At 46.2% G+C, this 57,671-nt stretch carries 39 protein-coding genes and 8 pseudogenes (1 of these 47 only partly in view); 17 read left to right on the top strand and 30 right to left on the bottom strand.

Annotated elements, in window-relative coordinates:
* From R70723_RS07335 to R70723_RS07315, 5 genes are all read right to left on the bottom strand, one after another.
* Positions 1-355: the 5' portion of an ABC transporter permease gene (locus R70723_RS07335; RefSeq protein WP_039870974.1), read on the bottom strand. 368 nt of this gene lie to the left of the window's left edge; the window shows 355 of its 723 coding nt (coding positions 1-355); the start codon lies at positions 353-355; the stop codon falls past the left edge of the window.
* Complete coding sequence (locus tag R70723_RS07330; RefSeq protein WP_052421213.1) at positions 352-1,047, bottom strand: ATP-binding cassette domain-containing protein; 696 nt, start codon at positions 1,045-1,047, stop codon at positions 352-354. The genes R70723_RS07335 and R70723_RS07330 overlap by 4 nt, the downstream gene beginning before the upstream one ends.
* 219 nt (positions 1,048-1,266) lie before the next feature.
* A complete protein-coding gene (locus tag R70723_RS07325) occupies positions 1,267-2,016 on the bottom strand; it encodes a LytR/AlgR family response regulator transcription factor (RefSeq protein WP_039870972.1) in 750 nt (249 codons plus the stop codon).
* Between the two features lie 2 nt (positions 2,017-2,018).
* Entirely contained in the window at positions 2,019-3,278 is a 1,260-nt protein-coding gene (locus R70723_RS07320) for a sensor histidine kinase (RefSeq protein ID WP_179088013.1), read from the bottom strand.
* A 139-nt stretch (positions 3,279-3,417) separates the two neighbouring features.
* Positions 3,418-5,814: a GH36-type glycosyl hydrolase domain-containing protein gene (locus R70723_RS07315; RefSeq protein WP_039870966.1), complete on the bottom strand. Its 2,397-nt coding sequence runs from the start codon at positions 5,812-5,814 to the stop codon at positions 3,418-3,420.
* 323 nt (positions 5,815-6,137) lie between these two features.
* Here R70723_RS07315 and R70723_RS07310 point away from each other — a divergent pair, with 323 nt between their 5' ends.
* Both R70723_RS07310 and R70723_RS07305 read left to right on the top strand, forming a co-directional pair.
* Positions 6,138-8,393 (top strand): B12-binding domain-containing radical SAM protein, encoded by a 2,256-nt coding sequence (locus R70723_RS07310; protein ID WP_039870964.1) that lies wholly within the window; start codon positions 6,138-6,140, stop codon positions 8,391-8,393.
* Positions 8,390-9,676, top strand: coding sequence for an MFS transporter (locus tag R70723_RS07305; RefSeq protein WP_039870962.1), 1,287 nt, complete (start codon positions 8,390-8,392; stop codon positions 9,674-9,676). Before R70723_RS07310 ends, R70723_RS07305 begins: the two co-directional genes overlap by 4 nt.
* 22 nt (positions 9,677-9,698) lie before the next feature.
* Here the strand turns inward: R70723_RS07305 and R70723_RS07300 are convergent, their stop codons facing one another.
* Both R70723_RS07300 and R70723_RS07295 read right to left on the bottom strand, forming a co-directional pair.
* Positions 9,699-10,067, bottom strand: a complete 369-nt coding sequence (locus tag R70723_RS07300) for a VOC family protein (RefSeq protein ID WP_039870961.1) — start codon at positions 10,065-10,067, stop codon at positions 9,699-9,701.
* A gap of 75 nt (positions 10,068-10,142) precedes the next feature.
* Positions 10,143-11,093, bottom strand: coding sequence for a helix-turn-helix transcriptional regulator (locus R70723_RS07295; protein WP_039870959.1), 951 nt, complete (start codon positions 11,091-11,093; stop codon positions 10,143-10,145).
* Between the two features lie 148 nt (positions 11,094-11,241).
* On the opposite strand from R70723_RS07295, the gene R70723_RS07290 reads away from it, so the two are divergent.
* Together R70723_RS07290 and R70723_RS07285 are read left to right on the top strand one after the other, a co-directional pair.
* The gene (locus R70723_RS07290) at positions 11,242-13,977 is read left to right on the top strand and encodes a cation-transporting P-type ATPase (protein ID WP_372238227.1); all 2,736 of its coding nucleotides are present in this window, start codon (positions 11,242-11,244) and stop codon (positions 13,975-13,977) included.
* Positions 13,978-14,665: 688 nt separating this feature from the next.
* Entirely contained in the window at positions 14,666-15,433 is a 768-nt protein-coding gene (locus R70723_RS07285) for a hypothetical protein (protein ID WP_039870958.1), read from the top strand.
* 551 nt (positions 15,434-15,984) lie between these two features.
* Here the strand turns inward: R70723_RS07285 and R70723_RS07275 are convergent.
* The 4 genes from R70723_RS07275 to R70723_RS07260 form a co-directional block, all read right to left on the bottom strand.
* Positions 15,985-16,413, bottom strand: a complete 429-nt coding sequence (locus R70723_RS07275; protein ID WP_039870956.1) for a hypothetical protein — start codon at positions 16,411-16,413, stop codon at positions 15,985-15,987.
* A 130-nt stretch (positions 16,414-16,543) separates the two neighbouring features.
* On the bottom strand, positions 16,544-17,605 hold the full coding sequence (locus R70723_RS07270) for a FecCD family ABC transporter permease (RefSeq protein WP_039870955.1): 1,062 nt from the start codon (positions 17,603-17,605) through the stop codon (positions 16,544-16,546).
* Positions 17,598-18,629, bottom strand: coding sequence for a FecCD family ABC transporter permease (locus tag R70723_RS07265; RefSeq protein WP_052421212.1), 1,032 nt, complete (start codon positions 18,627-18,629; stop codon positions 17,598-17,600). Before R70723_RS07265 ends, R70723_RS07270 begins: the two co-directional genes overlap by 8 nt.
* A gap of 20 nt (positions 18,630-18,649) precedes the next feature.
* A complete protein-coding gene (locus tag R70723_RS07260; RefSeq protein WP_039870954.1) occupies positions 18,650-19,681 on the bottom strand; it encodes an ABC transporter substrate-binding protein in 1,032 nt (343 codons plus the stop codon).
* Positions 19,682-19,928: 247 nt separating this feature from the next.
* Between R70723_RS07260 and R70723_RS07255 the strand changes: the two genes are divergently transcribed.
* Positions 19,929-20,399 carry an NUDIX hydrolase gene (locus R70723_RS07255; protein WP_039870952.1) on the top strand — a complete coding sequence of 157 codons (471 nt, stop codon included), beginning with the start codon at positions 19,929-19,931 and terminating at the stop codon, positions 20,397-20,399.
* Positions 20,400-20,469: 70 nt separating this feature from the next.
* On the opposite strand, the gene R70723_RS07250 is transcribed toward R70723_RS07255, so the two are convergent.
* Positions 20,470-23,214 (bottom strand): glycosyl hydrolase family 95 catalytic domain-containing protein, encoded by a 2,745-nt coding sequence (locus R70723_RS07250; protein ID WP_039870950.1) that lies wholly within the window; start codon positions 23,212-23,214, stop codon positions 20,470-20,472.
* 126 nt (positions 23,215-23,340) lie between these two features.
* Here R70723_RS07250 and R70723_RS07245 point away from each other — a divergent pair, with 126 nt between their 5' ends.
* The 10 genes from R70723_RS07245 to R70723_RS07200 all read left to right on the top strand — a co-directional run bounded on the left by R70723_RS07245 (position 23,341) and on the right by R70723_RS07200 (position 34,349).
* Complete coding sequence (locus tag R70723_RS07245; RefSeq protein ID WP_039870946.1) at positions 23,341-24,234, top strand: AraC family transcriptional regulator; 894 nt, start codon at positions 23,341-23,343, stop codon at positions 24,232-24,234.
* Between the two features lies 1 nt (position 24,235).
* Positions 24,236-24,931: a response regulator transcription factor gene (locus tag R70723_RS07240; protein ID WP_039870944.1), complete on the top strand. Its 696-nt coding sequence runs from the start codon at positions 24,236-24,238 to the stop codon at positions 24,929-24,931.
* Between the two features lies 1 nt (position 24,932).
* A complete protein-coding gene (locus R70723_RS07235; protein WP_039870942.1) occupies positions 24,933-25,988 on the top strand; it encodes a HAMP domain-containing sensor histidine kinase in 1,056 nt (351 codons plus the stop codon).
* A gap of 198 nt (positions 25,989-26,186) precedes the next feature.
* A complete protein-coding gene (locus R70723_RS07230) occupies positions 26,187-27,137 on the top strand; it encodes an ABC transporter ATP-binding protein (protein ID WP_039870939.1) in 951 nt (316 codons plus the stop codon).
* Entirely contained in the window at positions 27,137-27,853 is a 717-nt protein-coding gene (locus R70723_RS07225; protein WP_039870937.1) for a DUF2705 family protein, read from the top strand. Before R70723_RS07230 ends, R70723_RS07225 begins: the two co-directional genes overlap by 1 nt.
* Positions 27,854-27,990: 137 nt before the next feature.
* Positions 27,991-28,407, top strand: a complete 417-nt coding sequence (locus R70723_RS07220) for a VOC family protein (RefSeq protein ID WP_039870936.1) — start codon at positions 27,991-27,993, stop codon at positions 28,405-28,407.
* A gap of 204 nt (positions 28,408-28,611) precedes the next feature.
* Complete coding sequence (locus tag R70723_RS07215) at positions 28,612-29,142, top strand: sigma-70 family RNA polymerase sigma factor (RefSeq protein WP_052421211.1); 531 nt, start codon at positions 28,612-28,614, stop codon at positions 29,140-29,142.
* On the top strand, positions 29,139-30,239 hold the full coding sequence (locus tag R70723_RS07210) for a DUF4179 domain-containing protein (RefSeq protein ID WP_039870935.1): 1,101 nt from the start codon (positions 29,139-29,141) through the stop codon (positions 30,237-30,239). Before R70723_RS07215 ends, R70723_RS07210 begins: the two co-directional genes overlap by 4 nt.
* A 405-nt stretch (positions 30,240-30,644) precedes the next feature.
* Complete coding sequence (locus tag R70723_RS07205; RefSeq protein WP_081957264.1) at positions 30,645-33,785, top strand: amidase family protein; 3,141 nt, start codon at positions 30,645-30,647, stop codon at positions 33,783-33,785.
* Between the two features lie 186 nt (positions 33,786-33,971).
* The gene (locus R70723_RS07200; protein ID WP_039870933.1) at positions 33,972-34,349 is read left to right on the top strand and encodes a hypothetical protein; all 378 of its coding nucleotides are present in this window, start codon (positions 33,972-33,974) and stop codon (positions 34,347-34,349) included.
* A 217-nt stretch (positions 34,350-34,566) separates the two neighbouring features.
* Here R70723_RS07200 and R70723_RS32795 read toward each other — a convergent pair.
* From R70723_RS32795 to sigK, 11 genes and pseudogenes are all read right to left on the bottom strand, one after another.
* Positions 34,567-34,707 (bottom strand): annotated as a pseudogene (locus tag R70723_RS32795) (sigma factor-like helix-turn-helix DNA-binding protein); the annotation flags it as partial.
* A gap of 48 nt (positions 34,708-34,755) precedes the next feature.
* Positions 34,756-34,947: a hypothetical protein gene (locus R70723_RS07195; RefSeq protein ID WP_039870932.1), complete on the bottom strand. Its 192-nt coding sequence runs from the start codon at positions 34,945-34,947 to the stop codon at positions 34,756-34,758.
* Positions 34,948-35,420: 473 nt separating this feature from the next.
* A pseudogene (locus tag R70723_RS34370) lies at positions 35,421-35,680 on the bottom strand (sigma factor-like helix-turn-helix DNA-binding protein); the annotation flags it as partial.
* Between the two features lie 3 nt (positions 35,681-35,683).
* Positions 35,684-35,886: pseudogene (locus R70723_RS34365) on the bottom strand (sigma factor); the annotation flags it as partial.
* A 4-nt stretch (positions 35,887-35,890) separates the two neighbouring features.
* Entirely contained in the window at positions 35,891-36,496 is a 606-nt protein-coding gene (locus tag R70723_RS07185) for an ATPase (protein ID WP_039870931.1), read from the bottom strand.
* On the bottom strand, positions 36,489-36,665 hold the full coding sequence (locus tag R70723_RS07180) for a hypothetical protein (RefSeq protein ID WP_179088012.1): 177 nt from the start codon (positions 36,663-36,665) through the stop codon (positions 36,489-36,491). Before R70723_RS07180 ends, R70723_RS07185 begins: the two co-directional genes overlap by 8 nt.
* A 173-nt stretch (positions 36,666-36,838) precedes the next feature.
* Positions 36,839-37,210: pseudogene (locus R70723_RS33940) on the bottom strand (sigma factor); the annotation flags it as partial.
* 341 nt (positions 37,211-37,551) lie between these two features.
* Complete coding sequence (locus R70723_RS07170; RefSeq protein ID WP_039870929.1) at positions 37,552-38,061, bottom strand: hypothetical protein; 510 nt, start codon at positions 38,059-38,061, stop codon at positions 37,552-37,554.
* 71 nt (positions 38,062-38,132) lie between these two features.
* Positions 38,133-42,695: an RHS repeat domain-containing protein gene (locus R70723_RS07165; protein WP_144027026.1), complete on the bottom strand. Its 4,563-nt coding sequence runs from the start codon at positions 42,693-42,695 to the stop codon at positions 38,133-38,135.
* A 32-nt stretch (positions 42,696-42,727) separates the two neighbouring features.
* Positions 42,728-46,414, bottom strand: a complete 3,687-nt coding sequence (locus R70723_RS07160; protein WP_179088011.1) for a DNRLRE domain-containing protein — start codon at positions 46,412-46,414, stop codon at positions 42,728-42,730.
* 552 nt (positions 46,415-46,966) lie between these two features.
* A complete protein-coding gene (gene sigK, locus R70723_RS07155) occupies positions 46,967-47,509 on the bottom strand; it encodes an RNA polymerase sporulation sigma factor SigK (RefSeq protein ID WP_081957258.1) in 543 nt (180 codons plus the stop codon).
* An 869-nt stretch (positions 47,510-48,378) separates the two neighbouring features.
* Between sigK and R70723_RS07150 the strand changes: the two genes are divergently transcribed.
* Positions 48,379-50,973 carry a hypothetical protein gene (locus tag R70723_RS07150; RefSeq protein WP_039870924.1) on the top strand — a complete coding sequence of 865 codons (2,595 nt, stop codon included), beginning with the start codon at positions 48,379-48,381 and terminating at the stop codon, positions 50,971-50,973.
* A 214-nt stretch (positions 50,974-51,187) separates the two neighbouring features.
* Positions 51,188-52,193 (top strand): annotated as a pseudogene (locus R70723_RS31440) (IS4 family transposase).
* A gap of 227 nt (positions 52,194-52,420) precedes the next feature.
* Here the strand turns inward: R70723_RS31440 and R70723_RS07135 are convergent.
* The 7 genes and pseudogenes from R70723_RS07135 to R70723_RS33935 form a co-directional block, all read right to left on the bottom strand.
* Positions 52,421-52,816, bottom strand: a pseudogene (locus R70723_RS07135) (IS66 family transposase); the annotation flags it as partial.
* Positions 52,797-52,856: pseudogene (locus tag R70723_RS34360) on the bottom strand (hypothetical protein); the annotation flags it as partial. The pseudogenes R70723_RS07135 and R70723_RS34360, both read right to left, overlap by 20 nt.
* A gap of 152 nt (positions 52,857-53,008) precedes the next feature.
* Positions 53,009-53,803 (bottom strand): annotated as a pseudogene (gene ltrA, locus R70723_RS31435) (group II intron reverse transcriptase/maturase); the annotation flags it as partial.
* A 610-nt stretch (positions 53,804-54,413) separates the two neighbouring features.
* A complete protein-coding gene (locus R70723_RS07125) occupies positions 54,414-55,337 on the bottom strand; it encodes a hypothetical protein (protein WP_039870918.1) in 924 nt (307 codons plus the stop codon).
* A 226-nt stretch (positions 55,338-55,563) separates the two neighbouring features.
* Positions 55,564-55,878, bottom strand: coding sequence for a hypothetical protein (locus tag R70723_RS31430; RefSeq protein WP_047171052.1), 315 nt, complete (start codon positions 55,876-55,878; stop codon positions 55,564-55,566).
* Between the two features lie 850 nt (positions 55,879-56,728).
* Positions 56,729-57,193, bottom strand: a complete 465-nt coding sequence (locus R70723_RS07110; RefSeq protein WP_039870913.1) for a hypothetical protein — start codon at positions 57,191-57,193, stop codon at positions 56,729-56,731.
* Between the two features lie 230 nt (positions 57,194-57,423).
* The gene (locus R70723_RS33935; RefSeq protein ID WP_231574837.1) at positions 57,424-57,630 is read right to left on the bottom strand and encodes a hypothetical protein; all 207 of its coding nucleotides are present in this window, start codon (positions 57,628-57,630) and stop codon (positions 57,424-57,426) included.
* Positions 57,631-57,671 lie beyond the last annotated feature (41 nt).

Genomic DNA, 57,671 nt, shown 5'->3' with positions numbered 1-57,671 from the left:
CATAAGCAGACAGGATTGCCGACAGGCTGTACGCTGCAACCAATACAGTCCCGACCATGTAGGTTAACAGGATTTTGCTGCCAAAATAGACCTTACGCGAAACTCCGGAGATCAGTACGTTATTAACCGCACGGCTCGTAAAATCGGTATGCCAGGTGAACAGATAAATCGGTATAAACATAACCGGCAAAAGAAGCGTTCCACTCCGCAGCACCCTCGTAATCACCGTAAGCGCATCCTGCTCCCCTGCTGTCTTGACCATTAACAAGGCTATGCACATGACTGCAAGCGTGAGGAGCAGCAGCCTTTTCTTTCTCCATATCCGGTATACATCTGCCCGCAGTAATGTCTTCATAGTGCCACCTTCTGTCTGTTGACTGTCTTCAGGAAGTGGTCTTCCAGCCCGGTCTGCAGCTCTTCGCCTGCAAATTCCTGGATTAACTCCCCCTCATGCAGGATACCGTATCTCGTAGCCACCAGCTCAAGCTCAGTTAAAATATGACTGGAAATCAGCAGCGTCGTGCCCAGCTCCTGATTAATACGTTGAATCATCTGTCTGATTTCGATAATCCCCATGGGGTCTAAACCGTTGATAGGCTCGTCCAAGATCAGCAAATCCGGCTCATTCAGAATAGCCATGCCGATCCCCAGCCGCTGCTTCATCCCCAGGGAAAAATCCTTGACCTGCTTGCTGCTTGCATTCTCCAGGCCAATAAAAGCCAAGGTGCCTGCCACCTTCTCTTTGCTGTAGCAATTCTTCTGGATGCCGCTGTATTTCAGATTCTCCTCAGCTGTCATATCCATGTAGAGCGCAGGGCTTTCGATCACAGCACCCACCTTAATGTCAGGTCTCAGAAGGCTGTACTCCCCGGAGCTTGGGGCAATCAGCTTGGTCAGCATACGGATCAGGGTGGTTTTCCCGGCACCGTTATTACCGATCAGCCCGTAAATGTCCCCCTTATATAAGGTCATATCAACCTTGCGTACCACGTTAGCTTCCTTATAATGCTTCGAGAGCTTCTTCGTCTGCAGCATAACTTCCTTCATCCCGGCTTCACTCCATTTGTCTTGTTCTTGAAGTGATCATACGGTAACTAGTGAAGGCGCAGCGTGCTTTTTCCTGAATGGACCGTTTCATTTCCCGTTTGACAAAGTAGAAACAGACTCCGTCCTAAACAGGGCGGTGTCCGTTTCTGCGAGAAATATAAGGAGAATTTATAGCGTAAAGCCTTTAAATCCTTATATTCAAAAACTCCCCATTTCCGGTTAAGAAAATGAGGAGCTCTCCATATGTGCATTCAGTTCTTTTTTGCCGCTTCTGGACAGCATGCACGTCTGCCCGTTCGTCATCAGCACGGAGGAAGCTTTAGCATTCACCGTTACAATATGACGCTTGTTAATCAGAAAGGAGCGGTGACAGCGGATGAACCGGCCGCCGACCCTTTGTTCAATATTTTTGAGGTTATCAAAAAATTCCACATAAGCATGGGCTGTAACCAGAATTACCTTATGCTTGGCGGCAGCCGTCTCAAAGTACAGAATATCCTCAATTTTGATGTATCTGATCTCATCCATCTGGCGTATGGTGAAAAATTCAGTCTCATCGCGGTCGTCCGCATGCATCCGTTCATTAATGCTGGCCAGACACTGCTGAATTCTTGAACCGACCTGTTCAGGCTCATCCTTCAGGATATAATCCATCGCCTCGATCTGGTATTTGAAGGTTTCAAAGGCCAGCTCGCCATGCGTCGTTATAAAGACAACAAAACCCCTGGCATCCAGCCTCCGTATCTCTTTAGCCAGATCAAAGCCGCTCATATCACTGGATAAATCAATGTCGAGAAAATAAATCCCTCTCGTCCGGCTGCGGGCGATCCCCTCCAGAACCTCACGCGGATTACCGGTAGCCAGCTGCAGCCGCATATCCAGATTTTCGATGAGGATAAACTTCTCAATTACATCTGTGACCCGCGCTCTCGCCGCAGGATCATCTTCACATACATAAACGGGCAGCAATTCTAACGCACACTCTTCTCTTTAAAGGATTTTATAACCTGCACAAAGCTCCCGTCCTCCAAGACGGTCTCGGTTACAACGTTACCATATCTGTTAACCAGCGTCTTGTAGCTATACAGCCCAATACCTCTATTATCTCCCTTGGTAGAGTATCCATTGTTCCATATCTCGCTCACAGAGGGTGCATCGGCATAGCTGTTTCGAACAATAAGCACAAACCTTCCTTGGTCCTGAATCAGTGCAGCTTTTACAAACCCGCCTTCGCAGCCGGCAGCCGCTTCAATCGCATTATCGAGCAGAATGCCCAGGCACCGGATGAAGTCGACCCGATCCATATATACCTCCGTAACATCCTTGACAGCTTCCAGAGTGAAGCTGACCTGCAGACCTTTAGCTTTGGACAGCTTGGCCAGCAGCAGCCCTTTGACCTCATCGATCCTGACACGGCTCAGATGGGTGCTTTCCTGAATGCTCTGATCCAGATTCTGCTCCAGGCTCAGGATGTGCCGGGATACAACATTCAGCGTCTCATTAACCTTGTCATCACTTCTAGAAGCGTACAGGCTGGCCATAATATTCTTGTAATCATGCTGAAAGGCGCGGATTTCATGCTGCAGCTGCTCTAAATTGCTGATATAGGCCTGCTGCTGCTGGAGCATGAACTCCTGGCGCTGAAGCCGCTCGTTCTTCATTGCATTGCGGTAATAGACAGTCAGCACCAGCAGCAGGACCATTACGCTTCCGATGATCGTAACAAACGACAGTAAGTACAGCTGGTCAAAATCCTCTGTCCCTGCCAGAAACTGTACGGACAGGTACTGCATCATTTTAACCCAGACTAGAATGAACGTAGCTACGAATACGGTGGTAATGATGCTTCCTTTTCTCACGCTGTACAGCCGCTCAAACCACACCGATAGCTTCCTTTGCCGCAAAAAGAACAAGACAACCAGCAGAAACACATCACTTATGAGTGAAATGACCAAGGTCTGCAGCTCCATCGTTTCCAGCGACAATAGGGCATTAAACGTAGTCGAGCTTCCCGTAATAAAAAAGGTCCTGATCACTATGTATACCATAATAAAGGCAATTCCCGATGCGCCTATACACTGCAATAGAGCTTTGCGGCGGATTATGAATGCTAGTATCGGCATAATCAGAACCTGAAGCATGTACGCGGTCAGCACCGGATGCTCCCATGACATTATAAGCGGGATGCTGAACAGAGTGAAGGCAATAAACCAGCAATACGCATACTGCACCAGGCTCATCCTTAGATGAAGCAGCCTGTTCACTAAATAGAGATGTCCGGACACGGAAATCCCATAACACATAATTATGGTAAGAACATTGCTTAGAAAATGCATGAATGATTCTTCTCCCTGTATTAATTCATCTACCTTATGAATGAGCTGCATTAACCTCAGGAAGCTTAACAAGCACCTTATATTGCCCGCCGGCCTCCAGCCCTTTCAGAATACCGTCCGGGACAAGCTCACCGTCCAGATAAACCTCTATTGCGGATACTCCGGCTTCACGCTTCATTTCAACATGCAGCTGTGCGCCTCTGAAGGTGCGTTTTACCACAGCCTCATTCCAATCCGAAGGCAGCTGCGGCCGCACCTGCAGTCCTTCACGGCTACCCTGCAGCCCGAACAGGCCGTCAATCAGACAGCGGTATACCCACGGGACCGTTCCGGTATTAAAAAGATGGCTGGAGCGTCCGGCGGTCTTCGGAAATTGTCTGTAGGCTCCGCGGTAATAGTTCGGTATAAAGACCGGCAGCTGGCCCCGCTGGATGATATCCCCGATGTCGGGTCCCGGAAGCATTTTACGCAGCAGCCGGTAGGCATCCTCCTGCTCGCCAACCGCATACAGGCCATAGATATAAAAGGCTGCGGCATGATTGTAGACCGCCCCGTTCTCGGCTGTCCCCGGATGCTTTTGTGTTACCCGGCCCACATCCTCCCGCATAGCGGTATAGGAGGGTGCGAGCTTTTCCACACCATATGGGGTTTCAAGCTGTTCGCGGACTGATCTCATCAGCTTCGCCTGCTTCTCCTCATCGGCCGCACCGCTGAGCAGCGCCCAGCCCTGCGGATTAATGAAGATCCGGCCTTCCTTATCCTCGCTGATCCCGAACACTACATTGTCATCGGTAATTCCCCGCGCATACCACTCGCCATCCCAGAAATACCGGTTGACTACAGCATTCGTCTCATCCGCAGCCTGGCGGAAGGTCTTCCCGTTCTCCGGCCGTCCGCTGTGTTCGCAGATATCCGCCCAGACCCTAAAAGCATATGCCGTAGCTATAGTCAGCCATCCAGAAACACCCTGACCCTTATAGCCGACCATATTCATCGGATCACACCAGTCGCCCTGATTAATATAATTCAGTCCTCTTTCATCCCGCTCATGAATCAGCCAGTGCATGGCCCGGTCGATGTGCTCGAAGACAGTGCCTGCTTCCCCGCCGCCCGAGTAAGGAACGGTCTCCTCCAGAATGCTGTAATCATCCGTCTCCTCCAGATACGTAATGAGGCAGACCGGCAGCCAGACACAGTGGTCGGTATGCGGCACCTGATTGATGTATTTAAGCTCAGCCGCTTCATGCAAAATAATGCCGTCCGGCATGGCTCCGCTTACATTTTGCTGGCTTAAGGCGGTCAGGAACGCCCCTCTCGCCGTCTGCGGCTTAATATAGCTCATCCCCATATTATCCTGCAGATAATTCCGGGTCTGGGGATCTGTCGTCAGGCGGTTCGTCTGGCCGTGATAATACATCTGCCGGGGCAGCCAGTGGTTAACCAGATTATCCAAATCGGCATCCGGAGTGGTGATTTCGATGATGCCTCTGCCTTCCCGGATGTATTCCTCATACTCCTGCTCAGCGAGCACGAAGCCGTCCTTACCGGCTGCATCAGTAGTCAGGAAGAGACGCTGGCGGATAGCTGCAATCTCCTGTTCATCATGCGCAGGTCCGAATACAAAGCGGTACTCCCGCTCTTCCCCCGGGGCAAGGCCGATGCTGTATTGCAGTACGGCTACGGGTGTTTCATAGCGCGCCTCCCCGTTGGCCAGCAGTCCGCCTTTTAGCGCTGACGGCGAGCCGATTCCTCCTTCACCTTCAAAGGCCTCCTGATTTACCTCCCAGGCTGCCGGAGCCTGATCAGCGAGCAGGAACGTCCGGTCCTTCAGGCGTTTGATCTTGTCATAGTCCTGATATTTCTGATAAGGCGTAACGGCCGTAGCCACGATTCCCTGCAATGCTTCCTTATATTCACCGGACTGATTCATCCAGGACATATAACCAATAGTGAAATAAGGGTAGATGCTAATTTTCCGGGCAGTTGAGGACAGATTGGTCACCTTTACCCGCCACAGCTCCATTGGCTCATTTTTGGGCAGGCTCAGCGTCATTTCGATAGCAATGCCGTTTTTCTCTATACTCCAGACAATATTATGTTTACCAACAGCAAAGGTGTAGTGATCAGGAGGCATGCGGACAGGCTCGTACGGGGCAGAGAACAGCTCACCGTTCTCCTCATCCTTCACATACAGAAACCGGCCGGGATGATGGGCATAATAAGGCTGCTCCGGCTGCATGAAGGTTTTGGCTTCCAGATTCGGTGCATACGAGTACTTGGCAGGCTCCGGCTGCATGAACTGGGCCACGGCATATCCCCTGCAGTTCATATGAATCATCATCTGCTCATTCCACAGAAAGCCCGAAGCCTTGGGCAGAATCGTCGGACTCGACAGCTCATAATACTGATTATCCTCAGAAGCTCTTATCATTTACTTGCCCCTCTTTCCATAAAATCTCATATTTACCCAAATTAATAGTTTATCTGCTATTTCATTTAGCGTCAATCTGCTAGCTCATATATCAAATGGTATTATTTAGCATATAATCTCTTTAATACCCAAAGGAGGTGAGATCATATGAAAAAGGAAGAACAAGAGCTGCTCGCAGCCATTCTGGAGGTCACCGAAGAATTTGACAGCGTTGTTACACGTGAGAACAACATCAATAATATCCACTAGCCGCTTTCCGCAGCCCGGCCTCCTCATTGAATCCTTCAATCGGGGAGGTATCTTTTTAATATGGAGGTCATGAAATGGTAAAAACTGCGCTTATCTACCCGCCTGTCAGTGATCCTACCTCGGGTTATCACAGTCTTTGCTGTCTGGCGGGCTATGCGCGGCAATTCGGCTTTGCCGATATTGATATTATTGACAGCAATATTGATTCTTGGCTGTATACTACTACCCCTGAGCAGATCGAAAGAACGATGCAGGCTATTAATGAACGGACTGCACAGCTTCAGATGCGGAAGCACCTTACGCCTGTTGAACAGATGGAGCTTCATTACGCGCTCAAAGTACAAGGCATGAACTTCGCTGAGGAGCTTCCGGCCGCACTGCATACCTTCAGGAATGAAGCAGCCTTTTTTGACTACACGCTGTATACAAGCGCCGTTGAGACCGTAATGCTCTGGATGGATGCCTTATCTTTAAAGGGCTTCCCGGGTCAGTTCCGGGGCTTCAGCCTGGCGACCAGCGGATTTTTTAATATTTTCAGCTCACTGGATATGCGTGATCCAGAAATCACCGGAGTGATCTCCCGGCCGTTCACTGATTATTATAGCAAGGAATTGATCCCCGGCATTAGTACAGGCGGTTATTCCCTCGTTGGCATCAGCATCACCTATGTCGCCCAAATCCCCTTCGCACTCAGCATGGCACGTCACATCCGGACAAGCTGTCCGGGAATCCGCATGATATTCGGCGGTACCGCCGTCTCGGATTACTGGAAATACATTTTGGATAAAAACGATTTTTATGCAGTATTTGACTCTGCGGATGCCTGCATTATCGGTGAAGGTGAAAGTGCCTTTGTCTCTATTCTCCAAGCCTTGGAGCACGACACCTCTATACCTGCGTCTCCGAATATTGCCCTGCACCCAAGGCATCAGGCTGTGACTGATACCTTTACGCCCGAAATCAAATATGAGGATATCTGCTCCTTTCCGGCGCCGGAGTACAGCAAGCTGCCCTGGGAAAAGTACCTGTCCCCGTATCCGTTCATATACTATTCTCCTTCGCGGGGCTGCTACTGGAACCGGTGCACCTTTTGTGATTACGGCTTAAATACCGATTCGCCTACCAGTCCCTGGCGGCAATACCCGCTCGATAAAATTATGGAAGATTTGAGGACGCTTGCCGTCACCTACAAATATATATATTTTTCAGTAGATGTGCTTTCTCCTGCTTTACTCCTGAAGCTTGCAGCGGCCATTCTGGAAGAAGGGCTCGATATCCGCTGGGGAGCAGAGATCCGGCTTGAGGAATACTGGACACCGGAGCGCTGCGGGTTGCTGCAGCAAAGCGGCTGTACCGCCATCTCGGTCGGGTTTGAATCCGGCAACCAGCGGATCCTGAACCTGATTAACAAAGGAACCAAGGTCGACCGGCTGCAGGAAACGATTCAAATGTTCAGCGAAGCCGGCATCGGCGTGCAAATTATGGGCTTTACCGGCTTCCCTACCGAAACGGTTGAAGACGCTCTGGGCTCTGTTGATTTTTTGCAGGAGAATACCAGGCATTGGACCTTTGGCGGACTCGGCCAGTTCGTCTTAACCAAAGGCGCTATTATAGCCAAGGAACCGGAGCGCTTCAATATTCATGGTGTCCGGCCGTTTGAGGGGGAGGATGTCGCATGGCGGCTGCATTACAGTGAGCCTAAGGATCTGCTGGCTGCATCTTCACGCTGCGGATCGAAGGAGCTGACTGAGGCCAAAGCCTCGTTGCGGGGAGGTCTGCTGGACCGTCCCTGGGTGGGGGGAGTGGATACTGCGCATTCAATGTTCTACCATGACAGGTTCGGAACTAATATCCTGAGCTTCATAGGCGGGGCAAATCATACGCCGGCCAACGCGGATACAGTCATGGAATTAAACGGTCATCTCCTTGAGGGGCGTTATTACCTTCCTGTACACAAGCTGTTCAGCAAAAAGAACCTGGATAACCTTCTGGATTCCTCCGAACACGAAGGAAGGGCAGTCACCGCGCAAAATATAACGGAGCTGCTTCAGCAATGGAAACCTGAGGTTCCCGGCTATACGGAGCCACAGGAGCAGCAGCTGTTCGTCCGGCGGGACGGTACTCTTTTTCCGTTTCCCGCACCGATGCTCAGTTTTTTGCGCAAGTTCGAGCATGGCTTAAGCTTAACGGAGCTGCTTCAGCAATCCTCACAGCATGAATTTCATACCAAGCTATGGCAGCACTGCATCAGCAGCCGGTTTCTGCGGGTGAAGCAGCCGCAGGTATCTGAGGCATATAGAGCCTTAGACAGAGGAGGAGTATTCAGTTGAATTCCGTAGTAAGCAAGCCCAGTTACAGGCTTCTGCTGCAGCATAATGCGGACTTCCGCTATTTATGGCTGGCCCGTGCCTGCTCCTTCTTTGGGGATTCCTTATACAATCTGGCAGTTAGCTGGCTCGTGTATTCGATGACCGGCTCCTCGCTCCAGGTGGGGCTTGTGATCGTCACCAAATTTCTGCCGGAAATGATCCTCGGCCTGTTCATCGGCGCCTGGGTTGACCGGTTGAACAAAAAAATCCTGATGCAGATCTCCGATGCCGCCCAGGCTCTGCTGACCGGAACCCTTGCAGTACTCATGTTAACCGGTCAGCTGCAGCTGCTGCATATCTATCTGATTACAGCCGCCCTTGCCATAATGGGCAATCTGTTCGGGACCTCACAGAGCTCCCTGATGCCCGAGCTCATCGCAGATAAAGCCTATCTTATCGCGGCCAATTCACTGATGTCTGTTTCTCTGCAGATCACCCGTATTCTCGGTACGGTTACCGGAGGAATACTGGTGGCCTCTATTGGGAATTCAGGAGCCGTGATTGTGGATGCGGTATCGTTTATTCTTTCGCTTGTCCTGATTCAGCGGATCAGATTCCGCAGTAAGACAAAGAGACAACCCGGCAGTGCCGGGTTGTCCATCTTTGCGGAAATCACTGAGGGCTGGGGATGGCTGCGCGGGCAGACTGCCCTGCTGCTCCTCATCCTTCTAGGTACGCTCAGCAATATTGCCCTGGGGCCAAGCAATGTGCTTCCCCCCATGCTGATCGGGGAGCTGCTGCAGGGCGGTTCCCGTGAGCTTGGTATTTTTAATGCGGCTATAGGGGCCGGACTGCTTCTGGGCGGACTCTTTGTCGGCAGCCAAGCTCCCCGGAGAATCGGCCTCTGGTTCTCCTGCGGGCTGGGAATTCAAGGCCTTGGCATGGGAGTGATTGCAATATCTTCTGCACTCTGGCCAGCCTGCTTTGGCAACCTGCTCCTTGGCTTTGGCGTGACAGTCACAGTAATTCCGATGAGCACCCTGTTTCAGCTCCTGGTTCCGTCCCAGCTCCGGGGACGCGTCAACAGCATCAGCTCCATGGCCTTTAACCTCTCCATTCCGTTAACCTACGGCGGTGTAGGAATTCTGGCCGACAGAATCGGTGTGGCCATTTGCTTCGCAATTGCCGCTGCCCTGTTTGCTGTATGCCTGACCACGGGCCTGACCAATGCTCATCTGCGCAGCCTTGATATTACAGCTCCGCCGTCCTCCCGTGCACCGGACCGGGAATTTCATGCAGGGTAATATCAGGGTTTACTGTATCGTATCAGCCTTTGCTGTGAAGGGTAACCAGATAGCCGTCCGGGTCAGCAAAGGTAAAGGTCCGCCCGAAGGGGCCGTCTATCGGAGCAGATGTAATCTTTACCCCTGCTGCAATAAGCTTGTCATGGATTTCCTGCGTATCCGGGGCATAGAGCCACAGCGCTACACCTAATCCAGGCTGAGTACCTGAACCGAGCTCTACTCCCGGCAATAAGCCGCGAAGAGCAAAGGCGATGGGCTTCGTTTCAAAGACCACAGCATGAGGCGGTCCCGCCTGTGAGCGGACCAGTCCAAGATAGTTTTGATAAAATGCTGCAGAGCCTTCAAGATTGCTCACCTGTAGTGAAATGAAATCGGGTCCAATGACTGGCATAATATTTCTCCTTTGTATGCGGGTTTGTTTATAATCTTGTCCTGATTATACAAGCCCCCTGCTGCCAACAGTATGTCAGTAGCGTTCTTTCATTTTTGCGATTTCTTCTCTTATCCGGTTTCTGAAGGACTCCGGTTCAGTGACTACCACCTCTCCTCCCCACCCAAGAATCCAGCTCAGCAGCTCCTCCGGCTCACGGACACGAAAAGTAGCATGGTAACCATCCTCTTTAGATTCGGCAGTCTCCATATAATAGTTGTTCGCTTCTTCAACCCGGTCGGCAATTTCTGAATTAAAAATAGCTGAGACCCTTATGCTGCGGGTATCCTTCGGCTGATAGGCCTGAAGGTTAAAGTTATCGGGTGTCTGAAACGTATCCTCCGTCACGGCAAGCTCACTGATTCTGGAAACCCGGAAATGGCGGATATCCTCCCGCAGGCCGCAGTAGGCAAGTAACAGCCAGCCGTTCTGCTCATCATGCGCCAATCCGTATGGCGATACCGTCCGCACAGTCGTTCTGCTCCCATCAGCTTCAGCGGCCCGTTTGTTGTAGGTAAAACGAATCTTCCTGCTCTCCAGCATGGCTCCACGAATGATTCCCAAATGCTCCTTCTCCCGCAGCATGACGGCCATTTGATCTTTTTGGAGCAGACGGATGCCTCCTTGTATCCGGCTAGTCTCTTCACGGATGGGTCCTGACAGAATAGCCTCAATTTTTTTACTGGAAGAACGGGCACTGCTGCGAAAAGCCGGATCAAAGCGTTTTTCTATAAATTCAGCACCAAGAACCAGTGATACTGCCTCTTCTACTGTAAAGCTGACAGGCGGAAGAAAATAGCCTTCCATTAAAGAATAGCCTAATCCTGTCTCACCAATGACGGGAACACCCGCCTCACTTAAAGCCTGCATATCACGATAAATCGTTCTTACACTGACCCCCAACACCTCTGCCAATTCATCAGCTGTCAGCAATCTGCTTCGCTGCAGCTCTATCATAATCGCTAGAAGACGCTCTGTTTTATTCAATCGAAGCTGCACTCCCTTCTTAGAATTCAACTTTAGCATTTATCTGCTCCTTCTGTGAACATTTCATAACGACTTCCCTCTGAAGCGTTTGCCTCGGCGCTATCCCGTTTAATGAATGGGAAGATTTAAACCAGAGGAGGCGACTGACTTGGCAGAGAAGCAGGAGAAGATGTGGCATGCCTTGGACAGCCAGCATACGCTGGAAGCATTGGAAACCGACAGTGAACAGGGCTTGAGTAATGGCGAGGCTAAGAACCGCCTGGACCGGTATGGGAAAAATGAGCTGCCGGAGGGAAAGAAAACACCGGTTATCCTTAAGTTTTTAAAGCATTTTAACGACGTGCTGATTTACATTTTGCTGGCAGCCGCCGTTATTATGGCCATATTGGGCCACTTTAGTGACACCATCGTTATCGTTATCGTAGCCATCGTTAATGCAACCATCGGCTTCATGCAGGAGCACCGGGCCGAGCAGGCGCTGGAGGGCATCAAGAATATGCTGTCTCCGGAGGCGCAGGTGCGGCGGGATGGAAGCCTGACACAAATTGAAGCGGCAGAGGTCGTACCGGGTGATATCGTGCTGCTAAGCGCGGGAGACAAAATACCGGCAGATCTCAGACTGCTCAGCAGTGACAACCTGAAGGTTGAGGAATCAGCCCTGACCGGCGAATCCACCTCTGTTGAGAAGCAGACGGGCGCGCTGGAGGAGGAAGTGACGCTGGGCGACCGGACCAACATTGTTTTTTCCGGGACTACTGTCTCATCCGGCACAGGGACCGGCGTAGCCGTTGCAACCGGGGATCAGACGGAAATCGGAAAAATCAACAAGTCGATTGCATCCGTCGAAGAACAAAGCACGCCGCTGCTGAAACAGACTGCCCATTTCGGCAAGATGGTATCCATTGTTATAGTGGCCGTGGCTGCGCTGATGTTCGGATTCGGATATTGGCTGCGTGATTATGAAGTCGGAGAGCTGCTGCTGTCGGTCATCGGTCTGGCTGTAGCGGCAATCCCCGAAGGACTACCGGCCATTTTGTCCATTATATTGGCAATCGGTGTACAAAATATGGCGAAAAGAAAAGCGATTGTCCGCAATCTGCCTTCGGTAGAAACACTCGGCGCTGTTTCGGTTATCTGCTCCGATAAAACGGGCACACTGACCAAAAACGAAATGACTGTCACCTCCGTGGTAACCTCCTCCCGCGAATATGAGGTAACGGGAACGGGCTATGCTCCAGAAGGTGAAATCCGCCGGAATAAAGAGCAAGAGGCAGATCCGGAAGAGGATCGGACGCTAAAACATCTGCTGATATGCGGGGTGACCTGCAACGATTCTGTTCTGACGAAGGAAGAGGGTAAATGGACGCTGCAAGGTGATCCTACGGAAGGCTGTCTGCTGACGCTTGCAGGCAAGGCACAATCCGATATGCCTGAACTGGAAATAACAGCAAAGCTGCCGTTCGACTCCGAATACAAATACATGGCGGTGCTGACCGGGGACGCTGGCCGTCCGGTTATTTATGTCAAAGGTGCGCCGGATCGTCTGTTTGAAATGGCGGACAGCCAGGCAGAGGATGAAGGTGTATCCCCGTTCAATGCCGGTTTCTGGCGTGACCAGATGCAGGCTCATGCCCGCAAAGGGCAGCGGGTCATTGGACTTGCGATGAAGGAGCTGCCGGAAGGGGCGTCTCCTGATCAGGTAGATCATGACGATCTGAAGGAAGGGCTTGTATTTCTGGGACTGGCGGGCATCGTCGATCCGCCGCGCGATGAGGTGGTGGACGCTATCCGCGAGTGCAAGAATGCAGGCATCGAGGTCAAAATGATTACCGGCGACCATAAGGAAACCGCGATGGCGATCGGCAAACAGCTCGGTATCGGCGACGGCGAGCATTCAATCGAAGGCCGGGAGCTGGACCGTATGTCCAAGGAGGAGCTGCAGGAGGCCGCCCGCAAGTACTCTATCTTTGCCCGGACCAGTCCGCAAAATAAGCTGCAGCTGGTCGAAGCGCTGCAAAGCAGCGGCAGCATCTGCGCCATGACCGGCGACGGGGTGAACGACGCGCCGGCCCTCAAACGGGCAGACGTAGGTGTTGCCATGGGCATCAAGGGAACAGAGGTGTCCAAGGATGCCTCGGAAATGGTGCTGGCTGACGACAACTTCAGCACCATCGTCCAGGCGGTGAAGGAAGGCCGGCGTGTCTACGACAATCTGAAGAAAACAATTCTGTTCATTTTGCCGACTAACGGTGCTGAAAGCTTCCTGATCATGGCGAGCATCCTGCTGGGCACCGTGATTCCGCTGACACCGATTCAGATTCTGTGGGTTAACATGGTCAGCTCGGTTACGGTTTCCCTGGCGCTGGCGTTTGAGCGTATCGAGCCCGGTGCCATGAAACGGCCGCCCCGCAATCCGGCTGCGCCCCTGCTGAGCAAGTATTATATCTTTAGAATACTGTTCGTGTCGGTATTGCTCGGCGGCGGGACGCTGGCGATGAGCATGTCCCTGCTGGATAACGGATATGACCAGAGCGTCGTCAACACCGTTACGATGCAGACCATCGTCCTGGCGCAAATGTTCCATTTATTCAACTGCCGGACAGAGCTGGAGCCGGCGTTCGGCAAAGGCTTTTTCGCCAACAAAGCCGTATTCGTCGTATCCGGCCTGCTGATTCTTTTCCAGCTGTCCATCACCTATCTGCCGTTCATGAACAAGGTGTTCGGTACAGTGCCGATCGGCCTGTCCTACTGGTCGTTCCCACTTATGATGGGGGCCGCGATATTCGTTATTATTGAAATTGAAAAGGCCATTACACGCACCATAGTCCGCCGTCGCAGCGAAGGCGACATCAGCGGCGAGGGCGGCGTTAAGAGTGCCGCTTAACGGTGAGTCTAGAGGCTCACGAGTTCGGGGCCTATACAGCAGCAGCCCGGGTATACATGTTAATGTGTATAGCCGGGCTGCTGTTTTTTAATTTAAACACGCGGCAGTTAGAATAAATTTATAGGTATAGAACGTCATTAAGAGGCTAACCAAACGGCTCCTGTTCCCTCCTTAGGCAAAACGTTGGGCAGCGGATTGATCTCCCCTGCCAAGCGTTAACCTCAGTCCGTCAGCTCAGAGTCAAATTAGTTATAAGTGTACTTCGTACAATTAAAACAAGGGAAATCAGTCTTTATAGGGAGATAACTGTATTCTTTACATCTATTTTCCTCAAAAAAGCCGTTTCCGGTCGTTTTCGGCAAATATAAATGTATAGAGTGCAGTTAAAACCTGCAGCGGAGCTATTTAGCCAGGTTTAGTTGCAGAAAGTACAGTTATTTCAGCCTGGCGCATTTATTTAGCTTTCGCGTTTGCAGCTCGTTTTTCTAACACCTTACACCTCTAACCTTAACCCTGCTGCTAAAGGGCCTTAGCTGTGGAAGCGATAGATCGTTTTCTCGTCAGATTATAAACATAATTGCGTTCTATATCGAAACCTATGCAGTATCCCATATTTTTTTCAAAAAATAAGAAGATTTAACGCATCAACCCGTCTTATAGATATAGACGTCACAATGGGAGGGCTGTAATGACAGAACCAGTCGAAGATAGATTGATCATCGAAAGGGTGCTGGGGGGAGACCGGGAGGCATTTGCGGTGCTGATTGATAAATATAGTCCGGCGGAGCTTAGTGAGAAGCTTTCACTTCAATTTCATTTGGAAAATGAAGCAGGCGAGGAAATCGGCCGCATCAATAATTATGGTTTTAACGGATACTCCTATTGGGACATTGGGTACTTCAAGAGCAATGACCCGGCCAGCAGAGCCCAGCAATGGACCTTCGCCCTTCCTTATCTGCCCTTTGACAGCAGCAGCATCAGGCTGGTGCTGGACGGTTACTCACTGCCCGTACAGACAGACGATTCAGTAACCTTTGTTCCTGAGGATTTAAAGAAGCAGCCTGCAGTCTTTAAAGGACAAGGAGATGTATTGCAGCTGCATGATTTCGAGATCAAAGATAATGGGGCAGGCAGCGGGCCTTCCGGCAGACTGCTGATTAGCGGTGAATTTGTGAACAGCTTCCAGGAGGACCGCTGGGTTGTTCAGGAAGAATCGGGCAAAACATATGACGCCCAGTTTACAGGCCATACACAGCTTGGAGAAATCGTAATCATTAATGCGCCCCAAGCAGGTTCTGACAGTCCTTCGTACTTCGATATTCCCGGCCTGACCGATATACCAGAGAAGCTGACGCTGATCAGGACAGTTACTAATAAAAGGTATACTGATGTAGACTGGAGCTTTGATTTACCGCAACCGGCCGGCGAAGGACTTAAGCTAGAACCACTAACATAATAATTTTGAATATCATAAATTGCGCAAATAACTTGTAGAAATGAGGGCAATATGTTCTCTATCACTGCAGGTTATTTCGCCATCTTAACCGCTTTATACTTATTTTTAATATCATTCAATCCATCCCCAGCATTTTTATGAGTTCTGATAAACCACTCCATACTCTAGCCGCAAAAATGAGGCAGATAAAAAAAATCAAAACATTAAAACCTATTAGTTTATTCCTTCCATGCTCTTTTAACCATCTCAAAAAATATATAAAGATACCAATGATGAATAGTATTGAAAAAAGAGACTGAAGAGTGACCATTGGATTATTTCTGGAGAATACACTGTCGCCAAATGAAAAGATGAATTTTATAAAAAGATCAAACGTTATGAGCCCGAATGAAGCACTCATGAATAAACCTAAGACACCTAAAAGTGTATGTTTATGGTTCATTCTATCCTCCCGCTATGTCGAATTCTCGGCGTCCGGATTATCTCTGCGCTCCTGTAAAAATGATTGATTATCTTTTTCACATATAGCCACCCTTTAACAATTCTTCAGTTTAGTCTATACCTTCCTTCTTCACCTTCCAGTCCGACAGCCAGGCGAACAGCAGTAAGAATTGAACAGTAAAATAAAGCATCGGAAGAAGTAGGCCTAGCTCTAAGGTGTATTTTGCGAATAAAAGCGGCGGCTCTTCATCAATGGAGAGTGTACTGTTATTTTGAATCGTAAGCAGATATAGAGCACTTGGAATAATACTTGCGGCTGACCAGATCATTAATCGTTTTCGGGATGCAGTCATGGAATACAAATATGCATTTACACTCAGTAACAATATAGGCAAAAGGTACATCTGCAACAGATGTATGGCATTTTCAAATGCAAAGCTTTCCAGTCTAATCTTTAATTTTAGGACAATCAGGAAATGAACAAAAATGATCATACTAACCCGCAGTAGTGCGGACATTATAGCCCTTCGGTTATCCATAACGCATCCACACCCTTCTGTTCCCTCTACATTTTATCGGATCAATCTCCTAATTTATGTATGCTGTCTCTAATTCCGGATTATTCTGCTATTTAAAATAAAAAAACGGCTCATCCGAAGACAAGCCGTTTCAAGCTTTATTGTTCAACAATGATTTGCGTAATAAAAACAGAAAAAAAGGTGCCCCCAGCAGCGTAGTAACCGCCCCCACCGGCAGGCTGGTCTGATGATTCTCCATGCCCGGAAAAGGCAGCCTGAGCGTGATGCTTTGTCCGATCCAATCGGAAGCCAGTAATATTAAGGCTGAGAGCAGAGCACTGGCCGGAAATAGCACCAACGGCTTTCGTCCTACAAGCAGTGAAGCAATATGCGGTCCTATGAGTCCAATAAAGCCTATAGCTCCTACCACAGAAACCGTAGCTGCCGTCAGCCCCGAGGCAATGATCAGCAGCATTACCCTGGACCTGTTTACGTTAAGGCCCAATCCGGTGGCGGCAGCATCCCCTAATTGCAGCAGCTCCGCTTTTTTTGCATACATCATTGACAGCAGCAGGCCAAGGATCGTCCATGGCCAGAGCAAGGTCCAGCTGGACCAGCTTCGTCCATTCAGGGAACCAAACGTCCATAAAAAAATGGTGGACAAGCCTTGCTGACCCTGTAAAAGAAATAGCGAGGTTGCTGACTGTAGTATAGCTGTCACAATCAGGCCGATCAGCGCAAGCCTTGTCCTATTGCCGGCATGTCCGGCATTAAGTGTAACCACCAATAACACTGCCCCCAGTCCGCCAAATAAGGCGATAACAGTAAGCGGTACACCCTTGACGAGAGGATCAGCCGCAAAGGTAAGCCAGAGCACCGCAGACAGCACAGCCCCGGAGGATGCACCTACAAGGCCGGGCTCCACAAGCGGATTGCGCATGACAACCTGGAGGATGGCCCCGGCAGTACCCAGCATCAATCCGGCAGCAATAGCAATTAGAGCACGGGGCAATCTTAAATTCCAGACGATATAACGAAGGTCCTCATCGCTGCCGTGATGAAACAAGGCCTGCATAACCTGCTCAGGCGTCAGTGAAGCTTTACCAAGTCCAATATGCAGGACGAACATCACGGAGATGCCCAGCAGAAGACAAAAACAGGTGCCTTTTATTCTCAGTCCTTGAGCCCCTGCCTTCCCCCTTTTCTTAATCATTACTCCCTCCTCCTTGACGTTTCAAAAAAAGCAGCAGGAACACGCCCCCGCCGAGCAGTGTCGTCCACACTCCGACGGGAATTTCCATAGGATAAAACAACAGCCGCGCAACCGTATCTGCCGTAACTAACAAAACGCCACCCGCCAACACCGCTAACGGCAGGATCTGACGTATATCCGCTGTCCCCAGCAAGGTACGGATGATATGAGGCGCGATCAGGGCGATATACCCAATCGGACCGCATTGGGCAACGGTTATGGCTACCAATCCCGTACACACTCCCAGAACAAGAACGCGTACACGCAGCACCTTAATCCCCAGCCCTGCGGCTGCCTCATCTCCCAGCTGCAGCAAATTAAGTGTGCGGGCAAACATAAAAGCAACAGGGAGTGCGATAAGGGTCCACGGCAGCATAGGCAGGATATGATCCCAGCTGCGGTTAGCCAGCGAACCAAGCAGATAGGTGTAGAGCAGGTTCACGTCATTACTCGTCGCCAGTGCGATCAGAACAATTAGCAATCCATTCAGAATTGCAGACACAGACATGCCGATCAGAAGCATACCTGCCGCCCCCCGGCTCCCCTTTGCCGATAGCACGACGCATAATCCGCCAAGCAGACCTCCACATAAGGCGATTACCGGATGCATAAGAACTGCAACCGGCAAATGCAGCACAGTAACAGCAGCCATGGCAAGCGAGGCGCCCGAAGAAACACCCAGAATCTCAGGTCCTGCCAGCTTGTTATTCATTGCCGCCTGCATAAGCGTGCCTGCAGCACCTAGCATCATCCCGACAAGCAGACCCAGCAGCACACGGGGAATTCTCATCTCCCAGACCACGGTATTCTGCAGATCAGTGCCTGTCCGCTGAAAAAGAATGCCGCCAAGCTCCTGCAGCGTGATTTCCGGCGATCCCGAGCTAATATTGAAGATAGCCACCCCTGTAAGCAGCGAGCACAATATAGCTGCCGGAACAAGAAAACCTCTCCTGCCCGTCCTGCTGATTTGCGGTTCCGTTTGCATCCGAATTCACCTTCTCCTGTTTAAAACAAATCCGGGTACAAGGCTTCCAGCGCTTCATCCAGTAGAATCCCAAGTGAACGGGTTCCACGGCCGTCTCCCCAGATCGGGGAACGGACTTCAATCACGTTCTGTTCCTGAACGGCTTTCAGCTTACTCCATAAAGGCAGCTCCTGCATTTGCTCGGACAAAGCTTTTGTACCCGGGCTGTACGAATAGCTTTCTACAAAAATAACATCAGGGTTCTCTTCCAGCAGCTTTTCTAGTGAATACTGGATACTTCCTTCCCCATAAGGATCTTCCGACGGATCATTCACCTTGAACGGGTAATGGCTAACTTCCTTTAAAACGGAGCCCCCAAGACCGCTATCGGTTACTATTGAAAAATTGATATCGGTTCCGTACATAATCAGCGCTTTTTTATCCTTTGGCGCTTTCTGTTTCGCCTCCTCAAGCTTGCCTAAGAAGCTCTCTGCTGCCGCCTTGGCTTCGTCTGTTCGTCCTGTAAGCCTTCCGATGTCCTCCAGAAGCTTAACGGAATCTGAATATGTTTTGGGTTGAGCCAGATACACAGGTACTGCACCTGCAAGCCCTTCACGCAAGGAATCGTGCACACCAAGCAATCCAATGACCAGATCAGGCTTAACTGTTATAATGTCCTCCAGATTAGGTTCGAAGAAGCTCCCGCCAATGGAAGGAATGGTTGTCCCATGCTCCCCGTAAAATTCCTCTGCCACAGCAATGGTGCGCACGCCGCTCTCTCCGATCGCCACCGGCTCCATTCCAAGCTCAGCCGCTATATCTACACAAAGGGATACCACGCAGGCCACCTTTTCTACCTTTGATTGAAATTCAAGCTGTTCACCTGAAGCATCAATGATTTGCTGCGGTTGAAAAGACCCCTCCGGCGATTCCGTCACAAGTGCCGCGGCTGGCTCCGATTGCTCCGGCTGCTGAAGATTAGCCGTTTGATCCGTAATGGACGAGCTGCATGCAGCCAGCAGAATAACGGTTAACAACATAGAGATTGATAGCAGGATTTTCGTATGCTTCATCGTTTAAATCTCCTTACCTGTAGTTTAATCGTAATAATTACGTTTAAACTATATCAGAAACTTTACGATTTGAATACTTATGTTTTTGCGGCACCAGTGAATGTCCTATACGCTCATTGATTTAAAATAAGTCATTGGTTGGTTCCTTTGCTCTACGAGAGGACAGTTGTATTCCAATATGTGTTAAAATAATATGGGCTGTTTTTCGGGTCCAGATATTCAAAATTCACAGTATCGGGGAGAGTATATGACAGAAGCAACCAATTATATAAAGTGGATTAGAAGCAAAGTTGGACACGACTTAATCTTCCTCAACTTTGCCGGAGGCATTATATGCAATGAGCGTAATGAGGTCTTGCTGCAAAGACGGGGTGACAGTGATCAATGGGGATTTCCAGGAGGTGCAATGGAATTAGGGGAATCTGCCGAAGAAACTGCGATTCGAGAAATCTACGAAGAGACTGGACTTAAAGTCAAAGCAGAGCACCTGATTGGCGTATACACAAAGTATTATCATCAATATTCCAGTGGCGACAGGGCTCAGACCATCTCATTTTTCTTCCAATGTAAACATATTCAAGGAGAACTCACCATTGATGGTAACGAAACTCTGGAGCTGAGATACTTCTCCCACAACGAGCTTCCGCAGTTATTCGCGCAGCAACATCAAGATGCTTATGAAGATTGGCTATCAGGTAAATTCGGAGTATGCCGTTAAGAATGACTACTATTGATGGAAGACAATCATTCAAAAAACCGCCTTGGTGATCAAAGCGGTTTTCTTATTACTAGACCAACCCGCTGCCGTCTCCCGCTTTCTGCAGCCGCCACACAACATCAACCTCTACCCCTACACTAAGGATCAATTGAATATATTCCCCCTGCTCATTCTGTTCCACCTTGGCTTCACTCCCGTTAACCACAGCCTTTGTCCATGGAAGCCCAATCTTTAAGCGGATGATATTATCTTCCCTGAGAGAGTTCAGTGTCACGTGTACGGTTCCTGCGGGCAAATCCCAGGATAATGCCTTAACTTCGGCCCCTGTTCTTGCCATAAGCCCATTGATGGAGCCGGTTTGCCAATCGGAAGGCAAGGCTGGAAGAACCTCTATTTCTCCGGTATTCGAGAATAATAACGCTTCATTGACGGCTGCCACTGTGCCGAAGGAGGTATCCGAACAATAGCAGTTACATCTTCTGTTAGAATCATGATCTGTCATCAAGGAACTGTAGTATCCCGCACCCCTCATCATCGGAAGCAGTGAGGAGAGCACGCCATCACCATTTTTCAGCCTGGCTTGAACCAGCGCCTTATGCATCCAGCCATGCCCTGCGGTATCATCCCCGGTGTTATACTGGTCCCTGTTGGCAATCGCAGTCTTGGCAGCCCGGGCCAGCCCCGGATTGTTCTGCGTTTCATAGCCAGGCCATGCCGCATAGAGATGGCTCAAGTGCCGGTGGTTGTTATTCTCCAGATATTCATTCATGGCCCACTCGCGTAGGGCACCGTCCGAATCGTATTTATAATCCGGCAGCAGCTTAAGCAATGATTCCCATCTGGCTATTGCGTATTCATAGCCTTCTCTCTTCACTGCCTGCTCCATTGCAATGACCATGGATAGGCCATCCCGCGCGGCTGAAATATCCATGGTGGCATTAGCTGTGATCGTGCTGTTATAGCCGATGGGATGATTCTCGGGAGAATACGCCGGAATGATCAGATACTTTTCACCCGGATTCAGTACGGTTTTGCCATGCTGATGGCATGCGTTGCCGTTAATATCCGTGAAGTATTCCGGCGTACAGAGCTGCTCCCAGAAGTTAGCCTGCTTGGTCAGAAGGGGGAGCAGAAGATCCTCCGCAAGATTCAAATACCCTTGTTCTGTAAGCTGCTTGAATTCCTCATCGTCCAGGCCGCCATTATTAACACCTAGAACCGGCTTCAGTTCATCGAACCGCATGTTGCCGTTAATCGGAATCTGCTGGTTTCCGTAACACTGCCAGTACTCATAGATAGGTAAAAGACACCAGCTTGCCCCCGCGTTCCAGTATTCAAACGGATAATCATTGTCATATTCCACGTGCATCCCGCGGTCGCCGTCAGAGTTAACGGATACCTGCAGCGCATCATGCATGCCGTACGCCATCCGCGCATTATATTCAAAATCGGGAATGTTCCTCAAGAAAAAAGTAATATATCCAAGCTGTGCTTGTGTCAAATGGCCCGTATTCATGGCGGCGACCTGCAGATTCACATTGGCATCAAGCGTATAAATCCCGCGCCAGCCAGGATTCCATTCCCCCGTCCACATTCCATACAAGCGCGGCGCGCTTGCACCGCTGCAGCAGATCATGGCATACCTCCCCTGGTTGTACACCTGCTCCATAAAAGCATGATTAACTCTTTGCGGAGTTGCTTGCTGCGCATGGATTAAGGCCAGGTTATCTGCGTCCTTATCCTGCCCGTCGCCTTCAATGCTGAAGCTTACTGCGTTAAACTCGGCTGAATGCTTCTCCGTATGGGCAGCAAGAGCCGCATCATAATCGAACCGGCCGCCCGGAGCCGAATATTTTTGCACAACTGCATTCGTATCTTGGAAGAGCTGATCTACAATATCGTATTGTGTCATTGCGGAGAAATCTTCTATTCTCCCCATAGAATGCGTTCTGCTAGAGCGTGTAATGAGATATACGGCATCGGCATCCTTAACCTGAATCGCAGGGGTTGCTGTCCCGGACACGTTCATCGGTTCAAGGCTGCTGTCGGCCAACAATACTTTTTCCTTTGTACCGTTAACCACAACAACCCGGGTCAAGCCTGCGTATCCCCCATAGGCCAGCTCGCTTCCCGGATAGGACGGGTAATGAACGACTTGCGCCAGATAATCCGCGTTAGAATCCGCCAGCTGTTTATATTGCAGCGCCTTCAAATCGTTAGGGCCGGCATACGCCCCGCTCAAAGCGGAAATATCATCGATGGAGAGGGTCAAGTGAATCCTGGCCCCTGTAGAGGATGCAGTAATCTGCGTTATCGAAACATTATCCTCCCTGGAGGTAAAGGATGTGCGGACCCACTCCCCATTCTCATCACTGTAGCGCACTCCCGTCTCTGCCGTTTCATAGTTCGTCCATCTCTCATAACCGGAAAAACTTTCTTTATCAGGTATGTTAACTCTGAGCTGATGTCCCGGATGGTAGCTGTAGTAAAAGGTTCTTTTCCTCGTCCCGCCGGTCTCATCTGTAATCTTCCAGCTATCATTTTGGGCGAGGACGTTCTGCCGGGCATCCGGAAGTTGAGCGGTTAACTCCTTCGGAATGACTCTGGGGTCCATGGAAGGAAAGTTAAACCACATGTACTGAAAAATAAAGCTGTCCGAGTACGGCGAGCCGGAGGTGATATACCCGTTCTCCCCGTTTCCGCTGATCATGCCCTCCCGCCACGCATTACCGGGATGGACAGCAGGAACCTCTGTATACGTGTTAGCGTAATTTCCTTTTCGATACATACGTCTTGTGCCTGGTATTTTTGTCATCTGGTATCCTCCTGAATGGATAGGGCTGAATGCAAAATAATTATATCAATGGGGGGTTAGATTCGGTATCCTTAGAGATGACAAGGGAGCCGGAGAGATGTCGCATTTTTACAGGAGGGAACGTCTATGGGCATAAAATTACCGAGCATCAACATTGATAATATGGATATCAAGCTGAACCTTGAAGGCCTTGTGCTGAACGTACTGTATGTCAAGTTCGGCTATTTCTATAGGCCCATGCCTGAGCACAGCCACAGCCACAACAGCTATGAGCTTCATTATATTCCGGCAGGCCAAGGCATTCTGTATGCGCAGGGGAAACGTTATGCTATCACACCTGGCACGATATATGTGACCGGACCGGATGTAGTTCATGAACAGCTCCCTCTCCCGGAGGATCCGATGGCGGAATATTGCATCTTTTTTGAGATTTTGCCAGACAACTCCGTTCTCCCGCCAGTCAAGCGAACCTTCGTGAAGGAGCCGGCTCTTCCAGAGCTGCTGATGTCCACTCCCTTCTGGATCGGACTGGACAGCGGAAAGATGCTCGGATTATTTGAAATGCTTGCGGATGAGCTCTCTCTGGAGCAAGCCGGCGTTCATCATATGGCAACTAACATACTTGAGATGATTGTGATCCAATGGATAAGACAATATAGAAAGAATCCCGCGTCCACCCAATCCCTTCCGCTAAAGACCCTTGACGACAGCAGACTGCTGATAATTGAAAACAGTTTCCTGTACCATTATGATTCCATTACGCTGAAGCAGCTTGCTGACCAGCTGGGGCTAAGCACCAGACAGACGGAGCGGATGGTATATAAGCAATACGGCAAGGCCTTTACAGATAAGAAACTGCAGGCACGAATGGGCGCCGCTTCACGTCTGCTGCTCACAACAGACACTTCGGTTAGCAGAATTGCCGCCCAAGTGGGGTACACCACACCGGAACAATTCAGTAATGCGTTCAAAAAATATTTTGGGATGACGGCTACCGGGTATAGGAGCTTGGAGGTATAAGATGTCAAAAACAATATTAGTTGTAGACGACGATAATGAAATCGTAAAACTCATCACAAAGAGCTTAAGGTACGAGCAATTTGCAATAATTCCGGCATACTCCGGAAAAGAAGCCTTAGCTGCATTGGAAGAAAACCAGATTGATTTCATCGTTCTGGATATCGTAATGCCCGATATGGACGGACATGATGTTTGCAGAAGCATCCGGCAATCTTATAATGTTCCGATCCTGTTTTTAAGTGCACGTGATAAGGACATTGATAAAATCGTCGGCCTCGAAATAGGAGCAGATGATTATATGACTAAACCCTTCAGTATTCAGGAGCTTGCCTCCAGGATAAAGGCCCACTTCAGAAAAGTGGACAGGCTGTATAAAGAGTGGGAAGTGCTTAATCCCGGTAACGAAAAGGCGGCGGCTCCGCTCATTTTGAACGATAAAACGTTTGAAGCCTTTCTGCATGGCAGGAAGCTCGACTTATCTACGAAGGAATTTCAAATCTTATCAGTTCTGATGCGTCACAACAATCAGGTATTGACTCGTGAGCAGATCTATGAAAACGTCTGGGGAGATGAATATGGAGAAATAAATACTGTAACGGTTCATATTAAAAATATCCGTAAGAAGCTGGGTACTGAATTTAACTTTATCAAAACCATATGGGGCATAGGATATAAATATACGGAAAGAGAGCAATAGTATGAAACTGAAAATAAAGCTCCCCCTCTTATTCCTGCTGATGCTGCTGATTCTTATGTTTTCCATTGGATTGTACTTAAAGTTTGTCTTTGCCGTATATTCCCCTATACCCGGCACCTTGCTGGACTCACGATATATAGCATTGCTTCTGCCCATTTTCGCCATTGCGCTTTTTATATTCACTATTCTGATCATTTATATTTATTTTTTCATAGAAAAGCCCATTCGGCGCCTGAATACCCGGCTGGGAGAAGTAAATGTTGTCCATCCTCTGCCTCCGCTGGCTTCGGCGAGGAATGACGAGATCGGAGAGCTCTATAAGCACTTCAATAAAATGGAGCATAGACTTCAACTCGTCCACAGGGAGCAAACCGATATGATCGCAGCCATCGCCCACGATTTGAAAACACCCCTGACCTCCATTAACGGTTTTACTGAACTGCTGGCTGCACATAAGGACTTACCTGAAACGGAAAAGCAGGAATATTATGAATTGATTCAAAGGAAGTCAGCATATATGGTCGAGCTCATCAATGATTTCTCCAGCTTCACCAAAGAAAAACTGGAGCTGGAATCCATGGTAGCTGCACCTGTACAAGCATCTCCATTATTTGCACAAATTGCTTTTGAATATGAGTACGAGCTGGCAGGAATGGATATCCGGCTGACTTGCCGCCATTCATTCACGGACGATATCCGGCTGATGATCAATGAACCGATGATCCGCCGGGTGTTCGGCAACCTCTTTAGCAATGCCGTTAGATATGGGGGGAAAAATGAGCTGAAGGTGTATATGAACGGATACCCGCAAGGCCATTATGCATACTTCCAAATCGAGGATAATGGAGTCGGAGTGCCGGATAAGGATATTTCTTCTCTGTTCCTTAAGTTTTTCACTGTGGATAAATCACGGCAAATCCAAAAGGGCGGTCTGGGGCTGGGGCTTGCAAGCTGTAAATCTATTATTGAACATCACGGGGGCGAAATTGCTGCCTACGCCTCCGAATATGGCGGTTTGGGGATCAGGTTCAGCCTCCCCCTGGCGGCATATCGCTGATTTATTATTTCCTTTCTTCTTTCTGCAGCAAAGGTAAAGGCTGCTGCCTGGGTGTTCACACCCGGCAGCAGCCTTTTTTTGCGTTTATAGTTTTTTATATCCTCTTTATAAACCTTTATTTTTCTTTTAAAGCAGCTTTATCTTTGAATGTAAAAATGATTGTAGTACTTAGGAATTAACGTGAAGGAGTTAAAGGCTATGCGAATGTTATCAAAGAATAAGAGTGCCGGAACGCCCGCTATACAAATTGACGGGGTGCACAAAAGATTTGGCGACTATACCGTTTTAGACAATCTTTCACTGGAGGTGCACCGGGGAGAAATATTCGGATTTCTGGGACTGAATGGTGCCGGGAAGACAACGACTATTAAGCTGCTCCTGGCGATGCTGAGGCCAACCTCCGGTAAGCTCTATATGCTAGGCGAAAAGGTCGATTCCGGAAATTATAAATTATGGAGCAGCGTTGGATATCTGGAGGAGGCTACTTTTTATCCTGATCTGACTGTATTTGAGAATCTTGACATCGCAAGGCGCATGCAAGGGGTGCCTGACAAAGATTCCATTAATCAGGTTATCTATAAGCTGGGACTTGAGCCGCACCAAAAGAAGAAGGCAAAGCATCTCTCTTTAGGTAACAAACAACGCCTGGGACTTGCAAAGGCGATGCTTCACAATCCGCAAATTCTAATCTTGGATGAGCCGATCAACGGCCTTGATCCCGCAGGCGTGGCGGAGATACGGGATATGTTATATAACTTGGCGAAAAATTTCGGCGTAACTATTTTTATATCCAGCCATCTGTTAGAAGAGCTCTCTAAAGTGTCCACACGCATTGGAATTATTCATGGTGGCCAGCTTGTAAAGGAAGTCGCAATGGATAAACTGGAGCAATCCTTACAGAAAAGCTTAGTGGTGAATGGCCGGAACAAATACGCCTTAAAGAAGGTGCTTGAAGAGCATGGCCATGCATGTGAAGAGACCTTAGACGGCTATATTAAACTAACCGATGACCACGCAGCGGATAATCCTGAACGGATAGCTGAGCTGCTGGTGAAATGCAATCAGCCGCCAACCTCGCTTCGGGTGATTACGGAGGATTTGGAAGGCTATTTTCTTCGCACCATTGGTATGACCAGGGGGAATAAATAATGAATATTTTTTCTGTTTTACATTGTGAGACCCGCAAGATTATCCGCGCCAATGTGTTTTGGCTGATGTTTCTGGTTTTAGGCTTTGGGCCCGTCATGATGGGGATTGGAATTGTATTATCCGGTGACGCCGGCGGTATCCAGTGGGAACAGTATTTAACCGAATTGCTTGATACGCTTGCCCCGCTTGGTCTTATAGGATATACCTTTATCGCGGCATGGGTATTTGGACGGGAGTTTTCAGATAGAACCATTAAAGACCTGCTTGCAAAGCCCGTTTCCAGACCGAAAATAGTGCTGTCCAAATATCTTGTCATTCTGGCATGGTGCCTGCTACTTTCTATCTATATGTTTGCCATCGGCTTTGCCGTAGGGGCTATCCTGGGAGTTGAAGGCGGGTCAGCCTCCTTGCTTTGGAATTTCTTCTTCAGGTTCCTTATAACCTCACTGTTGTACATCTTTGTTACCACGCCAGGCACTCTTTTGGCCAATGTGACCAGGGGATACCTGGCGCCACTGGGACTCATCCTGATCATCGTCATTCTCTCCAGTGTTTTGGCTTCCTTTGGATTTGCTCCCTATTTCCCATGGACCATCCCGTCAGTATTTCAAAGCACCGGTTCTTTAAAGCTGAGCAGTATAATAATTCTTGCGTATACGGGAATAGCCGGAATAGCCGGAACATTTGCCTGGTGGAGATTTGCCGAGCAGAGATAAATATACTGTACAACCTTTCCGTTCATGACCATACTGGTACCCAACCAGAAACCGGCTTACGTGCAGCTCTGGTATGTTGAGAGGCTCGTTGATATACTGGGTTTGTAACAAACCAATTGATGATGAGGTGTTTAAAAATGGCATTAACGTCCACATTCACGAGCATCAATCTGCCGGTAAACAACGTAGAACAATCGAAGGTGTTCTTCACCGGGCTCGGGTTCGGGCTCAACCCGCAATTCCCCGATAATGAGGACTCGGTAGCCATCATAATCGGCGATAACCTGCAGGTCATGCTGCTCACCAAAGAAATTTTAAAATCGCTCACGCAGAAGGAAACCGTTGATACGGAAAAGTATGCGCAAATGACGATCGCACTGGCCCTCGAGAGCCGGGAAAAGGTAGATGAAATCGTGAATACCGCGGTCTCCCTGGGCGGGAAATCGTACGAAGAGCCTGAGGATTACGGCTTCATGTATCATTGGGCCTTCGAGGACTTGGACGGCCATATGTGGGCAATCAATTACATGAACGCGGATGCAGCTCAAGGTTAGGGATTAACAGAGAGCGCAATCCTCCTTCAGTTAATACGGGAAGACGCCGGGCACGATTTCCGGCGTCTTTTTTGCCTTTTCTGACATTTAGTGATCTTAATAAAAGAATACAAATGTAACCTTTTCCCCTTCCCGTACATCTAATCAGCAGAAACGGCGATAACGAATGAATAACAAGACCTTATAGAGAATGGAGGCTGACGGTTGGATATCGATCAAGAGGAACAAGTCAGGCGTGCGCAGGAAGGAGACGAGGAAGCTTTCATCCATCTTGTGAAAGGGCTGGAACTGCAAATGTACAATGTGGCGAAATCAATTGTGAAGAAGGATGAGGATTGTGCAGACGCAATGCAGGACACAGTATTAAAAGCTTACAAGGCCATTTCAACGCTGCACAGCCCCTGTTTTTTCAAAACATGGCTGTTTCGTATTTTGATCAACGAATGCAATCTGATTTTACGTAAGCGTGCACAGAATATCATTATGGCTAACCTTCCCCAGAGGCAAATGGTTTCCGCCAAAGTTGAAGCTCTCGACCTTCGCGAAGCCGTCTACCGGCTGGAGGAAGTGTCGCGGACGATCATTATCCTGCATTATTTTCAGGATCTACCGCTGCAGCAGATTGCAGACATCCTGGAGATGTCCGAGAGCGCAGTAAAGACACGGCTGCACAGGGCAAGGAAAACGTTATATGGTTGGCTTGCAGACCCCGCAGAAAGAAAGGTGAACGCATGAGTAATCCGGAATTTGAGCTTGAGCTGGAAATTCTGAAAGAGCAGAGGATTGAAGAGATGCCGGAAGCAGTACGCGCCCGTATGGAGCAAACCTATCAAATGCTGAGCAGCATGCCCCCGAAGCCTCTCCCTGTCCAGAAAAAAAGCCGCTGGCTGCGGAAGGTTATAATTACAACGGCAAGTGTGGCGGCTGCAGGCATTCTTTTCATCAGTTTGGGATTCATTTCACCTGCAATGGCAGAAACCTTGAAGCAGATTCCCTTTGTAGACAGCGTATTCCGGTTGGCGGGAGACCTCGGGCTGCAAAATGCGAATGAAAAAGGGATGACCGCCGCTGTCCACCAGACGGTTACCCATCAAGGAGTAACGCTTAGTGTGTCCGAACTGATGTATGACGGGAGCCGCTTATCTCTGGTATTGACCCGTGGTATGCCTGAGGATACGAATGATACTTTTTATGAGTTGTGGGGGAACGAGCAAAGTCCGGAGGGGTTTGTGAACAACATCGACTTTTTTATCAACGGCGAACCGGTAAATACCAGCTGGGGACTCTCCTCCGGCGGAGAGCAGGCCCCTGACTCCCTCATTGTCACCACCTTTGAATCGGTAGAGATGCCTGACGAGTTCGATTTTTCCATGAAGGTCAGACTAGCAAAGCTTAATCAGGATTTCGAATTCAATATTCCGGTGAAAAAGAATACTGCGAACAGTATTGTACTGACCCCGGCAGAGGCGAAGACACACGATCATATCCACATGAGAATTAAGCGAATCGAGCTTAGCGAAACGTCGACCCGCTTGGTTGTCGAGATTAAGGGAGAGCCTGGAGAAGGCATTCGGGAGCTTCAGCAAAAAATTCCGGATAAATATAAAGTTTCAGGATTCCTTAATATTGATTTTGATCTTACCGATGAGCAGGGGCGAATCCCGGCATTCATCGGTGGCAGCAGTTCGGGTGAAGGAGATTCTTTATCCTATACATCCATGTTTGAGCCGATGGAGACCACGCCGAACACGGTCACCGTAAAGCCGTATATCCGCTCCAGAGAGAATAAAATATATATTCCTGAGCTTGAGTTTATAGTGCCGGTACAATAGCAGACTGGCAAACGTTCTATCAGCCCGATTAAAGTTAAAAACAGATTTTTTTCATGTGAGCCCTTGAAAAGGGCTCTTTTTAGTATTCAGAAATCCCACCAACACCGAACGTCAGTTATAACACAGCTGCAGCCTATGACGTCGTTCCCGGTCTGACTGCCGCAATAGGCTGGTTTTCTCACTGTACTATCCCTCAACACTCCTGACACGAATGTATCTTAATATGTAATATTAACAGCATGTATTCTACCATTTTTTTATATTTTATATTGAATATAGCAGTTTATTTTTATGAAAAGCCTATAATTATATTATTTTTATAATATTAATTGACTTAATAGATTACCAATGTTATATTCCCTAACATAATTTAAAAACATACATATGGAAAAGGAGATTACCCAAATGAGTAAGTTGAAACGTCTACGTAAAACTAAAAGCAATCATTTTGATTCTACCCGATCCGGATATTCTCCCGAAAAAAAGAATTGGAGTAAAAAGCAAGTCCTAGCTACTTCCATCGCGTTATCCGTTATTGCTTCCGGAGTCATCCCGCTTCAAACAGCCGATGCTTTAACTAGAGTCACTTCAGAGAGTGGCACCGTATGGGAGATTCACGATGTATTTGCTCCCAGTTTAGACACAGGAAGTTTACGCACAGTTGGAGCTACACAAGTACAGGGCTTCGGTAATATTTTTGTAAAAGTGTCCTCTCCTACAGCTTCACTGATGAATGGTCAAATGATGCGCGGGTTTGACTTGAAATTCGATGGCGTTAATACTTTCACTTCAGCTCAATCTGTAAATCTGGGAAATGTAACTGTTACTAGAGCGGTGTATGTCGATACAAAAAATAATAGAACGAGATTCTTTGATACCTTCACTAATGTTAATACGGAAGTTGTAAAGGTCGATGTATCTTTCGGTGGCTCTTTGGGCTATGGTACAGCGGCAAATGCTTCAGTAGTAAAGGCAACCTACTCAAATGATCTGGAGGTAACTACAGATGATTCATGGATTGTTGTAGACAGCAGTGCCAGAAACAATAAACCATTTGGTATTGCGGTTGGATCTCCATATCCATTCAATAATGGATTGACCGGTCTGGGTAATCAGCAAAAGGATCCATTCACAACACCATTAGCTAAGTCTGGAAATGATGCAAATTTCTACGGGTTCATTAATACATTAAATATTGGACCGGGCGAGTCGAAATCCCTGGTACATTATGTACAAGTTGGAGAAGCCGGTGAAGAAGGGCTGAACAATCTGGTTACCATGCTGAATGGACTTAATAGCCAGCTGGATGTATCCGGATTAACCAACGCACAAATTCGTTCAATCAGTAACTGGGATATATCCGGTATAGAGGGACTTGATACTGGAGATAGCCTGGTTATTCCAAATGCTCCTGCAGCCAAAGCATTAGTAACTTCATCCCCATATGATGTTACCAATAAATCAATTGCAGAAATGCAGCAGGACATGATGAATGGTAAAACGACTTCTGTCCAGATTACTCAAGCTTATTTAGATAGAATTACAGCTTACGATGAAGGTCAAATGGGATTGCATTCCTTCCTGCATGTATCTGAAACTGCGCTAACCCAGGCAAAAGCTGCTGACGATGCCCGGGCACAAGGCGCAAAAGGTGATCTGCTAGGTATTCCAATTGCCATTAAAGATATATATGATACGAAAGATATGCCGACTACAGGCGGTACAAAAGCCCTCGAAGGCTGGCAGCCTGATTCTGACGCCTTCCAGGTTGCTAAACTAAGAGAAGCCGGAGCTGTAATTATTGGTAAGACAAATACCTCCGAATTCGCTAATAGCGGAAGCTTTAGTGAAAGCGGCTGGATGCAAACCTGGAATGCGCTATATCCATCCAAAACCTCTTTTGGCTCCAGTGGAGGATCAGCAGTGTCTGTCGCAGCTGATTTCGCAGCAGCAGCAATGGGATCACAGACAGGGGTATCTCTGTACGCCCCATCAACAGGCGCAAGCTTAACCAATTTCCGAGGTACAGACGGTATAGCAAGTGTTACTGGTGTAATGCCGCTCACTTGGGGACAGGATTATGCAGGTCCTATTGCTAAAACCGTAACGGACCTGGCTATGATTTTAAATGCTACAACGGGTACAGATCCAAAGGATATCTTTACAGTGACTGCCGATGCTGATAATAAACGTCCAGCCGACTGGAAGGAAGCCTTGGATTCTGAAGCATTGCAAGGTAAGAAAATCGGATACATTCCTGCATCCTTTGTATCTACGTTTGCCGATGATGATACCGGACAAGCCGTAATGGATAAGTTCTCAGAGCTTCAAGCAGCGGGTGCGACAATGGTTGAAATGTCAGCACTACCATCAGCTCCTAGCCGTCCTTCTGGCATTAATGGATCTACTGAAGGCTGGGCACGCTATATTGAGCTTCATGAAGATTTCCCTTACATGGATGGAGCAAGTGTACTGGCTTCAGATAAGGTGCTTATCTATAATCAAAGAGGATATAACCAACCTACGCGCATGACTGAACAGGCTGTTCAAGATTATATCAAGTATAGAACGGATTATAAGGAAGTTATCAGACAGTGGATGGACGATAACAAAGTTGATGCCGTTGTTTACGCAGGCTTTATTAGCGACGTATATAATAATGACGCAGCGGCTTCTCAATTAAGCTCTGACCGTGGAACGGGCGTACTAACTTCTACTGTTGGATTGCCTACGGTAGTAGTTCCTGTAGGGACGAATGACAGCGGATATTCTATCTCTATGCAGCTTGTTGGCAGAGCATGGGATGATGCGGAAATTCTCGGGATGGGTTATGCCCTTGAGCAGCAGAGTAAAGCCAGAATACTTACAACCTTTGCTCCGGCACTTCAATATGTTTCAAACTCTACTAATCCAGATCCAGGCGTAGATAATGGAACAACCAACCCGGCTCCAGGTACTGGAGTAGGCACAGTTACTCCTCCAGCAACAACAACGCCTGTAGAAACACCAGCACCTCAGCCGGAAGTCGTTAGTTTCGCAGATACACTGAATCACTGGGCACGTGCAGGCATTGACACACTTATTGCCAAGGGATTACTGACGGGTTATGCCGATGGTACCTTCCGTCCAAATGCAGGTTTGACCCGTGCTGAAGCCATCAAGGTAATTACAACTCACATGGGACTTGAAGGACAAGCAAGTAACTTTACAGATGTATCTTCAACGCATTGGGCGAATAAGTATATTGGTGCAGCTGCCGGATCAGGCTTGATGAACGGATATAGTGATGGAAGCTTCCGTCCAGACCAGAAGATTAGCCGCAGTGAATTAGCTGCGCTGATCACTAGAGCTTTTAAATTAACCGGTACAGGAAATGCATCCTTCACAGATGTTAACAGAAACGCATGGTACTATGATTCCATCGATGCACTCGCATCCAATAAGATTATTACCGGATACGCAGACAATACATTTAAGCCTGAAAAAGATATTACTCGAGCTGAGTTTGCTACGATTGTTTCCAGGTTGCTGGAGACTGCGAAGTAAAAAAAGTATAAAAGGCCATCCCGAAAAGGATGGCCTTTTATACTTTTCGATACATATAGTGCAGCTAATCAGTAACTATAAATGTGCGAATTCTTTAATCACCTGTGAAGAGAATTTTGTTAATAGACAACATATTTGTTTTCCCTTAGAATAAGTGAAAAAATTAAATGACAGGGGTCTAAGCGTATGACTCTAACGGTTAGCTTAACTGGTAAGGAAAATGTAGAAGATATAGTCACAGATGCTTTAGAAAAGCAGGTTCCATCGCCTCATAATGATCTATTTGGCGTTGAGTCGTGCAGAAAAACACTCTGGGGAAATGATTTGATTATTGAGCTTGGATGTGAGTTGATACCTATTTTAAAAACACATGATATTATTGTATACGATGAATATGTTGAAAAACTGAGACGTGAGTTTCTCATTTTGCTTGATAATTTAGATCATATTAGCCTACATACAAATTATAGAAAAGACTACATTGAATTTAGAGTGAACAACGCTTTAGAACTAATAAAAATAGCACTTAACAACTTAGATAAAGTTGGAGTTTGGATTGGCTAGTTACTAAATTACCTCATCCAATGATAACAACAGCATCATTATGCTGAAAAGCAGTGGGTAGTTCTTCTGTTATCTCGATCTTACCCATACTATATTCTCTAATGGTTTGCCCCTCATTTGTCTTATATACTATATATGTTCCATTTGAGTTTTTCTAAGATAAACAACCTGTAAGACTGAGACCTTTAAGATCTCTTTCCTACAGGCTACTTATTAGCTACCGCTTAGCCTTATAAAACTCATTGTAAAGCTTCATCAGCGCCCTTTTTTCTATCCGCGACTCATACCCCCGGCTAATGCCGAGATCTTTAGCAATCTCCAGCTGCGTCCTTTCTGAGCCGCCTGCATTGGACTGAAAAATCCGCATAATATCTGCTTATTGCAAACGGACCATTATAATATTCAATTACCACTTAAAAATCAATTGAAAAATGGCTAATAATGCCCCAATGATAATTACAGTACTACAAAAACGCACAAAAATGCGGCCTTCTTTGGTATATTCTTTTCCATATATATTCTTTTTCGATGGCTTTATTAACTCTTTTATAGAAATTATTAAGAATAAAATTGCAGCAATCCACCAAAATAGAGCCATCTTCATCAACCTCATTTATTTAATATGATTAAGATCCAGAACTATTATCGAAATCCGGATCTATTACTATCTAAATTTAATTAATACACATCTACGACTGTTGATGCTAAATCTGCAGCATCGCCTAACTAACCTACCGTTCTTTGCACCATCTTTGATTGAATTTAACTAATTAGCGCCATCATTGCATATTTGATTATGTCTGTACACGGCCTCGAAGAGGCTGACAGTTGTACCGCCGGGTTGCCATTTACATTATATCCATACCGTTCATTACCCTCTGAATTGGAAATGATATACACTAAAGATATGAGTACACTTTCATCTGCTTATCCTCTTATTTCTTCCCCCTTAAACCTTGTCCTTGGTTTACCTGCAAGCCTTTACCCCCAAATATTGTTTCTATAGACGCAACAAATCTAAAACAAAAAACAACTCATCAGTAGATAAGTTGCTTATATAACACTATTTTATCAGCACAGCGTTGTTCTCATCCTCTCTATCCGCGACACGTAGCTGCGACTTATACCCAGATCCTTCGCAATCTCCCGCTGCGTCCGTTCCTCCCCTCAGTGTCCAACCCAAACCGTCCCACCACTACTTCCTTTTCGCGTTCATCGAGAATATCCAGGTTTCGGTAGATCTTGCTCTTCTCAATCTTCAGTTCCACTTCTTTAATCACATCGTCGGTTTCAGAGCCGAGGATATCAATCAGGGTGATCTCGTTTCCTTCCATCTCATTCTCGATACATCTGGCTGCGAACGTTGCGAGCTTTTTGCCCGTGTAGGGCGGTAACTTTCAATCGCCTTAATCAACCCGATCGTGCCGATGGAGATCAAATCCTCCATGTCTTCACCTGTATTGTCGAATTTTTTGAGGTTATGACCACGATACGTTGTCAAAAAAACAAACCAATTACGATCGTTTCGGATTCGAATTGGTTTACTCTTGTGTTTTATATTTAATTTGTAGTTTCCGATTAATTTCCTGTGTCCATTCAGGCAATTCATTTATATAATATTTAATCCCGCTTTTATCTGTTTCAAGAACAAACTCCCCATCAGCTTTACTATTATCAACAACAATTAATTGATCAATCAGATCTAAGTGAGATAACAGATTATTCATACTGGTTACATCGCGTCTAATAATATCATCGGTTTCAATATGATGACCACCATTCTTCACTCGCAAAGCAACACGTTCAATATTTAGCCGAACATCTCCTAGGCCAACATAGAACATGATGATTTCAAAGCCTTGCTCCTTTGCGTCTATCATCTGCCTTATAACGTTACCACCGGCTAAAGTAGTTTCCACGGTGAAGTCCCACTTATTACGGATGCATTCCCTGGCTATTCTGATAGCTTCTTTTCCAGCAGATACTTTACTTTTTTCAGGATCAATATTATTGATCTTGCGGGCTAGCGCATCTGGATCAATATTCACACTGACTCCAAGCCGGTCAACAATCAAGTTGCGGATTGTGCTCTTTCCGCTTCCATTATTGCCTGCAAATACAAACATAGTCGCCTTTGTCTTACTCATGGATGAAATCCTGTTCATTCATCTTCTCGATCTTCCCCGTACTATATTCTCTAACAAATTGTCCCTCATTTGTCTTATATACTATATAGGTTCCATTTGCTTTAGCATCCAATTTGGCACGGTCGCCTGTTAGTCTGATCAGCTTGGCAAGGTCCTGCGTAATATTCATCAATATAGAAACACCTCATTTCCGCTTATAGTTCGAGTATACCACAGCAAAGCATAATTTAATTTATATCAGCTTAAAGCATGGTGTATAGAATCTAATCATTGATTATAAAAAACAAAAAAACTGTAGGAATGAGACCTTTAATGTCTCATTCCTACAGGCAATTACCTCGCTCACCGCTTCGCCTTATAAAACTCATGATAAAGCTTCATCAGCGCCCTTTTTTCAATTCTCAAAACATAACTCCGGCTAATGCCGAGGTCTTTGGCAATCTATCGCTGCGTCCGTCTCCGAGCCGAGGATATCGATCAACGTTATCTCGTTCCCCTCTTTGTCCGTCCCAATCGGATCGTGGAGAGATACATCTTTCCGCGTTTTTTCAACGAGCGGAGATGCATCAAGATTTCATTTTCAATACATCGTGCAGCAAAAGTGGCAAGCTTCGTTCCCTTGTTAGGGCGGTAGCTCTCAATCGCCTTGATCAACCCTATGGTGCCAATGGAGATCATATCCTCCATATTCTCTCCGGTGTTTTCGTTTTTTTGAGGTTGTGGACACGATATGATGTCAGTTGTTCTGTACAGTTCCTTCTAAATATCCTCAAAAATAAAAAAAGCACTAAGCGCAAGTTCTGATGGGACTACGTTCTTAACCTCTAAAATGCACAATTATACGATGAAACAATATCTTCAAAAAATATATAATTTAATTATTTTTATATTTTTTAAAATTTTTTATAACTACTATAATTGTGATCACTAAAAAGATCAGAGGAATAAGTAATTGATCATAAAACATTCGATCATTTAAAGCATAATAAAGTGCATAGTTTCCTGCTACAAACAACAACAATAGTAACAATACATGCAACCAACGTTTTGTTCGATTATTCATTCGTTATATTCACCCCTCTGTTGTCCAATATCAGTATAAGCATATTGAAATTTTTAAAAATATTTGGTATTTTCAACTGTTGCTTAGAGTTAGTCTTTACCAATATTCCACTTTTTGAATTAATAATAGTATCTATCTCATTTAGTTGTATTTCTACAGTTTTCCCTGGTTTGTCTCGATAAAATAATGTGGTTTCTGATAAAATCACTTTTACAGAAGCATAATATGCAATACCCAAAATTCCAATAAATACTAATATATAGCTTGCTAAGATTAATTTTTTTTCACTTTCGAACGCAATATAAATGGAGATGCCAGCAATAATAAAAATACTGGCAATAAAATAATGTATAGTGGCAATCCTAAAAGAAATAGGATAATTTATTTGACCATACTCTTTTAGACTCATATTAATAGGTGTTGGCTTTCTTTTTGTAAAAATTATTATGATGGTTAATAAAACAACTGCAATTGCAATCAAAATACTGTTTGGTATTTCCATTTCCCGGCCCTCCCTCATAATAATAAGATTGCCGGCAATTATTATTTTTTTAATTATTGCCGGCAATTTACTTATTCTAAATAAGTCCTCAAACTGCTTATCAGCAAATCTAAATATAAAGACAATTCATCGTTTCTTATTTGTCCGGCAACTGAACTTATTATCATACTCGCAGCAAATTCAGGTTTAAGAAGTTGATCATTATTAATTGAGGATACAATCATATCAGCAAAAGCCGAACCTGCTGCATTTGCTAATCCTATATTTATAAATCCAGTTGTAGGTCCTGCTAAAGCTAATAAAGTTCCTGTTAAAGCCGCCCCTCCTGCTGCTCCTAAACCTTCTATAGCAGCCTCTTTTGCAGAGCCACCTTTAAATAACTCCACTGTGAACGCAACTAACCCGCTTCCAATTGTGGTTGCCAATAAAACAGCTACCCACTCTGCTAGTTGTCCTGAAGGATCCACATACTTAAGCGGATTATTTACCACATAAATATAAGGATTCTGACTATCCGGATGATTCAGTCTGCCTTCCCAAGTGTCTTCTGTAATAAATCTTCCCACACTCGGATCATACCAGCGCGCACGAAGATATTGCAGTTGTTGCCCTTCATCCCAGTATTCCCCGGAGTAGCGGAACGGGTTCGTGTACTGATCCGCTTCTTCTTTTACAGTTGGATTACCCCAAATATCATAATCGTAGGTGTTCAGAAGGGTCTGATCCTGTCTGTACAGGTTGACTACATCGCCATGTCCATTTTGGAGATAGTATCCCACTGTCCCCCACTGATTCTTCATGCTGATTAACTGCAATCCGCGGACATAACGGGCTTTGAAGTTGACGGTATTTCCCGATACGCTTCCTTCGGCGATGATATTCTCTCCGTCATAGTAATAACGGGTTGTGCCGCCATCATTTTTTTCGCGCATCAGACCGTCGCCATCGTACTTATAGCTGGTTGTGAAGCCGTTGCGGGTCACTTGTTTAAGCTGGTTTGCCCCGTCATAGCTATATTCCATTGTATCTGTGTGCGGGCTCGAAGCAGTTGACAGCTGTACCGTCCGGTTGCCTTTTACATCATATCCATATTGTTCATTACCCTCTGAACTGGAAATGATACGGTCTAATTCGTCGTACGTAAATGTTTCTGTGTTACCGTTGGAGGTCCGCTGAGTAATATTCCCGTTATCATCATACGTGTAGTTATATTCATTCAGTACCTCCGTCCCTTTAAGATGTTTTAGTTCCGTGAGTCGCCCGAAGCCATCCTCATATAAATACTGCGTGACGATTCCATTGCCTAAAGTTACCTTATCCAGCACGCTGCCTGAGTAGGTATAGGAAGCTTGCGTAACTTCTGCCGAAGTACTATTTTCCTTCAAAGACACTTTGGTCAGGCGATTATCATCATCGTAGGTGTATAAAGTAATAGCTCCGAACGGATCTGTCATTTTAGCACGGTTGCCTGCGTTGTCATACTCATACTGTATCGTTTTCCCGTCAGGAAAAGTAACCTTGCGTAAAGTAGAGTCCCGGTTATATAGATATTGCGTAGTTCCCGTCTCGTCCGTCATAGACTTACGCAATCCGTTCTTATAATAAGTAAAGCTTGCCGTTACGGCATTGCCTGCAGCGCCATAGTTCCAGCCGGTCAATTGATTCCGTTCATCATAGCTGTGCTGAGCGGGATTGCCGAGTCTGTCCGTGCCTTCAACAAGGTTGCCGTTGTCATCATATCCATAGGTTTCCGTTCCCTCGTTGGAATCCGTTTTGGAAATCCGCTGTCCGCGCTCATCATAGTCATAGGTAGTTAAAATTTGCCCTTCAACCTGTTTACTCGTAATCTGCCGAAGCTTATTGTATCCGTACGTGGATGTCTGGCTAAGGCCATTAATAGTCTGTTCCAGATTAGTTAACAGACCCAGGCCGTTGCCTTGATACGTAGTCTGATTACCGTTACTATCCGTATTTTGAATCTGAAAAGGATCGCTGCCTACTTCATATGCAATGGATCGCTGTAATACATCGCTGCTTGTAGGGTTGCTATTTAGCTGCTTTACATTCGTCATTCGGCCCAGCTCATCTGTAGTTTGCTCTGTCACCGCTTGTGTAGTTGCTGTAATCGGGCTTGTCGTTGTTATACTGCGGAGCATGTCATTATAGGATGAGCCATAGATTTGCCCGAGCGGAGTCGTTGTTTGCTTTATTCTTCCCACGTTATCGTACTCATAAGAAGTAGTATGATTCAGTCCATCCTTAACCCCAATTACTTCGCCCAGTCCGTTATACGTATAAGACTGCTTCGTTGCCGGCGTATGCGCCAATGTTGTACTGTCCATAACAGTATTGGCTGCCGGAGCCTTTACTTCACGGATACGGCCAAGACCATCATAAAGACTGCTAGTCTTATTTCCTTCTTCATCCATCCCCTGGACAGTATAGGATTGATTGGCGGTATCATAGGTGTAGCTGAATGTTCGCTCCGGTTTAACCGATTCACCAGCATTCATGGAGGACCTGATTTTGGTTACCCGGCCAATCAGGTCATACTCTGTCTCATATTTGCGGCTGGCAGCTGCACTTGTACCTGCCTTGACTGCATTGGGATCCAGATAACCCTTTTGCCAGCCGGTTCCCGAGGTATATTCGTATTTTTCCTCAACAGAGCGTGTTGTCCCGTTTTTCGTTACATTTTGTTTGACACTTACCGGAAATAAGCTGTTGCTGTCATAGGTGTACGTTGTCAATTGTGAGCGGTTATTTTCCAGCAGGAGCTTTACTGTCAAAACATTGCCGTAAGTATCATAGGTATATTCCGTCGTATCGGTCTGCTCGACAGTGTCCGCCAAAGTATTTTTATACTTCTGTTCGGATTTTGTAACCTCTGGTTTGGTGGCAGAGACCGTCTGTACATATTTTTCTGCTACCGGACTGCCTGTAGCGATCCCATAGGTTGTTTCTTTAGTTATCGGAATGCTTTTGAATGTACTGTGATAGCTATACGTAGTCTTGTAATTTTTAGGATTAATATAGGTTAGTACGTTACCATAGTTATCATAGGTGTATTGTTCTTCTGTAAATGAGGATTGATCCGTTCCGTCAATGCTGTATAGGTTCTGTCTGATATTGCTCGGCAATTCACGCTGGGGATCGTAGGTGTAGACCTTATTTTCTTTATATTCCCCTTGTTTTTCTGCCGAGGAAGTTACGAGCAGATGCTTGTTATTGTAAGTGAAGCTTTCCAGCAGGCGGTCCTGGGTCGGCACAGCAGTATCCGGATCGGTAAAAGTCCTCATGCTGTTTTTAATAGTAAAGCCTGAAGATAAACTATCCGGGTTACTCTCACCCGCTGTACCATATCCAGAGAAATTTTTTCCTGCTTCAAATGAATATTTTGTATATTGTGTCTTCTGTACTGTACCGGTTGGTCCTTTCAAGCTGTCATAACGTTCACCAATCCGGTAATATTCCAGATAACCCTTTGTACCAAGAAACTTTTTCTGGGCAGCAGCCTCATATCCATAATTGCTGGAGGCTCCTGTAGGGTAAGTGATCTTGGTCAGTAGCTGATAAGTGATTGCGCCGTTTGGTTTACTAGTATCTGCAGTTTCGTAATCAAATGCTGCACTTTTGGATGCATAGCTGTAAGCGGTGGTCAGCTTCTTGTTATTCGAACTATTGGCAGTGTCTATATTAATAAAAGAGTCTACAGAAGACAGCTGCATTTCATTGGTCTGACCTGAGATTGCAGATTTGTTGTAAACCAGTTTTCCGGTTTTTGTGCCATCAATAGGATATGTGACCGCAACCGTGTCAGCATCAGGATAATCAAAGCTTATAACACGGTTACCTGTACTGGTAATTGCACTGATGACCGAAGCACTGGTTCCGCCAAAAATCGGCTTGGATACATAAGCCACTGTTACTTCGTTGCCGTAAGCATCGCGGGTTCCGATCCATTTACCGGTTGAGTCAAAGTAATTAGCAGTATTCAGTGTATTGCTCAATTTAAATGCAGCTGTTGCTCCACCAATGGTATCGGTAGCCGTGGAGAAGGTCATGTCTTGAAGCGTATAGCCTTCGATAGTGCGTGTCGTTCCGGTTCCGGTAATCCGGTATACATTCCCGTTCGCAAGGTGCAGGAAGGTCTCTCCTCCCCGCAGTTCTACGGAAGGAAAAGCAAACGACCAGCCTGCTCCCAGGTTATAACGCTTTTCATTATGTGTGTACTTGTCGCTTGTGGAATCGTTGGTATAGTAATAAGGGCTGGAAGTGTTCGTAGTCGTAGCCTTTGGATTCGTCAAGTTACTGTCCCGGGAGCTGTAAATCCGCGTCAGAGACACATCCAGGCCATTACGGCCCGGAAAGACAAGATCTGTCTCTGTTACGTTTAGAACTCCGGTCAGGCTGGAGATATTCTCTCCGCCGGGAATGTCTCTTTGAGGGGTATTTGCATAGATATCGTACAGAGCTTTGGTTGTATCCAGGTTGCTTAAACTTACTGAATTGTTAGCCGTATCCGCATAAGCTTTATTTGGTACCGCCGGCATAGGCGGCACCAAAAACGACACAGTAAGCATTATGATAAGACCGGAACGGCATTTTGAACGAAAATGAGATAATGGTTTCAAACAGCTTCCCCTCGCTTTATCGGAATAATGGCTTATGGTTGGTTGATTTCCAAACGTGCTTTGTCCCAATATACCGTTCCTTGGCCGCCGCCTCCGGCGCCCTTGATGCCTATATAAACATTGATATAGACGGCTCCAGCTGGTGCTGTTCCATTAACCGACAATGTCTGGTAACTGCCTACTGTATTACTTGTTACTTCCTTCCACTCAAGCTGGCCGCCGTTTTGATCCAACAATTGTACAACCATTACTCCTCTTGCATTCGTTAATTCCGTTGCCTTAAAAGCTGCACTTAAGGAATAGGTCTCACCTGCACCAATACCTTTTGTTTGGTGGATGTAAGCATAGGCAGCTGTCGGGATATCTGTTGCAGCTATTTTCAACGCCTTACTGCCTTCATAGGCATCTGAATCGGCTGTAATGGTAGCACTGACCACTCTGCCGATCGAAGTGGTCCATTGAACGATAGTATCGTCCTTGGTCCGTTCCAGCCCCGGATTATTTAGCAGATTGCCGTCTACATATTCCAATTTGATCTGATCTGCGTAAATGGTGCCCGAAGCCTGATCTCCAAGAGCCTTTACTTTAACGTACACTTTGGCGTACACGGTGCCTTTTGGAATCCGGCCCTGCTTCAACAGGGTTTCGTAGGATGAAGAGGCATCCGTGGATTCTTGTTCATAGCTGCCCAGTACAGCGAGATCTTCTGTCAGGAATTCCACCGCCAGCACTGCAGAGGCTTGGTTTAAAGCTTCTTTATATATTTTTCCGCTTAAGCGGAACGGCTGATTATCATTCACACCAATCGTTTGATATACAAAGCTGCTCTTATAGACCGGCATTTCACTCATCTGCAGCTTGTAGGCTTTATTGCCCCGGCTGACAGGCTGGTCAACATGCTGGAAATCCGCGCTGCTGCCCGGCTCTGTATACGTCTTCCAGCCGTAGTTCGGGTCTGTTTGTTCTGGAGGTACTCCCGGTGTCTGCTCCGTTACTTCGTAGCTGCCGTTGATCAGCAAGTTCGTTCCGTTTGTGTCAGGCTGCTCGTCCAGCTGACGTCTGGTTAAATTCCCTGCTGCATCATAGGTAAAATCAATGCCATCCCCGCTCTGAAGGTAGATATATTTCAGTCTTGAGGCGGAATCATAAGAATACTGAGTGAACTTTCGTTCAATAGTATCCAGACTAATCTTGTGCTCGATGTCAAAGAGGCTTGCATCTTCACCAGATTGATTCGTCGTAGCAAGCTCAATCTTACTGTAGCTGTCTCCGCGCTTCATCGTTGCATAAGCTGTTCCATTGCGGGGTACAGCCAGCTCCGGCAGGGATAATGTACCGGCAGCGCGGTTCCATTTAAAGAAGACAAAGTCTCCGGTACTTCCTGAACGTCCTGTAAAGTACAGGTTTCCCTGCGCATCATAACTGCCAGATCCGTAAAGCGCCTGCTTGCCCTCAGGCACCGAGCCTTTAAATAAATTCAAAACTCTGGTTGGAGCCTGCATAGTATACACAAGCAGATTCTGCTGATCTGCAATATTACGGAGCGAACCGAAGACTACTGACCGGCTGCCGTCATACACGCTCAGGAACCAGTCACGGTCGGTTAGTGTATATTGGTTTTCATCCACCGGCTGTTCAGCATTCCAGCTCCAGCCCCCTCCGCTGTAAGACGCCTGTTTGTAGCGGATGCCAAGTCCGTCTCCTGCTCCTCCTGCATTCCAGGCAACATATAAATGTGGGGTTCCGTCCTTGACGGCTTTACCGTTGCTTACAGAAGCTGAAGTATGCTGGAAATCAATGGACGGCCATGTAGGCACTCCAAGTGTTCCGCTATCCAGCACGGTTGCCGTACTTGGTGTTCCGACTTTTCCGGCTGAAGTGATATCTATACGGTTGTAAAGTGCATTATTGGTAGCTGCATTGTGTTTGGAGCTGACAATATGAACGTTCCATCCCCCGCCTGAGACAGCACGATGCGCCACGAGATCCGGATAGTTTACTGAAGAGTCCGTATTAACCGCCACTGGAGTGCCAAATTCCCAGCGGTGGGTAACGGCGTTGTAGGTTCCCCGCACATAGTTGACCGGCCCATCCAGCGATTTATAAGCTAAATGCAGAGCATTATCCTGGTCAATCATCATGGAGCCATTGGCTGCATTCAGTTCTATAGCACTGGTATGAAACCATACATTATCCTCCGGCTTCATCCCGTCCAGACGGAAGTCACTGCCGTCACGGACCAGCATCCATTTATATCCGTCGGAGGTATAGTCTATTTTTTTCTGATTAAAGGATGTCAAGGAATCTGCACTGGATGTTGTTCCACTCCAGGTCTGATCCGGCAGTGTGTACTGCAAGGTCAGCGCCGGATGCAGCGCCTGTGCGCTTGTATCGGCTGAAACGTATTTTTTGACATTCGGTGCTCCAACTGCATCTGCATGCAGCTCTACACCATAGTTTGGATGAAGCCCGTTCAGCCATTCTTCTGCCAGCTCCTTGATGTAAAAGGCCTGTGCACCTTCTCCAACAACGGCAGAAGTAGCGTAAGGCTCACCTTCTGCATTAGCTGCATAACCAGGCTGTGTATTCCATGTGACGGTGTTTTCTTCCCACACATTCGTTATCCGTTGAAGATTTACTTTTGTATTGTTGTTATATTCATTTTCAGCTGTTTGATAGAGTGTAAGATAGGCATCAATGACGCGGTATTCTCCCTCAGGAATTTGGCTCAGATCAAACTGAACCAGAGAGCGGAAGTGGTTTCCGTTGACATCTTTACCCGTGTATAGCCGGGCAGCATCATCATAATTCCGGTTTGGTTCGTGAGCATTAACAGTTGTGTCTTTGGTCTGATTGTTGGTAGACCGCAGAACTACTGTCGGATCGATCCGCACGGGGTAAGTTAAATTGCTGAGGTCCGGTTTTAAGTCGAGATAAGTTTTACCGCCTTCTGTCCGTACTGTTTGCGGAACGTCACGAAAAACGCCTGTATCGTCTATAAGCCAAGCCGGTTCAATTCGCAGGTCTCCCTGAATCAAATTTTCATCGATTCCCGAAGTAACCTCATAACTGAACGTTGCTGGTGCGGATGGTGAAGTAAGAACAATGGTTTCTTTGATGCCGTCAGGAATCAGCTGGAGATCTACATAAGTGGCTTCCCAGGCAGATACGTACCGGATAACGGAGCTGCCGTCTTCACTTACTAACGGCTCCGCCTTTGAAGCGTTAGCACCTATTGGTACGAAGGACAGGCGATCGTCCCCTTTGCCAATCGTGTATCCTTTTGTGAACTGTTTATTGATTTTAATATCAAAAGGAACTTGCAAGGCACGGTAAGCATCTTGGGGGAGACTTGCTGCAATTCGGTTTACACTTGATCGGGCAGCAGAGTCTGTAGTCAAAGGCAGCTGTAGCTCAGGCAGAGCATCTTTGGACAGCGGCTCGCTTAATTGTTCCTCAATGTCTTCTTCGTCAGTGAGCAATAAAGAGATATCCTGCCATTCGCCATTGCGGTCTTGAAAATGAAGGGCTTCCGTGCTGATAAGGGTTTCATAGGTTTCTTCGGAAAGCTGATAGGTCTTGGTATTAGAGGTACGTTTGTCTTTCAGTTCAAGCGAGGGTGAAGGCTTACCGGGAACCGGTGTTCTTTGATACACTGTCTCAGTAACTGAGGCGGGGTCAGCGGGGTCAGCGGGCTCTGCCTCAGTTGAAGCAGACACTGGCTCCGATAATGAAGGGTCTGTATGAGATGCCGGGCTCTCTGGTACCTGGACGCTTTCAACAGGCTGCAAATCCAGCGAACGATTGTCAGAAGCAAATACAGTGCCTGAAAAAAGCTGAATGAGCAAAATTAATGCTAGCAAAAAAGAAAGGGGCTTCTTTTGCTGCATGTTACACATACCTCCCAATATGTAATATTTTGTTTTGGGTGCTGCAACTGCAAATCATTCTAAAATATGCCTCCTTTCCTCAAATACGGGTATTAATAAACAGAAATATACAATTTTAAAACACTTTCGACAAAAGAAGTGTTTATTGGTATTGTTAATTATTTATTCCTTTTAATGAAAGCGCTTATCTTCGCAACTGTGAATTCCAAAGATATACTAGCAAACTGCTGAGTTACTATTCATAATAAGTATTTTTTGGAGGAATTATTCTTAAATGCAGCATGCGCTTATGCTAGAATAAGCATAAAAAAGCAACTCATCCGTAGATAAGTTGCTTTTTTAACACTATTGTTATCGGTACAGCGTTGTACTAATCCTCGCTCACCGCTTCACCTTATAAAACTCATGATACAGCTTCATCAGCGCCCTTTTCTCTATCCGCGACACATAACTCCGCGAAATCCCCAGATCCTTCGCAATCTCCCGCTGTGTCCGCTCTTCCCCGCCAGTGTCCAACCCAAACCGCCCTACCACGACTTCCTTCTCCCTTTCGTCCAGAATATCAAGGTTCCGATATATCTTGCTCTTTTCAATCTTCAGATCCACCTCTTTAATCACATCATCCGTCTCCGAACCGAGGATATCAATCAGGGTAATCTCGTTCCCCTCCTTGTCCGTACCAATCGGATCATGGAGAGACACGTCTTTCCGTGTTTTTTTCAGCGAGCGGAGGTGCATCAATATCTCATTCTCGATACATCGGGCCGCGAATGTGGCTAGCTTAGTTCCCTTGTTTGGGCGGTAGCTCTCAATGGCTTTGATCAATCCGATGGTGCCAATGGAGATCAAATCCTCCATATCTTCGCCTGTATTGTCGAATTTTTTGAGGTTGTGGACACGATGCGATGTCAATTTGCGATTCATAATTAAAAATCAAACAAGATTCATCGCTACCGATGATGCAAAAGAGTTAGGTTCGTGTTTGTGTATTCTGATTTAAAATACATTTTATTCAGTAAAGATTTGTACTTACCGTCGTTGATCTTCTTGGCTACTATATGTTCTTTGGTGGCAACTTCTTAATTGCATATGTGATTGTCCCTTTACAATTTACGCCTGTCGGAGATACTTCTGCTGTAAAGAAGAAGAGCTACAGTCTTGGCAATTCTTCCATTACTTCTACCTTACTCATGTTAATTCGTAATTACCCACTTTTGTCGATCAACGGTAGGATCGAGCTCTAAGGCATGAAAGAAATCCAGAAATGGCTCGGACACAGCAAATGTTTAACAACAGCTTGCATTTATTCTCACTTAAAATACAGCTTTAAAGTATCTTCAAATTAACGAGGATCATTCTTCTGATCTTCTAATAATAAAGATAGCATTCTCCTCCGTCCTAGCTTCGTATCAGCCTTAAGGCTTTTTTTAAGAAGTTTATATTTGCAAATCTATAGCGAAGGAGAGCATGCAATTTGCTCACAAGGTTGAACTCATAAAATCGTAAATTTATTCATGTGGTAAAGTCATAAAATCAAGCGTCTGTATTGGGAACAGTGATTTAGTGATTGGGTAGCGTAATTCAACAAATTCTTTTAGATGTGAAAAATCATCACTACATTTTCACAAATATGCTTATTTTCACAATGCGATTACTACTTTCAAGAAAATCATTTACTTCCATTTCATTCAATGGTATATTATTCACATGAAATGAACTTGCATTTATTTCTCAAATGTATTGATAATTCAGATTTCCCCTAAAAGAACGAGAAAAAATATTAAGGAGGTTTCATGTTGAGATTGAATGAACTTTTTGAACCTAGTCTTTCGATTGTGAACGACAGCGGAAAACCAAAAATACTCGGGAAATTAAAGGTATCAGGAAAATTTTTCAAAAAGTCACCTGACAGAAATATTGAACTTGGAAGACTGCACAAAATTGTAGAGGAAGTTTTGGAGATGATCTCTAGGAACTACTCTATCACCAAGATCAAATACATGAAATTTTTTGCCGAAAAAGGGTTGAAATCTATCTATAGTTTAGATGCCTTGAAGCTTGCGCTTGATCTTTATGAAGCTTATCAATTTGCAGAACAGTATCCGAACGAAATTTCGTATCAAGTACTACAGACCATTCTTGGTAATGAGATCGTCATTTTGAATATTGGCAAGAGTTCGTCTGGAAAGTCCGCTGGTATCAAATCCTTTACAGCTAAGGAATATTGGACAATTTTCGAAATTATTGTAGGAATTAGAGAGACGTCAACTTTTGAAAATGAATATCATTTAGTTACAGATCCGTTGGTTATTAAGCGACTACCAGGCATTATTGACCATGATGTGTTCTCGGTCAGACCTACATTTAAAACTGCCAAAAAAGTTTCGGAACTTATACATGGAAACGTGGTTAGCTTTGTTCAAAGATGTAATAGAGCTGTGTTTGAAGCGATAATTGTTAATTCAATAGAAGAAATCGATTGGGTTAAAATGGTTTCCGAATGCTTCCCCGCTTTCACTAATGATGAGGATCGTATATTTAATCTCGAATTGCTTTTAGGGAAAATTGATTTCGAAAAACCTGTATTCAACGAGCTCCTAGAAATGTTGTATTCATTGCTAATTCAAATTGAGAAAATCAGACTAAAGAAACAGAGTGAGTTATTTATCGACGAAACTTCTATTCTAAATAATAAAATCAAAACGATCAGGGAAATGTATCTATTGATAAAGGATAAAGATGATTTACTCGACGAGTTAATCATGGAGTCAAATCAAATTTTGCAAGAGCATCCTGTTCTAGATTCAATAGAACTGTTACTATTTAACGAGATTATCCGTGCAGTCACGACTTCCCTTCCTTGGACAACCGGACAACTGCTACTAAACAATGGCAAAGCGTCACTTGACGAAATAAAGATGATATATGATCGTATTATCCATCCGAATGAGCAGGAAAGCTTTATAAAGTTTCAATTACCCTCAAAGTCACTCGGCATTAACGAAAACCGACAGATTCGCGGAGAAACTTCTCGAAGGCTAAAATCGTTTTATGCCAATGCGAAACAAGTCAAAAAGGACGAGATGTTTCTCTCTCCTCTGGTTGAGAAAATGGAAGTTTGGTTGCCCTATAATGACCGCTTTGAAAAATTAGGCATTAACATTAAGATGGTTGACACAATTGGTTTGGATCATGGTGATAACATTACACCGATTAAACTTGGAAACCGAACACTTAATTACATCAATATATATAATCCTGATCTTATTTTTCTAAATGTAAACTTAACTGAAAAGCAAGATCAACTACAATTTGTGATGGAAAATATAACGCATAGTGGGTATTTCGAAAAAACTTTCATACTCGGAGGCCATGCTGATGAATTGGCACTGGATATTGCAAAAAAAGAGTATCTTGAGCCGATGAGCCACGACGTGGACTATAAACAACTAAGCTTATCTGATAAGGCAAAACAAGAAATTGAGGATGCTTTTGGCGATCTCCCCTCTGTATTTAGCAATCTCGACAAAACTGATCAGAATCATATTCTGGCTTATTTAATAACCAATAATTTGGATGAAATACTAGAAAACATTCGGGAGCGTTATGTAGAGGAGCCAATCAACACTGCCATTAAAATTAATTACAATTCTGTAAAAAATCGCGTTTTACTTATTGACAAGTTGGATAATCTCACATCTATGATCGGAAACAATTCGTTATCTCTCGTACATGTACAGGAGAAGCTATTGCACCAGATTAAAACTGTTGCAGCAATCACGGCTAAAGCAGTAGAACTGGTACAAAAGAACGTTACCCTCAATTTTAAAATGAACTACCTGCAAAAGGTTATTCACAATATTCTCAATGAATATTACCATTACGAGAAAGAACTTTTCGGCAAAAACAACCTGGATCTGCGTTGGAATACAATTGATAGGGCATTGGCAGAATTAAAGGAAGATCGGCCCGGTCAATATAATGGCACTAGCTATGATATAACACCCGGCTTTGATTTCGCTGCCATATTCAATAGAGGGATCATGTCAAAAAACAATGAAAATCAACTGTTCGAGCTTCAAATCAACTCCCTTGCGGACGATGATCTCACTTTAATCACAGATCGTTTCAAAAGCTACTTCAGCAAAATTTTATACGAACTGTCACACCTTACATTTGTCACCAATCATACAACTCGCTATGAGGAGATTTACAAAGTCAGGGGTGGAAGGCGGTTGTATTTCTCTATACCGATGACATCCGAGCGAAAGATCAGAATGATTCAATTATTGAAAGGAATTTGCGATGATCGTGAGCAGATAGAGGTTCTCATTCGTCTATCACTTGAAGGAGCAAAGGATGAGCTTTTTTCAAATGATAAACGTTAGGCCTCGTTGGTACACTTAAAATTATCAAGCAAATTTTTAATCATTAGTTTAAACTTACTCAACTTTCGCAGAGCCAGAATCAGCTCTACAGCACGTGTAGCATAGGTTTGAGGTCAATTGAGTTGTCGTATTGACGAAAATAGAAAAACACCTCTTCGTCTGGTAAAGTGAGAGTGTCGTAGAAACACTACCACACAGAAGAGGTGTCTTTTCTATGATAGATCAACAAGGGTCACTTGATCAACTGCCGGACCTGAATGTGCTTAAACACTTGCGTGACGCGAGTTTCAAGAAGAAATTCGGGTTTACCTGCGCCTACTTATTCCGTCTTGTGTTCCTATTGCTCTTTCATCAGAAAAACTGGTTTCGGCTGCTGGAAAGCAACAAAGCTGAAATGTTTCCCGCCAAGGATGCAGTGTATCGGTTCCTGAATCACAGCAGCTTTGCGTGGCGGCGATTTTTATTCTTGCTCAGCGGCGAGACGATCGCGCGATAACAGCCGGTCTATCGGCCTCATACGTCCTGATGGACAGTTGGTTCACGCATGCGCCGCTGATTGCGGAAGTGCTTCGGCGTAAGCTGCATGTCATCAGCATGGTGAAAAACGATAACAAACGCTATCTCGTGAACGGAAAGCGGCTCAGCCTTAAGGAACTGTATGAAACTGCACCGCGTGTAGAGGAAAAGAACCGCAACATTCTTCACCTGACCCACACACAGCTCGCTCCGGGAATCCCGGTGAATACCTTGTTTGTTCGTCATCGTTCCAAGAAAAACTAATGGCTGGCTATCTTTTCGACTGACCTGAGTCTTACCGCTCAGGAGATCATCCGGGTCTACCAGATGCGCATTCACAAGAGGTATTCTTTAAGTGCGCGAAATCGCTATTGCGTCTGCAAAAAGAGTTTCAAGGCCGCTCGTACGATTTACTTGTAAGCCACACCACCGTCGTGTTTTCGCGTTATATCCTGCTTGCCTGGAAACACCGGCAGAGCACGGATTCGCGCTCATTTGGCATTTTGTTTTATTTGCTCTGCGACGAAGTTGGCACCCCGGATTGGGCGCTCGCCTTCCAACAATTGCACAATTGATCGACGAGATCGCTTCCAAAAGGAGGCAAAAAGCTTTCTGTGCTCATTCAGCGTCAACTCCAACAGTGGATTTCCGCTTTGCCCAGTTACATCAAGGCTTACCTGCCGATTTTAAGCTGCGAAAGCTGAGAAACTTAATATTACCACTGCAGGAATGTACGTTAAAGAGGCAGCGTGAGAACAAACAGCCTCTCGTTTTATTTCAAGAATATACTTACTCCCGCGAGGGATGAAATTAAAGAAATACATCATGTGATACAATTTTGACTTCTGGTTGAAAAGATATCGCAATACGTAAGCGTCAAATAGCCCCCACCTGTGGAAAGGCCGAGGGCTGTGCTAGTATAGAGATACGGCTACTTTGCCGGCATGCGACAGTTGGCGGGCAAAGTGGTTGACCAGGGGAAAATGGGCTTCATCACTGCAAGGTCGGCCGGATCGCTGAGTTGCGGCAGTTGTTCGAAGAGATAAGTCAAATACGCAAACGGGTTCAATCCATTTGCCTTGGCCGTCTCGACGATACTGTAGATGACCGCACTCGCCTTGGCTCCTCGCGGCGTGTTTACAAACATCCAGTTTTTTCTGCCGATAACAACCGGCTTGATCGAACGTTCGCTGCGGTTGTTATCGATCTCCAAGCGGCCGTCTTCCAGAAAAGCGGTTAACTTCTTCCACTGGTTGAGGCAATACCGGATGGCTTCGCCGGTCTTGCTCTTGGGTAGCATCTGCGTTTCTTGCATAGCGAGCCAGGCGATGGATTGTCAATCCTTCTTTCGCAGACCATGCCGCCATGGTTTGACCGCTTGCCTCGTACGCCGCAACCCGTTCCGACAATGCTTGACGCTGTTGCTTCTTTTCCATGAGACGACCTCCTACATCGGAATTGTGCTCAGTATCTCACGTTTTTGCTGGCCCGAGTAGCTGGGGACTTTTTGACTCTTACTGCGTTTCCATGGCCGGTCTACCGCTCTTTTCTCCCGGTTGACTTTCAGTTTCAGCTTCCCTTCGATAAATGCGGTGATGGACTCCATCACGCGATACCCTGCTTTCCACGTTTTCACGTAGATGTTACAATCATCGGCATATCTTACGAAACGAAGGTTCCTCTTCTCCAACTCTTTATCCAATTCGTCCAACACGATGTTCGATAATAGCGGACTGAGTGGGCCTCCTTGCATGGTTCCTTCTGTTGTCGCCTGGATCAAACCGCCTTCCATCTCTCCCGCTTGCAGGTAACGACGTACGAGCTTCAGCACGGTTTTATCTGTCACTCGTTCCGCTAGTTTTGCCATTAAACGGTCATGATGAATACGGTCAAAGAATTTCTCCATATCGATGTCGATGACAATGCGATGTCCCTCTTGCAGGTAGCCGCGCGCCTTCCTCACCGCATCATGGCCTCGCCTTTGCGGGCGGAATCCATAGCTATGTTCGGAGAACGTCGAGTCAAATAAGGGCGTCAATACTTGCGCCATCGCCTGTTTGATGAGGCGGTCTCTCACCGTTGGTATGCCTAATCGCCGGGTTCCACCGTTCGGTTTCGGGATTTCGACCCGCCGGACTGGACTCGGTTCATAGGTTCCATTCTTTATGCTTTCGCGAAGGCTTGGCTAGTTTTGTACGAGGTGTCTGCGTAAGTCTTTTAACGACATGCCATCTACGCCTTGGCTTCCTTTATTCGCCTCGACTCTTGCTAACGCCGACCGCATATTTTCTCGTGACAGCATTTCCTCCATCATCCTTCGATACACTCCCTTGCGTGAACGATTCTTTCTCTTTGTGCCGCTGATGAACTCCGCCCTTCCGGGTACCCTCGCGTATTCACCGCTACTTTCCCCGGATAAGTCCTTTCGGATTGTCTGCTTTCATCGTTCATCCCCGAACGCCAAGTTTCCTCGTTCCTATTCCATGTTCAGCCCTTCCGCAAGCTGTTGCAACAACCTGCGTAGTATGGCCTCTGCTAACTTCTGCACGTTCAGCTTGTCCTCACGGGCAAGGTTACGGAGCTTTCTCCGCCTTTCGTACAGATCTCCCCAGGTAAGAGCGCTATCTTCCTCTCCATCTATCTGCTCCATTTACTCTCGTACGCCTTCGGCAGTATGGACTTTGGCTTGTTTGGCAGCCTCATCCAACTTACGCTAGCCTTGTATGAAGTTCGTGTTCCTCAGACCGGAGATTTGCCGCCGGCTTCCTTCAGATTCCACCTCACGGTGGACACCCTTGCCTTAAGCTATGGCTACTACTGCCTTCACCATTCGGGACTTCAACCCTACAGATAGCGCCCATGCTGGGCGCACCAATAACAAAGAGATGATGCCCAATGGACATCATCTCTTTGTTGACCAAAATCTATCGCTCATTCCAGACTATGAAGAAATACTGGTGAATAGAATAGGTTTCTCTTAAAAATCGACCCCATTCCGACCAAGCCGCCATACCATCTTCTATTTCAAATAACCCCTCTGGATAGGGGATTACATCTTCCTCATACCCGTCACCAGCAATTAATTGCTTCAATCTATCTTTAGCATTTTCGACTCTAACCAAGAAATCACCTGAAGCAATGTCCCCTGACAATGAATCAAACCAAGATCCGAACTGAGTTATCCCATCTGGTAAAGAAGTTGGAGAATGAAAGCATAAATCAGTCCCATTTTCAGTAAAGCTATATCTGTGTTTGGCGTTTGTTACTAAAGTATGGGGTGGAATACAAACGTGTTCTGCTAAGAAGGGAACATCTGCGAACCGAAGTTGTTTCCCATAATCTTCAATGGTTACTCCACGAATGCCCCACCATCCTATAAGTGCCGATTGGTGAAGATGGAATCGATATGCCGAACGATCTAAAAATATTGGACAGACATAGACCGCATCACTATTGGCGTACTTCTTTAACCGGTTACGCCACCTGTAGAGTACATTATGCTGAAAGTCTGCATGATCCTTATCTTTTTCACGCAACTTAAAGAACAACGAGTAGGGACTTATATCAAGTGATAAAGATTTACGATGCTTTACAATACTCGAAGTACTAAAATCAGGATATGCCGATGGCTTCTTAAATTGCATATAAAACGGTTTGAATCCACTAATTTCATTGACAATTCTTGCATCCGCTCCAAGCCAGCGCTCCTCACCTTTTGAAAACGGCTCGATAGTCACATTTAATCTCGGAAAGTTTGCAATAGAAAGAAATGAATCGAGTGCAAAACCTACAACATCTTCAGTATAATTTGTTTCAAGACGATTTCCCTGTTTCTTGCTTGGAGCCAATAGTCGTCACCCCTCGACATTTTTGTATACATCTTCCATCTTACTTGGTCTCTGTTGATCGGACAAGTGGGATGAGTGGGTAGAACAAGGCAGGTCGGGTATTCAAAGCCGGGATGACCCTTACAGATCACACCTCGTGTCCTGCCTTGGACAACAAAAGCACCAAAATCCCAATTCATAGGAGCTTGGTGCTTAATGGATGGACTTGATGAACCAGCGACTATGGTTACGATTGTCGCGGCGGAATTTCAGCACCTCCCATAATATCGAGAAGATGCTTATACAGGCGAACCCCATCTTTGACCCCTGCTAGATACAGCCATTCTCTTTCAACGGTGTTCCGGTAATTAACTATATCTTCCCATTCTAAGATACTGCGAAAGGCTTCGGGACTAAGATCGCGCTTCAAACCCGCTTCGATTTCTGCCTGCTTCTCCCGTAAGGAACTTACCTCATCTACCAATGAAGCAGCTCTCGCAAGTTCATTAAAGCGCTGATCGATTAGTTTCTTGAACGACTCTGACCAGTAGTCTTGCGACATTCTACCTTCATCTCGCTTAATAGTTTGTACGATGTTACCGTACTTTAGCGAGGTTCACAAGTCGAGTCGACGGTCTCAACAACCCCATAATGAAGAAAAAATGCTGGGGGTATCAGCAGTTGATCGATTACTCTTATGAGTTGTTAACGATGACCTGCGATGAAGAACAAGAGGGATTGATAGTCTTGTCGAGTGAGTTAATCATCAAACCTGCGAGGAACTGCATTACGACAGGACGATAAGCGCCGCGAAACTTCCTTGGATAGTTATGAAAATAGTCACTCGACATCTCACTCTGATCAATACATTCCTTTGCCTTAATGAACAGAGTATCACTCCTGCTCACTTTTTTCTCTAAATAGGAGAGTATCTGATTTTTCTCATCATCCGTGAGAGATGTTTCTTCTTCAAATCCTTTTCTGAATACAAACGTGTCAAACCCCTCGCCTCTAAATACAACAGATGATGCAGATTAAAAAGAGTCATCGAGTTGCCCATTTGTGAACATGGATAATCATCTCCTTCGGTCAATTAGGAACTGCAATAGAGTCTGGCTCGTTCAAGATACGATTCAGCGTTGCAAGCTGCCGCTCCGAGAGATCAGCGATCTGCTTACCCTCAATAGTTATAGACCACCATAGGGTTCCGGTAACCCCACAGCTTCCGCAAGTGCGCGGAGATACGGTCTGGAACTTTCCCATTCTCGGAGGGTAGTCCCATCCTTGGTCGAAAGCTTGGTTGGGAGTTAATATTTCTTCCTTGCCGCAAACCTCAAAAATATGACTCAAGAGCATATCTTATACCCCTCTCTAGGAGGAAAAGTGCTACAGCTACAGCGAGTTTAGCCTTGTTACTGGCTCTTTACTACTGCTTTTACCGATTCCAATAAATCGCGATCCTCTTTTGACTTTTTCAGCACACAACGAATCAACATGTTCAATAAGGCTTCATCGGAAATTTCCTCTTCATGACTATTTATTTCAACCTCTTCTGCACTCCCTCGAAAGAGGGAGTTATACCGCACTAAGTCCGACAAAGCCCCGTTCGCCAAGTAACTGCTGAAAACCTTTAAGGCTCGGTTGGGAGTGTTGAGGACTGCCTCACTCTCCAAGGTGATTCTTATCTCGCTTGCACCGGAGTTATTGACGACTTTACACTCCGTTATAGCCTTTGGATTCTTGCTGCGCCTTGAGATCGCATTGTAATGTTCCTTGGCATCAATCTCGATAGCATCGCGATACTCTTTGTCGGTTAGTTTGATTTCCTTACGCAAGGATTCGTCAGAAAGCCAGAGGGTTAGATTGTATCTGTACATTGGTAGTCCCCCTTCTACAATTATGTCGGTTAGTCCGACAAAGGTTATTATACTAGAAAAGCAAAGAGAGGTCAACCAAATATCACTTATTTCCGACTACGTTACAACAAAGTTGAGAGGGGTTGCATTAGGTGGACAGAGTGGGGCATTAAAAGTCGGGATACCCCTTTATAAGACAAATACAAAATCACACCTCGGAGAAGTGTGATTCACTGTCAGCTTTATACGCATTATTTGTTAGTAAACCCTTTACCGATAACCGTTGACTCGTCCAAGGCAATGTAAACTATGAGATTTCCGGAATTGTCGGTTACGGTATTGTTGAAAGTGACTGCGCAGACTTGATCGTTGGCATACGGCTTGTTGAAAAGCGAGCTATCTATATCACTGACCGAGGTCAGTTCTACGGTTGAATCCTTCGGACTCGTTGGAATCAAGTCTTGCTCCTCGTCCGTTAGGCTGCTGAAGGCTATCATCT

Origin of the sequence: Paenibacillus sp. FSL R7-0273, from assembly GCF_000758625.1 — a bacterium.
Classification (GTDB): domain Bacteria; phylum Bacillota; class Bacilli; order Paenibacillales; family Paenibacillaceae; genus Paenibacillus_AQ.
The sequence above is the reverse complement of the archived record's forward strand: the minus strand, read 5'-3'. Positions and strand labels throughout refer to the sequence as shown.

Excerpts from the sequence above, each read along its gene's own strand:
- R70723_RS07265 (WP_052421212.1), bottom strand. The coding sequence starts at position 18,629 with ATGCAAACGGAACCGCAAATCAGCAGGACGGGCAGGAGAGGTTTTCTT.
- R70723_RS07150 (WP_039870924.1), top strand. The coding sequence starts at position 48,379 with ATGTTGAGATTGAATGAACTTTTTGAACCTAGTCTTTCGATTGTGAAC.
- R70723_RS07195 (WP_039870932.1), bottom strand. The coding sequence starts at position 34,947 with ATGGCTCTATTTTGGTGGATTGCTGCAATTTTATTCTTAATAATTTCT.
- R70723_RS07250 (WP_039870950.1), bottom strand. The coding sequence starts at position 23,214 with ATGACAAAAATACCAGGCACAAGACGTATGTATCGAAAAGGAAATTAC.
- R70723_RS07170 (WP_039870929.1), bottom strand. The coding sequence starts at position 38,061 with ATGGAAATACCAAACAGTATTTTGATTGCAATTGCAGTTGTTTTATTA.
- R70723_RS07225 (WP_039870937.1), top strand. The coding sequence starts at position 27,137 with ATGAATATTTTTTCTGTTTTACATTGTGAGACCCGCAAGATTATCCGC.
- R70723_RS07330 (WP_052421213.1), bottom strand. The coding sequence starts at position 1,047 with ATGAAGGAAGTTATGCTGCAGACGAAGAAGCTCTCGAAGCATTATAAG.
- R70723_RS07240 (WP_039870944.1), top strand. The coding sequence starts at position 24,236 with ATGTCAAAAACAATATTAGTTGTAGACGACGATAATGAAATCGTAAAA.
- R70723_RS07200 (WP_039870933.1), top strand. The coding sequence starts at position 33,972 with ATGACTCTAACGGTTAGCTTAACTGGTAAGGAAAATGTAGAAGATATA.
- R70723_RS07180 (WP_179088012.1), bottom strand. The coding sequence starts at position 36,665 with ATGAATATTACGCAGGACCTTGCCAAGCTGATCAGACTAACAGGCGAC.
- R70723_RS07245 (WP_039870946.1), top strand. The coding sequence starts at position 23,341 with ATGGGCATAAAATTACCGAGCATCAACATTGATAATATGGATATCAAG.
- R70723_RS07270 (WP_039870955.1), bottom strand. The coding sequence starts at position 17,605 with ATGATTAAGAAAAGGGGGAAGGCAGGGGCTCAAGGACTGAGAATAAAA.
- R70723_RS07260 (WP_039870954.1), bottom strand. The coding sequence starts at position 19,681 with ATGAAGCATACGAAAATCCTGCTATCAATCTCTATGTTGTTAACCGTT.
- R70723_RS07315 (WP_039870966.1), bottom strand. The coding sequence starts at position 5,814 with ATGATAAGAGCTTCTGAGGATAATCAGTATTATGAGCTGTCGAGTCCG.
- R70723_RS07275 (WP_039870956.1), bottom strand. The coding sequence starts at position 16,413 with ATGGATAACCGAAGGGCTATAATGTCCGCACTACTGCGGGTTAGTATG.
- R70723_RS07310 (WP_039870964.1), top strand. The coding sequence starts at position 6,138 with ATGGTAAAAACTGCGCTTATCTACCCGCCTGTCAGTGATCCTACCTCG.
- R70723_RS31430 (WP_047171052.1), bottom strand. The coding sequence starts at position 55,878 with ATGTCGCAAGACTACTGGTCAGAGTCGTTCAAGAAACTAATCGATCAG.
- R70723_RS07235 (WP_039870942.1), top strand. The coding sequence starts at position 24,933 with ATGAAACTGAAAATAAAGCTCCCCCTCTTATTCCTGCTGATGCTGCTG.
- R70723_RS07230 (WP_039870939.1), top strand. The coding sequence starts at position 26,187 with ATGCGAATGTTATCAAAGAATAAGAGTGCCGGAACGCCCGCTATACAA.
- R70723_RS07255 (WP_039870952.1), top strand. The coding sequence starts at position 19,929 with ATGACAGAAGCAACCAATTATATAAAGTGGATTAGAAGCAAAGTTGGA.
- R70723_RS07300 (WP_039870961.1), bottom strand. The coding sequence starts at position 10,067 with ATGCCAGTCATTGGACCCGATTTCATTTCACTACAGGTGAGCAATCTT.
- R70723_RS07220 (WP_039870936.1), top strand. The coding sequence starts at position 27,991 with ATGGCATTAACGTCCACATTCACGAGCATCAATCTGCCGGTAAACAAC.
- sigK (WP_081957258.1), bottom strand. The coding sequence starts at position 47,509 with ATGAATCGCAAATTGACATCGCATCGTGTCCACAACCTCAAAAAATTC.
- R70723_RS07110 (WP_039870913.1), bottom strand. The coding sequence starts at position 57,193 with ATGTACAGATACAATCTAACCCTCTGGCTTTCTGACGAATCCTTGCGT.
- R70723_RS07185 (WP_039870931.1), bottom strand. The coding sequence starts at position 36,496 with ATGAGTAAGACAAAGGCGACTATGTTTGTATTTGCAGGCAATAATGGA.
- R70723_RS07285 (WP_039870958.1), top strand. The coding sequence starts at position 14,666 with ATGACAGAACCAGTCGAAGATAGATTGATCATCGAAAGGGTGCTGGGG.
- R70723_RS07205 (WP_081957264.1), top strand. The coding sequence starts at position 30,645 with ATGAGTAAGTTGAAACGTCTACGTAAAACTAAAAGCAATCATTTTGAT.
- R70723_RS07210 (WP_039870935.1), top strand. The coding sequence starts at position 29,139 with ATGAGTAATCCGGAATTTGAGCTTGAGCTGGAAATTCTGAAAGAGCAG.